The organism is Streptomyces shenzhenensis, from assembly GCF_021462265.1.
GTDB classification, from domain to species: domain Bacteria; phylum Actinomycetota; class Actinomycetes; order Streptomycetales; family Streptomycetaceae; genus Streptomyces; species Streptomyces shenzhenensis.
The window spans coordinates 1-56401 of the sequence record NZ_JAJONF010000049.1; the positions used below are offsets into that span (position 1 = coordinate 1).

At 70.8% G+C, this 56401-nt stretch carries 48 protein-coding genes and 4 pseudogenes (1 of these 52 cut by a window edge); 30 read left to right on the forward strand and 22 right to left on the reverse strand.

What is annotated here, in order from left to right; all coding sequences use genetic code 11:
• The first annotated feature begins 625 nt into the window (after positions 1–625).
• The 4 genes from LQ326_RS38945 (at position 626) to LQ326_RS38960 (ending at position 5202) form a co-directional block, all read left to right on the forward strand.
• Positions 626–2032, forward strand: a complete 1407-nt coding sequence (locus LQ326_RS38945; RefSeq protein WP_268208143.1) for a helix-turn-helix domain-containing protein — start codon at positions 626–628, stop codon at positions 2030–2032.
• Complete coding sequence (locus LQ326_RS38950; protein ID WP_234543805.1) at positions 2029–2757, forward strand: HAD family hydrolase; 729 nt, start codon at positions 2029–2031, stop codon at positions 2755–2757. The genes LQ326_RS38945 and LQ326_RS38950 overlap by 4 nt, the downstream gene beginning before the upstream one ends.
• A 142-nt stretch (positions 2758–2899) precedes the next feature.
• Entirely contained in the window at positions 2900–4330 is a 1431-nt protein-coding gene (locus LQ326_RS38955) for a helix-turn-helix domain-containing protein (RefSeq protein ID WP_234543806.1), read from the forward strand.
• Positions 4327–5202 carry a phosphotransferase family protein gene (locus tag LQ326_RS38960; protein WP_234543807.1) on the forward strand — a complete coding sequence of 292 codons (876 nt, stop codon included), beginning with the start codon at positions 4327–4329 and terminating at the stop codon, positions 5200–5202. The genes LQ326_RS38955 and LQ326_RS38960 overlap by 4 nt, the downstream gene beginning before the upstream one ends.
• Positions 5203–5545: 343 nt before the next feature.
• On the opposite strand, the gene LQ326_RS38965 is transcribed toward LQ326_RS38960, so the two are convergent.
• Entirely contained in the window at positions 5546–6229 is a 684-nt protein-coding gene (locus tag LQ326_RS38965; RefSeq protein ID WP_234543808.1) for a hypothetical protein, read from the reverse strand.
• Between LQ326_RS38965 and LQ326_RS48930 the strand changes: the two are divergent.
• From LQ326_RS48930 to LQ326_RS38985, 5 genes and pseudogenes are all read left to right on the forward strand, one after another.
• Positions 6218–6342 (forward strand): annotated as a pseudogene (locus LQ326_RS48930) (IS5/IS1182 family transposase); the annotation flags it as partial. The gene LQ326_RS38965 and the pseudogene LQ326_RS48930 overlap by 12 nt on opposite strands.
• Positions 6343–6514: 172 nt before the next feature.
• Positions 6515–6871, forward strand: coding sequence for a hypothetical protein (locus LQ326_RS38970; RefSeq protein WP_234543809.1), 357 nt, complete (start codon positions 6515–6517; stop codon positions 6869–6871).
• 5 nt (positions 6872–6876) lie between these two features.
• Positions 6877–8178 (forward strand): radical SAM protein, encoded by a 1302-nt coding sequence (locus LQ326_RS38975; protein ID WP_234543810.1) that lies wholly within the window; start codon positions 6877–6879, stop codon positions 8176–8178.
• Positions 8175–9083: a radical SAM protein gene (locus tag LQ326_RS38980; RefSeq protein WP_234543811.1), complete on the forward strand. Its 909-nt coding sequence runs from the start codon at positions 8175–8177 to the stop codon at positions 9081–9083. Before LQ326_RS38975 ends, LQ326_RS38980 begins: the two co-directional genes overlap by 4 nt.
• A 7-nt stretch (positions 9084–9090) precedes the next feature.
• Positions 9091–9876: a hypothetical protein gene (locus LQ326_RS38985; RefSeq protein ID WP_234543812.1), complete on the forward strand. Its 786-nt coding sequence runs from the start codon at positions 9091–9093 to the stop codon at positions 9874–9876.
• Positions 9877–9925: 49 nt separating this feature from the next.
• On the opposite strand, the gene aspS is transcribed toward LQ326_RS38985, so the two are convergent.
• Entirely contained in the window at positions 9926–11248 is a 1323-nt protein-coding gene (aspS, locus tag LQ326_RS38990; protein ID WP_234543813.1) for an aspartate--tRNA(Asn) ligase, read from the reverse strand.
• Between the two features lie 1178 nt (positions 11249–12426).
• On the opposite strand from aspS, the gene LQ326_RS38995 reads away from it, so the two are divergent.
• Entirely contained in the window at positions 12427–12861 is a 435-nt protein-coding gene (locus tag LQ326_RS38995) for a hypothetical protein (RefSeq protein WP_234543814.1), read from the forward strand.
• Positions 12862–13439: 578 nt separating this feature from the next.
• On the opposite strand, the gene LQ326_RS39000 is transcribed toward LQ326_RS38995, so the two are convergent.
• From LQ326_RS39000 to LQ326_RS39010, 3 genes are all read right to left on the reverse strand, one after another.
• Complete coding sequence (locus LQ326_RS39000) at positions 13440–14102, reverse strand: recombination directionality factor (protein ID WP_234543815.1); 663 nt, start codon at positions 14100–14102, stop codon at positions 13440–13442.
• A gap of 137 nt (positions 14103–14239) precedes the next feature.
• The gene (locus LQ326_RS39005; RefSeq protein ID WP_234543816.1) at positions 14240–15763 is read right to left on the reverse strand and encodes a recombinase family protein; all 1524 of its coding nucleotides are present in this window, start codon (positions 15761–15763) and stop codon (positions 14240–14242) included.
• An 84-nt stretch (positions 15764–15847) separates the two neighbouring features.
• Positions 15848–16270, reverse strand: a complete 423-nt coding sequence (locus LQ326_RS39010; protein ID WP_234543817.1) for a secondary thiamine-phosphate synthase enzyme YjbQ — start codon at positions 16268–16270, stop codon at positions 15848–15850.
• 85 nt (positions 16271–16355) lie between these two features.
• Here LQ326_RS39010 and LQ326_RS39015 point away from each other — a divergent pair, with 85 nt between their 5' ends.
• Positions 16356–17432, forward strand: coding sequence for an NAD(P)-binding domain-containing protein (locus LQ326_RS39015; protein WP_234543818.1), 1077 nt, complete (start codon positions 16356–16358; stop codon positions 17430–17432).
• A 12-nt stretch (positions 17433–17444) separates the two neighbouring features.
• Here the strand turns inward: LQ326_RS39015 and mltG are convergent, their stop codons facing one another.
• Entirely contained in the window at positions 17445–18353 is a 909-nt protein-coding gene (mltG, locus tag LQ326_RS39020; RefSeq protein ID WP_234543819.1) for an endolytic transglycosylase MltG, read from the reverse strand.
• A 295-nt stretch (positions 18354–18648) separates the two neighbouring features.
• Positions 18649–20559 (reverse strand): ABC transporter ATP-binding protein, encoded by a 1911-nt coding sequence (locus tag LQ326_RS39025; protein ID WP_234543820.1) that lies wholly within the window; start codon positions 20557–20559, stop codon positions 18649–18651.
• Positions 20560–20654: 95 nt separating this feature from the next.
• Between LQ326_RS39025 and LQ326_RS39030 the strand changes: the two genes are divergently transcribed.
• Positions 20655–21107, forward strand: coding sequence for a MarR family winged helix-turn-helix transcriptional regulator (locus LQ326_RS39030; RefSeq protein ID WP_234543821.1), 453 nt, complete (start codon positions 20655–20657; stop codon positions 21105–21107).
• A gap of 230 nt (positions 21108–21337) precedes the next feature.
• Here LQ326_RS39030 and LQ326_RS39035 read toward each other — a convergent pair whose 3' ends face one another.
• Positions 21338–22933 (reverse strand): peptide-N4-asparagine amidase, encoded by a 1596-nt coding sequence (locus LQ326_RS39035; RefSeq protein WP_234543822.1) that lies wholly within the window; start codon positions 22931–22933, stop codon positions 21338–21340.
• 179 nt (positions 22934–23112) lie between these two features.
• Between LQ326_RS39035 and LQ326_RS39040 the strand changes: the two genes are divergently transcribed.
• Positions 23113–24627 carry a M1 family metallopeptidase gene (locus tag LQ326_RS39040; protein ID WP_234543823.1) on the forward strand — a complete coding sequence of 505 codons (1515 nt, stop codon included), beginning with the start codon at positions 23113–23115 and terminating at the stop codon, positions 24625–24627.
• Positions 24628–24841: 214 nt separating this feature from the next.
• A complete protein-coding gene (locus LQ326_RS39045) occupies positions 24842–26833 on the forward strand; it encodes an N-acetylmuramoyl-L-alanine amidase (RefSeq protein WP_268208144.1) in 1992 nt (663 codons plus the stop codon).
• A 29-nt stretch (positions 26834–26862) separates the two neighbouring features.
• Here the strand turns inward: LQ326_RS39045 and LQ326_RS39050 are convergent, their stop codons facing one another.
• Entirely contained in the window at positions 26863–27672 is an 810-nt protein-coding gene (locus LQ326_RS39050) for a L,D-transpeptidase family protein (protein WP_234543825.1), read from the reverse strand.
• Positions 27673–27867: 195 nt separating this feature from the next.
• On the opposite strand from LQ326_RS39050, the gene LQ326_RS39055 reads away from it, so the two are divergent.
• From LQ326_RS39055 to LQ326_RS39070, 4 genes are all read left to right on the forward strand, one after another.
• A complete protein-coding gene (locus tag LQ326_RS39055) occupies positions 27868–29715 on the forward strand; it encodes an ABC transporter ATP-binding protein (protein ID WP_234543826.1) in 1848 nt (615 codons plus the stop codon).
• Entirely contained in the window at positions 29712–31493 is a 1782-nt protein-coding gene (locus tag LQ326_RS39060) for an ABC transporter ATP-binding protein (RefSeq protein WP_234543827.1), read from the forward strand. Before LQ326_RS39055 ends, LQ326_RS39060 begins: the two co-directional genes overlap by 4 nt.
• A gap of 207 nt (positions 31494–31700) precedes the next feature.
• Positions 31701–32171 carry a DUF5709 domain-containing protein gene (locus LQ326_RS39065; protein WP_234543828.1) on the forward strand — a complete coding sequence of 157 codons (471 nt, stop codon included), beginning with the start codon at positions 31701–31703 and terminating at the stop codon, positions 32169–32171.
• 45 nt (positions 32172–32216) lie between these two features.
• Complete coding sequence (locus tag LQ326_RS39070; RefSeq protein WP_234543829.1) at positions 32217–32477, forward strand: type B 50S ribosomal protein L31; 261 nt, start codon at positions 32217–32219, stop codon at positions 32475–32477.
• Positions 32478–32518: 41 nt separating this feature from the next.
• On the opposite strand, the gene LQ326_RS39075 is transcribed toward LQ326_RS39070, so the two are convergent.
• Complete coding sequence (locus tag LQ326_RS39075) at positions 32519–33313, reverse strand: metal-dependent hydrolase (RefSeq protein ID WP_234543830.1); 795 nt, start codon at positions 33311–33313, stop codon at positions 32519–32521.
• Between the two features lie 145 nt (positions 33314–33458).
• Between LQ326_RS39075 and LQ326_RS39080 the strand changes: the two genes are divergently transcribed.
• Positions 33459–35972, forward strand: a complete 2514-nt coding sequence (locus LQ326_RS39080; RefSeq protein ID WP_234543831.1) for a DEAD/DEAH box helicase — start codon at positions 33459–33461, stop codon at positions 35970–35972.
• Between the two features lie 52 nt (positions 35973–36024).
• Positions 36025–36891 (forward strand): acyl-CoA thioesterase, encoded by an 867-nt coding sequence (locus tag LQ326_RS39085; protein WP_234543832.1) that lies wholly within the window; start codon positions 36025–36027, stop codon positions 36889–36891.
• A 33-nt stretch (positions 36892–36924) separates the two neighbouring features.
• Here the strand turns inward: LQ326_RS39085 and LQ326_RS39090 are convergent, their stop codons facing one another.
• Both LQ326_RS39090 and LQ326_RS39095 read right to left on the reverse strand, forming a co-directional pair.
• Positions 36925–37794: a DUF6397 family protein gene (locus LQ326_RS39090; RefSeq protein ID WP_234543833.1), complete on the reverse strand. Its 870-nt coding sequence runs from the start codon at positions 37792–37794 to the stop codon at positions 36925–36927.
• Positions 37795–37921: 127 nt separating this feature from the next.
• Positions 37922–38335, reverse strand: a complete 414-nt coding sequence (locus LQ326_RS39095; RefSeq protein WP_234543864.1) for a roadblock/LC7 domain-containing protein — start codon at positions 38333–38335, stop codon at positions 37922–37924.
• A 100-nt stretch (positions 38336–38435) separates the two neighbouring features.
• Between LQ326_RS39095 and LQ326_RS39100 the strand changes: the two genes are divergently transcribed.
• Positions 38436–38864 carry a PPOX class F420-dependent oxidoreductase gene (locus LQ326_RS39100; protein ID WP_234543834.1) on the forward strand — a complete coding sequence of 143 codons (429 nt, stop codon included), beginning with the start codon at positions 38436–38438 and terminating at the stop codon, positions 38862–38864.
• Between the two features lie 3 nt (positions 38865–38867).
• Here LQ326_RS39100 and LQ326_RS39105 read toward each other — a convergent pair whose 3' ends face one another.
• From LQ326_RS39105 to LQ326_RS39125, 5 genes are all read right to left on the reverse strand, one after another.
• A complete protein-coding gene (locus LQ326_RS39105; protein WP_234543835.1) occupies positions 38868–39491 on the reverse strand; it encodes a GTP-binding protein in 624 nt (207 codons plus the stop codon).
• 186 nt (positions 39492–39677) lie between these two features.
• Positions 39678–40091, reverse strand: coding sequence for a DUF742 domain-containing protein (locus LQ326_RS39110; protein WP_234543836.1), 414 nt, complete (start codon positions 40089–40091; stop codon positions 39678–39680).
• An 18-nt stretch (positions 40092–40109) separates the two neighbouring features.
• On the reverse strand, positions 40110–40547 hold the full coding sequence (locus LQ326_RS39115; protein WP_234543837.1) for a roadblock/LC7 domain-containing protein: 438 nt from the start codon (positions 40545–40547) through the stop codon (positions 40110–40112).
• On the reverse strand, positions 40544–43048 hold the full coding sequence (locus LQ326_RS39120; protein WP_234543838.1) for a sensor histidine kinase: 2505 nt from the start codon (positions 43046–43048) through the stop codon (positions 40544–40546). The genes LQ326_RS39115 and LQ326_RS39120 overlap by 4 nt, the downstream gene beginning before the upstream one ends.
• Before the next feature lie 37 nt (positions 43049–43085).
• Positions 43086–43859, reverse strand: coding sequence for an MHYT domain-containing protein (locus LQ326_RS39125; RefSeq protein ID WP_234543839.1), 774 nt, complete (start codon positions 43857–43859; stop codon positions 43086–43088).
• A gap of 150 nt (positions 43860–44009) precedes the next feature.
• On the opposite strand from LQ326_RS39125, the gene LQ326_RS39130 reads away from it, so the two are divergent.
• The 3 genes from LQ326_RS39130 to LQ326_RS39140 all read left to right on the forward strand — a co-directional run bounded on the left by LQ326_RS39130 (position 44010) and on the right by LQ326_RS39140 (position 46272).
• Positions 44010–44609, forward strand: coding sequence for a class I SAM-dependent methyltransferase (locus LQ326_RS39130; protein ID WP_234543840.1), 600 nt, complete (start codon positions 44010–44012; stop codon positions 44607–44609).
• 340 nt (positions 44610–44949) lie between these two features.
• Positions 44950–45255 (forward strand): hypothetical protein, encoded by a 306-nt coding sequence (locus LQ326_RS39135; RefSeq protein WP_234543841.1) that lies wholly within the window; start codon positions 44950–44952, stop codon positions 45253–45255.
• 177 nt (positions 45256–45432) lie between these two features.
• Positions 45433–46272, forward strand: coding sequence for a hypothetical protein (locus LQ326_RS39140; RefSeq protein WP_234543842.1), 840 nt, complete (start codon positions 45433–45435; stop codon positions 46270–46272).
• A 79-nt stretch (positions 46273–46351) separates the two neighbouring features.
• Here LQ326_RS39140 and LQ326_RS39145 read toward each other — a convergent pair whose 3' ends face one another.
• The gene (locus tag LQ326_RS39145; protein ID WP_181809683.1) at positions 46352–46534 is read right to left on the reverse strand and encodes a tail-anchor membrane protein; all 183 of its coding nucleotides are present in this window, start codon (positions 46532–46534) and stop codon (positions 46352–46354) included.
• 239 nt (positions 46535–46773) lie between these two features.
• Between LQ326_RS39145 and LQ326_RS39150 the strand changes: the two are divergent.
• A pseudogene (locus LQ326_RS39150) lies at positions 46774–47000 on the forward strand (esterase-like activity of phytase family protein); the annotation flags it as partial.
• 95 nt (positions 47001–47095) lie between these two features.
• Here the strand turns inward: LQ326_RS39150 and LQ326_RS39155 are convergent.
• Both LQ326_RS39155 and xylA read right to left on the reverse strand, forming a co-directional pair.
• Positions 47096–47638, reverse strand: coding sequence for a hypothetical protein (locus tag LQ326_RS39155; RefSeq protein ID WP_234543843.1), 543 nt, complete (start codon positions 47636–47638; stop codon positions 47096–47098).
• A gap of 186 nt (positions 47639–47824) precedes the next feature.
• Positions 47825–48991: a xylose isomerase gene (xylA, locus tag LQ326_RS39160; protein ID WP_234543844.1), complete on the reverse strand. Its 1167-nt coding sequence runs from the start codon at positions 48989–48991 to the stop codon at positions 47825–47827.
• A gap of 226 nt (positions 48992–49217) precedes the next feature.
• On the opposite strand from xylA, the gene xylB reads away from it, so the two are divergent.
• The 4 genes and pseudogenes from xylB to LQ326_RS49170 form a co-directional block, all read left to right on the forward strand.
• The gene (xylB, locus tag LQ326_RS39165; protein WP_234543845.1) at positions 49218–50663 is read left to right on the forward strand and encodes a xylulokinase; all 1446 of its coding nucleotides are present in this window, start codon (positions 49218–49220) and stop codon (positions 50661–50663) included.
• A gap of 36 nt (positions 50664–50699) precedes the next feature.
• The gene (locus tag LQ326_RS39170) at positions 50700–51908 is read left to right on the forward strand and encodes an ROK family transcriptional regulator (protein ID WP_234543846.1); all 1209 of its coding nucleotides are present in this window, start codon (positions 50700–50702) and stop codon (positions 51906–51908) included.
• A 173-nt stretch (positions 51909–52081) separates the two neighbouring features.
• Entirely contained in the window at positions 52082–53569 is a 1488-nt protein-coding gene (locus LQ326_RS39175; protein WP_234543847.1) for an APC family permease, read from the forward strand.
• Positions 53566–54264: pseudogene (locus LQ326_RS49170) on the forward strand (acetamidase/formamidase family protein); the annotation flags it as partial. The gene LQ326_RS39175 and the pseudogene LQ326_RS49170, both read left to right, overlap by 4 nt.
• 1268 nt (positions 54265–55532) lie before the next feature.
• Here the strand turns inward: LQ326_RS49170 and LQ326_RS39185 are convergent.
• Complete coding sequence (locus LQ326_RS39185; protein WP_234543848.1) at positions 55533–55670, reverse strand: hypothetical protein; 138 nt, start codon at positions 55668–55670, stop codon at positions 55533–55535.
• Positions 55671–55891: 221 nt separating this feature from the next.
• Between LQ326_RS39185 and LQ326_RS39190 the strand changes: the two are divergent.
• Positions 55892–56149, forward strand: a pseudogene (locus tag LQ326_RS39190) (LysR substrate-binding domain-containing protein); the annotation flags it as partial.
• A gap of 135 nt (positions 56150–56284) precedes the next feature.
• On the opposite strand, the gene LQ326_RS39195 reads toward LQ326_RS39190, so the two are convergent.
• Positions 56285–56401, reverse strand: the 3' end of a protein-coding gene (locus LQ326_RS39195) for an MFS transporter (protein ID WP_234543849.1). It continues 1290 nt past the right edge of the window; 117 of the gene's 1407 nt are visible here — the last part of the coding sequence; its start codon lies off the right edge, out of view — the gene reads right to left on this strand; it ends in the stop codon at positions 56285–56287.

Here is a 56401-nt window from a genome sequence, read left to right on the forward strand (position 1 = left end):
AGGAGTCGGCGAGGTAGAAACCGAACAGCGCGCAGACGACCGCGTGGCCCGCCTTCAATCCGCTCTTTTTGACGAGCAGGAACGTGATGAACCCCAGCACGACGACGGCCGAGACACTAACCGCCATGCCGGACCTCGACGCTCCGTACGCCAGCGGACCGCGTCAGGGACAGCCAGTGAAGGAGCGCGGACGCGCGGGTGCACGTGTTCCGCGGGCCGGGCGGAAACAGCCACGACGGCTCCGCGGGACCCGACGACCTCCGCGACAGGAAGTGTTCAGAAGCAACGCCAACTCGACCTGAAGCGAACATCATCGGGAGACTCCTGTGCGTCCGAAGGGACCGACTGAGCCGCTTGACCGGGCGACTTCTGTCACCGGAACGCGGGCTGGCCCCCAAGACTGTTCACTGAACGGAGATTACGCACATGCCGAAGGTGATATCACTAAGGTGATTCCGGCTTCGGGACAGGAAGTCCGGGGAACCGCACATCTCGCTCGGGGGAGGGAAGGGTGCCTCGCCAGGCGCAACGGCGTTGTGATCGATGCGGCTGCTCCCTGAGCCAGTACAACTCGGATTCCGTGTGCGCCGCCTGTGCCCGCTCGCAACCCAGGCAAGCTCATTTCATGCCGTTCATCCCGGAACACGTCTGGACGGACACGGAAGTCCGAAGTGCGCTTGGCGACTGGGATTTCAGCCGGGCCAGCCGCCTCATCCGACTCCGAAGCGGCCTTCGCCAGGAGGACATGGCCCAGCTCACCGGCATGAGCCAGTCCTTCCTGTCCATGCTGGAGTCGGGCAACAGACGGCTCACCAACATCGACAAGATCATCGAGTTCCTGACGGGCCTCGGCGTACCAGCCGAGTTAGTCGCCCTTCCTCTCCCGCATGCTCACGGCCCAGCCCAGCAAGCGCCCCAGGCCCCGTTCGCCGGCGACGCCGATCCGAGCCTCCCCTGGACCTCGGCCCGTATGGTGGAGGCACTGAACAGCGCGGTAGGAGGCAGCTCGATGAACCGTCGACGATTCCTCACCGCGAGCGGCATCGCCCTCACCACCTTCGTCAACGCCTGGGACACCGCCGAAGCCGAACCCCTCACCAGAGCGGCAGAGGGAAGCCAGCTCACCGGCGACCTGCTGGACGCCCTGCAACGCACCACCGACAGTCTCCGCACCATGGACGCGAGCGACGGCAGCGGAACCCTCACCGCTCTGGGGAACAGCCACCTCCAGTTCCTCAAGCACCTGCTGGAGGAGACCTCGTACGACGAGGAGACCGGACGCCGCCTCGCGGCGATCATCGCCGACACCGCCACGCAGACCGGCTGGTTCGTCTTCGACTCCGGCGACCGGGACCGTCCCCTCAGCTACCTGTACGCGGCCCTGCGCGCGGCGAAAGCCTCGCAGGACGTACGGCTGGGCGCCGGCGCCCTGTCCTACATAGCCATCCACGGCTACTCCACCGGGTCCCCGCACCACGCCGTGGCCGCGGCCCAGCGGGCCCGGGAGAGGGTCAGGCACCTCGGCACACCGGCACTCGAAGCCATGCTCCTGACGCGGCAGGCCCGCGGGCACGCCAAACTCGGCGAACGCCAAGCCGCCCTCACCGCACTCGGACGAGCGGCCGAACTCTGCGCCCAGGGCCGCTCCGAACACGACCCGCACTGGTTGTACTGGGTCAACGAGGGCGAGATCCACGGCCAGACGGGCAGCTGCCACCTCGACCTCGGCGACCCGAGCAGCGCCGCCGCCAGCTTCACCAAGGCACGGCAGGCACTCAACCCGGCGGACCACCGCACCCGGGGCCTGTTCCTCTCGCGTGCCGCCACCGCCCACGTCGAGCAAGGCGACGTAGAAGCCGGGGCCGCCGCGGCGCACGAGGTCCTCGACCTGGCCGCGAAGCTCCGGTCGGCCCGGCTCGACAGCCACGTCGCGGACATGATCCACGGACTCCGTCAGGTCGCCCACAGCCCGTACGCTCAGGACGTACTGGAGCGACACGCCGCCATGCCGGCAACAGGGAGCCGAATTTGACCGCCACACCTCGGATCCTCGTCCTGTGGGACATCGACCGCACCCTGTTGTACGTCGGCGACATCGACAGGCAGGTCTACCGGGAGACCTTCGCCGAGATCGTCGGTCGCCCCGCGGAGCGCCTCCCGGCAAGAGGTACCGGCGTCACCATGCCCCTGGCGATCCGGTCCCTGCTGACGGACAACGGCGTCCCCGAGGCAGAGGTCCCGCACCTGTTGCCGCGCATGGTGGAACTCCTCCCCCAACGCCTCGCCGCACACACGGAAGACCTTCGCCAACAAGGTGTCCTCCTGCCCGGAGCCGTCCCCGCCCTCAAGAACGTGCAGGCCCAACCGGGATACGCACCGACGGTCGTCACGGGAAACCTCAAGCCCAACGCCCTTCTGAAGCTCCAGGCGTTCGGCCTCACAGGCTTCCTGGACACGGAGATCGGGGGGTACTCGTCCGACAACGACCACCGCCCGAGTCTCGTAGCCGTCGCCCAGAAACGTGCTCACGCCAAGTACGGCACACGCTTCTCCCGCTCCAACACGGTCATCATCGGCGACTCCCTCGAAGACGTCCGCACTGGCCTCGAAGGCGGAGCACCCGTGATCGCGGTCGCGTCCGGTAAGACCTCCGCCGTCGATCTGGCGACGGCCGGAGCCGACGTCGTACTCGACAGCCTCGAAGACGTTCCGCGACTTCTGGAAGCGATCACGACACTGACCCGCTCCGGCCTCTGAGCACACCCCGCCGCCCACCAGCTGGGGTATCACCGGCGTGATACCCACCCGCGAGCGCCCGCACGTACGCTGCCGTCCGCAGACGAGGAACGGGGGCGCGATGTCGAGGAAACCTCGCACATGCGCCGGCTGCGGATGCCGGTTGAGCCAGTACAACCTCGACGAACGGTGCGCGGTATGCGCCCGTACCAAGGGGTGGAAACCGCAACCAGTCCGCAGCATCCCGGACGCGGTGTGGACCGACCGCGACATCCAGACCGCCATCGCGGCATGGGACTTCGGCCGTGCAAGTCGACTCATCCGGGAGAGAGCCGGTCTTCGGCAGGAAGACATGGCGTCCATGGCCGGCCTGAGCCAGGGCTTTCTGTCGATGCTCGAAGCCGGTAGCCGCCGTCTCACGAACCTCGACAAGGTCGCACGGTTCCTCGAAGGCATCGGAACGCCGGACGCTCTACTGGCTCCGCCTTTTCGCGACCAAGGTACGTACGAAGTCTCCGTCTCCGCACAGGTCGGATGGGCGCCCGTCGACGTGTCTCCCGCCGTGACCGAGCCCACGGACCTGAACCAGTGGGCGGCCCAGGCTGCCGCGCAGTCCCTGCACTTCGCCGACGACATCACGAAGAGCAACGTCAGTGAAGTGGAACTCGAAGGGATCGAGGCCACCCTCGCCAGGATCGCCGGCGACTACGTCCACACACCGCTGCACCGGATCTTCGCCGACCTCGTGTCGACACGGGATCACCTCTTCGGCCTGCTGAACGGCCGCCAGCCTCTCGGTCAGACCAGAAAACTGCTCCTGCTCGCCGGCACCAGCTCCCTGTTGCTCGCTCACGCGTCGCAGAACCTCGGCGACGAGGACGCCGCCGTCGCGCAGTTACAGACAGCCTGGACACTCGCCGAACAGTCCGATCACAACGACCTGCGAGCCTGGGTGAAGGGCACGGCCGCCCTGATCGCCGAGTGGTCGTCGCGACGGCAGACAGCCCTCGACTACACACGGCAGGCGGCCCTGCTGTCCCCCGGTGGAGAAACCCGTATCCGGATAGCGGCGATCGAAGCGCGCGCGGCGGCTCGCATCGGCGACCGCCGGACTGCCATGGACGCCATCGAGGAACTGAAACGGGCCCGGGACCGGCATGGAGCTCCAGACGCGCTGACCCGGTTCGGAGGCCTCCTCGCGTTCCCCGAAGCGAAGCAGCACTACTACATCGGCGGAACCTTCGCGCTCCTTGGTGAGCATCGACTGGCCGAGCAGCACGCGGCCACGGCCATCGAGCTCTACAAGGCCGGCCCTCCGGAGCAGCGGTCGTACGGTGACGAGGCCTTGGCGCGCCTCGACATCGCGACAGCGCGGATCACCGCAGGTGAGATCGAGGGAGCCGGAGAGCACCTTCGGCCCGTCCTGGATCTCCCGGCGGACCGACGAATCTGGCAACTCGGCGACGCCGTGCAGTCAGTGGCTAGGCTGTTGGAGCAATCGCGGTTCGCCCGGAGCCCCGTCGCGCGTGAACTCGCCGACGCGGCCCGCGGGTACCAGGCGATAGACACCCGAACGAAGGTCCTTGCCCCATGACGACGACGGCCTCTGCCGAGTCCGCCGCCCGCATGGCCTGCCGAGCGTCAGGCCTGGCAGACCAGTCACTGACCCGACTCCACGAGCACGCCACGTCCGTGTTCCTCCTTGCCGACGAAGGCATCGTCGTACGCGTCAGCTCCCTCTCCCAACGGCCACGTCTCGATACAGCGGTGTCGCTGACCCGCTGGCTTGTCACGAACGGCTTCCCGGCGACGGAGCCCGCGGATCTTCCCCAGCCGCTCGTCTACGATCCGCACGCGGTGACGTTCTGGCACCACTACCCGCAGCCGGAAGGCAGCGGGCCACCGGCCGGCTCTCTGGGCGTCCTGCTACGTGAACTCCACTCCTTGCCGGCGCCACCGATCCCGCTTCCCCGGTTTCAGCCCCTCACCTCGTTCAAGAGCTCCGTGGAGTCGAGCTGCTACCTGTCCTCGCCCCAGCGTGAGTGGCTGGCCGCGCGGCGGGAGGACCTTCTGGACAGCTACGGCAAGCTCGACTTTCCTCTGGGCCAGGGTCACATCCACGGCGACGCCTATCCGGGAAACACCCTCTGGGGTGGTGACGGCGTGCGGCTCGGCGACTGGGACGAGGCTGCGTTCGGCCCTCGTGAGATCGACCTGGCCAACACCTTCCAGGGGGTTCGGTTCGGGCGCACTGCCGCGGACCTTGACGAATTCAGCCTTCGGTATGGATACGACATCCGGCGATGGGATGGGCTGCCTGTACTGCGCGCGATGCGAGATCTGCACACACTCGGCGCCTTCATTCGGCGCGCGGATCGAGGGGACAGGGCGGCCGGAGAGCAGCTTTCACACCGGATCGCGACGCTCGTGGACGGGAGTGAAACGGCCTCCTGGAGTACGGCCTGATCCGGGGCTTTTCGGAAGCGGCTGAAGGCGCACGCCCCACACACCCGTTCGTCCTGGCTGAGATCGCGGCCGACGTTCCGGCGAACGGTACGGACGGCCGCTCCAAGCTCGGGAACGCTGGTGTCCCCCATAGAGGTACGGGTCGGTCACTGCCAGTGGAGGCGAGGATGCGGCCGTCGGTGCTGAACAACACGGACCGCACCGGCCCGGTGCGGCCGGTGAGCATGGCACGGACCTGCCCCGTGCCCATGTCCTACAACCGCACTGAGCCCTCGTCACCTCCGGTGGAGTGCGCCTCAAGTCCTCTTCTGGCCCCGGAACGGCTCACTGAGCCCCCTGCCCGTCAGCTGGACCTTGCGGCCTGTGCTCGTTCTGCAGCAAGTAGGCGGTCAAGGTTGTCCCGCGCGCTGTCGAGCGCAGCGAGGATCCGCGTGCGGGTCTGGTCGAAATGGGAGTCGACCTCGACACCGAGGTCATGGCGCAGTGTGACCCTCAACAGGTAGACACCATCAGACAGCGGACCGCTGAACCATTCCTTGGCCCGCTGGTACGCCTCGCCGAGGTCTCGGCTGCCCGGCAGCTGTTTCACAGCTGTGTACCCGACACCGAGCGACCTGTTGAGCGTCGAGGCCACCTCCAGGACACTCTTCCCCAGCGCCATCTGGGCCTGAGAGTACTGGTCGGCCCAGGCCTCCTTGGCCGCGTCGAGAACCGCCGGATCGACACTTTCGCCGCGTCCGGACGCCAGGACGGCGTCCCGGGCGGCGATCCGGTAAGCGCGGGCCGTGGTGTTGAGACGGGCATAGAGATCGCGCTTCGCCTGCAGCGCTCGCTCATCACGCTCCTGCTCCCGCTCACGATCGGCACGCCGGTTCTGCTCCGCTGCTTCGGCCGGCTTGCACGTTGGCTGAGCACCGCCCCGCCCAAGGTCCCGCCCAACGTCCCTCCGACGCTGATGAGCGCGACCGCAAGTGTCGTCACGTCCACAGAAACCCTCTCCCCCCAGAGGCTTCGCATGCTTGTCCATTCGTCTGGGTCGACGTGTCCAGCTCCGCCTTGCGTTTTCTGTCAGCTCAGCTACGGGGCCCTCCGCCAGCGACGCGGACCCGCTGGCGACATCTGGGCGCCGACCACCAGGCACGGGCGCGCCCCTTCTACGCTCCGCCAGCACGGACCGCATATCTCCCGGGTTATATCACCCCCGAAATGTGCTGTCCGCCCAGTGACGCGGAACGCTGCTTCCCGCACACCTCTCGTTGTGCACTGACATCACCGAAACCGACACAAACCGAGCACGGGAAAGGAGAGGGTCATGCCGACTCCCCGACGTACCAAGGGCGATCACCTGATCTACGCCGACGTCGTCGACTCCAAGAGCAAGGCGGGGGTCTGGATGGGCGAACGTGACGCATTCCAGGCCAAGCAGGCCGAGATCCTGGAAGCGTTGAAGGACAACACGGACTGGGTGCCCGTCGAGAACGCCATCATGGTGGTCAGCACCGAGCCCGCCGGCATCACGATCATCGCCGCGAACCCCACCCTTCCGGGCGTGATCGTCCTGGCGGACGGCGGCTCCCCGGAGGCCTCTGCACAGCTGCAGGCCACGGGGGAGGAACTCGTCCGCAAGCTGATGGCCGAGCGCGGCATCTTGGAAGAGGAAGCCGCGTAACACCGGTGGCCTCCTCACAGCTTCTGTGGGGGAAGTACATCCGGTACGACCGGGACGGCGAGGTCGCCCTCCTCGACCCGGTCACGCTGGACAGCGTGTACCTCGACCGCGGGGAGGTCATCGATCTCTCCGCGGTTCCCCCGACCGCGACACACACAGCTCTCGCCGAGCTCGGCTTCTCGCCGGACGGTCCCGACCGCGACCAGCGCGAAGCACTCCGCAGCCGACTTCAGAGACTGGGTCTGGAACCTTTACCCACACGGATCAGCGGTCTCCGGGTCGTCCTCACCGACGCCTGCAACATGAAGTGCAGTTACTGCTTCGTCAAGACGAACACCGGCAAGCCGGACATGACAGAGCAAGAGCTCACCGACGGCCTGACCTACCTCTTCGAGACCAACGCCGGCCGGGACGAGGTGGCCATCCAGTGGTTCGGGGGTGAGCCGACGACTCGGTTCGACCTGATGCAGCGCGGGGACGACCTCGCGGATGCCCTCGCCGAGCAACACGGCGTACGGCGCGTACGGCGCACCGTCGTCACGAACGGCGCCCGGATCACCGACGCCATGATCGATCACTTCTCCCGCTACCGCTTCGGCGTCGGGATATCCGTCGACGGGCCGCCCTCGGTCAACTCCGAGCACCGAAGACTGCTCGGCGGACAGCCGGCCGACGACCGCATCCAGCGCAACGTCGGCCGACTCCTCGGTGCGGACGGCATCCACGTGGGCTGCAACCTCACCCCCACGCCCGCGAACATCGGGCGCCTGGCCGAGACCGTCAAATGGATCATCGACGAACTCGGTCTGAAGTTCATCTACGCCAACACGCCCATCCCGGCTGGCGGGCGCTGGACTGTCGACGGCGGAGAACTCGCTGAGGAGTTGTACCAGGCGCGCCTGGTGGCCCTCGGCCGAGGCGGGATGATGTTCTCCGTCCTCGACCGGGCGTTCCAGGCTCTCGACCGGCGCCGCCCCATGCTCTTCGACCACATGCAGAGCGACCGGACGCTCAACGCCGCCCTGCTGCCCGGCAGCCGCGTCAGCCTGTGCGACATCAACTTCACCGAGCCGACCTTCCTGCACACTCTTGAGGAGTTACGTGCCGACCCGGCGCTGTTGGGCGGCATCGCCAAGGAGATCGCCCCGGTCCCCGACTGTGGCGAGTGCCCGGCTCTCGCGATCTGCGGCGGGCCCTCGCGCAACGAACAGCTTCTGATCGCAGGGGACCGGCCGGATCCGCAGATGTGCGCGTTCTACCAGAGCACGGTGGAGATCGCCGTATGGGACAGTACGGGGCTGCAATGAGCACCGTTGCCGCCCACCCCGCGACGTGGGTCACGCCACCTCGGAAGCGGTATCGAACCGCACTGGTCAGCACCGCGGGCCACTGCAGGATCGCCTGCGGGTTCTGCTTCCGCGCCGACCGCTCCCATGGGTTCCTGAACCTCGCCACCTACACCCGGACCCTGTCCCGGTTGAGGGAGATCGGCGTCGAGGGAATCTGCCTCACCGGAGGCGAACCCGCACACCACCCCGAGCTACGCCCACTTGTGCGCCTCGCCCACCAGTTCGGACTGCCAGTGTCCGTGGTCACTTCCGCTCGCGACACCGAGGACGTGGGCCGTCTGGCCGGCCTGGCCCACCTGCTCACGAACGTGACCGTCTCAGCCGACTCTGCCGGCGCCATGGAACTCGGCCTCACAACCCGGTCCGTGGCCTCAGCTATCACGACCCTGAGGCATGTCCCCGCGCAACGGCAGGTCCTCCACCTGACGTACTGGAAGCTCAGCGACCAGGAGTGTCAGGCCATCTCCCAACTCACCGTCGCAGCAGGGGTCGAGATCCAGCTCAGCCCCGTCGCCCTCGATGACGCCGGTCGGCGGCGCGCCGGTCACACCCTCCACAGCTACCTCGACCAACAGAAAGCCGACTCCGACCGCCTCGGCCGCTACTTCCACCTCACGCCACGGTTCCTGGAATACGTGACGGCGCTTCGGGCCATGCATCTCCGTCCCCAGGACCGCCCCCTTTGTTCGTCCGCCTCCCTGTACGTGTCCGCGGGCGGCGACATCCGCCGCTGCCCGTACGGCGGTACAGGAGTGAACGTCCAGGCGCCCCGGGCGGAGATCGCCCAGTTCCTCGATGCCGATCCACAGGATCGGATCACGCCCGAGTGCGCGGCCGTCTGCCGTGCCGACGAGACTTGGTGAGAGGCCCATGACGACGCTCGTCACCACAGCCGAGGAGTTCACCGAGCGGTGGCGGATTCCCCCGAACCTCCGCGTCGGCGGGGATCTGACCGACGCCGGCTACGCCTTCCCTCCCGCACGTGACGTCCTCGACGTCATCCGGAGGGACGAAGAGGTACGGTTCACGGTCCTCGGCGACGAGGACTGGTCGGTGCGCATGGACCGTACGGCGGCCTTCCGCACCGCCCCGATCGACGAAGTGGTCACCTGGAGCTTCCGCCTCGTCCACTTCAACCTCGTCCGCTTCTACGACGGACTCCTGAGCGGCTTCCAGCAGCACGTCATGATCCCGTGGCGGACCCAGATGTCCAGTTGGGGATTCACTTGGCAGCGGTGCGCGCCCATCCTCTTCATCTCCACGGCCGGCGTGTCCTCGACCTACCACAACGACAACTCGCACGGACTCGTGTGGCAGATCGAGGGCACGAAGACCTTCCACAGCTACAACGACCCCGACGAGCACCTCAGCGCCGAAGCCGCCGTGCAGAGTCAGACGACCGGAGAGGAGCCTCCGGAACACGACCCGGCTGAACGCCAGTCCGTGCGGATGGACCCAGGCGACCGGCTGTGGAGCCACGCGCTCACCCCGCACTGGGTCACCACCGAATCCCCGATGGCCATGAGCGTCACTCTGGCCCACGGAGGCCTGTGCCATCAGGGCCGCTTCTCTGACCGGGAGCTGGCGCTCCGCGCCTACTGGGACCGACGCCCCGAAGACGCCTGGAAGCTGGACCTGCGCAACGTCCGCTACTGACAGCAGAGCTGGCCCCGTGCCTCGGAGGCGCGGGGTCAGCTCCCTGTCTCTACGGAGTCAGCCGGTTCGGCCCCCGGAACAGGAACGTGGCTTCCCGCAGCGAGTCGAGTCCGAGCAGCACCATCAGCACGCGGCCGAGCCCCATCCCCAGACCGCCGTGGGGCGGGCACCCGTAGCGGAAGCAGTTGAGGTAGTCCTGCATGGGCTCGGGACTCATGCCCTTCTCCGCGGCCTGCTTGAGCAGTACGTCGTAGCGGTGCTCTCGCTGGGCGCCGGTCGTGACCTCCAGCCCCTTCCACAGCAGGTCGAAGCTGAGTGTCAGGCCGGGGTTGTCCGCCGGACGCATGTGGTAGAAGGGCCGGATACTCGTCGGATAGTGGGTGATGAACACCCACTCGTGCCCGGTCTCCTCCTTCACGTAGGAGGCAATGCCACGCTCACCCTCCGGGTCCAGGTCCTCCTTGATCCCTTCAGGGTCCCAGCCCTTCGCCCGCAGGACCTTCTGAGCCTCGGCCATCGTGATGCGCGGGAACGGCGTCGTCGGAACCACGACCTCAACGCCGAAGGTTTCCCTGATCGCGTCTCCGTGCACTTCGGCGACCTTGGTGATGGCGTGCGTGAGCATCCGCTCCTCGAACGCCATCACGTCCTCGACACCGTTGATCCAGGCGAGCTCGACGTCCACTCCCGTGAACTCGGTCGCGTGCCGGGACGTGAACGACGGCTCGGCCCGGAAGACGGGTCCGATCTCGAAGACCCTGTCGATGCCGGCCGCGATGGCCATCTGTTTGAAGAACTGTGGCGACTGCGCCAGATACGCGGAACGGTCGAAGTAGCCGAGCTCGAACACCTCGGCTCCGGACTCCGACGCCGTACCCATCAGCTTCGGCGTGTGCATCTCGGTGCACCCCTGCGCGTAGGCGTACTCGCGCATCCCCTGCTCCAGCGTGGTCTGCACGGCGAACAGCAGCCGCGCCTGAGGCCGGCGCCGTACGTCCAGGAACCGCCAGTCGAGGCGATGCTCCAGGCCTGTGTGCTCGTCGATGGGCAGGGGCGTCTCAGCTCGGTTCAGGATCTCGACCGACTCGGGAACGACTTCCAGGCCGCCGAGCTTCACGATCGGGTTCTCGACCACGCGGCCGGTGATCCGTACCGCGGACTCCGAGGTCAGTTGCTCCAGGGCGGCCTCGACCTCGTCGCCTTCACCCGAGCGTTTGTGAGTGACCTGCACCATCCCGGTGTGGTCACGGACGACAACGAACTGCATCTTGCTCTGCAGGCGGAGCGTGTTCACCCAGCCCGACACGGATACGGTCTGCCCGATGTGTTCTCGCAGGTCAGACACCAGCACGCGGCTAGTCGTGTGGATCATCGCAGCCCTCCAGGGGCGTCGTCATGATCCCTTGGGGGCGCGGACGAGAAGGGTACTCGCGGTGCCACCGCGCCTTTACCGCCGCTCAGGGAGAGCGGCGGCCTCATTCATGCCCGATGACGGGGGCCGGCCGACGGGGCATTGGACCGTAAGGCCGTTCCTCCCCGCACTCAGGAGTGTCTTCACATCGGGGCGTGAGATCGCCTTCCCAGCTGCCGGCAATTCTCTCGGCTCACGTGATCCCGAAGCTACTCGTCTCCATCAACGCGTTGCCAACGAGCATAGCGGGAACTCGATGGATACGACGGCAAGATCACGCCAGAGTGGGTACGTCGGCCCCTGAGCCATCTCCCGGTGCTCCCTCACTCCCGGCACCCAGGTGCAGGCACTGGCGCGTGCACCATCGCGATGGCAACTGCTGGTCCCGACCTGGTTGCGGTCCGGCCAGCCGCCTTCTTACCTCCTGGGGACGGACATCCATCACGTCATCCCAGGACCGAAGCCCACCGAGACGAGATAGATATATCACCGGTGTGATTTGAGTCCGACATCGATCACATTCTACACTCCGAATCAATTTAAACAGAAACACTCATTCGTTTAGCCGCTCCACGCAACCAAGCGGTACAGACAAAGGAAATCTCGCGGCCTTATCACGAACTCGGCCGGGCCCCTCACGGAAGGGCATGACAATGGATGAAACGTCACGCGTCGAAGTCCCGGTTGAGATCCTGTCGACCCTCAACGTGCCGCCAGGCAGGAGCACGAAGTACGTCTTCGGAACACCCGACAGGTCCACCTTCGAGGCCGTACGGCTCTGGGAAGGCGACCGCGGAGGCTACTCGGTGTGCATGTCCGCCCAGGCAGGATGCAGGTACGGCTGTACGCATTGCGCCACCACTTTCGCGCGTACGCCGTTCGTCCGGAATCTGCGCCCAGAGGAGATCACGGCTGCGGTTCAAGCGGTGACGGAACCGGTCCGAACACACCAAGGGCCCCTCGTCTGGGTCGACTTCGCCGGAGTCGGCGATGCCGCGGCGAACTGGACCCACGTCGCTACAGCCGCGAGAGCCATTACGGACCGCGACCTGGCGAAGCAGGTGAAGGTGACCAGCATTGCCCCACAGGGGTGGGTTCGAAGACTCCTACGGGTCAACGCCTGGTTACCGGACCGCTTCATGTTCTCCCTGCACGGCGCCACCGCTACCCAGCGCCAGGTGATCATCCCTCACGCGGACGATCCCTCAGCCGTCCTGCCGCTGTGGGCCGCTGTGGCCGAGCAACGCCCGGTGGTACTGAACTACGTCCTGTGCGAGCACAACACCCGGCCGGCGGACGAGGCCGCGCTCATACAGCTGCTCGCCCCGTACGCGGGCCGCTTCGTCCTGCTGCGGCTCTCCAGCATCAACCCCGTGCACGGCAGTCCCCTACGCCCGAGCACCAGGGAAGCAGACTTCATCGCCGCGCTGTCCCACGGTCTGGAGGGCTGGGTCGTCTCCCATCACCTCTCCGCCGGACGCGAGGCGGCCGCCGCCTGCGGGCAGCTGCGTTCGGAGATCCTGGACCTCACTCCGCCGACCAGCCGTTCGAGGCAAGCCGACACCACGGACTGAGCCGAGGTCCGGCGCTGGACGGGCCCCAGCTACGGCTGAGGCCGCACCCCGTGTTTGAGCTACACGGGCCTGCCGCGGCCCACGGATATGACCCCTCCGTCGGGACGAGGTGGAATGTGCGCCTGCGCCGCATGAACCGCGCGAGCCGACACGACGGCCCACTCCGAGGCCGTAACCCCACCGGGCCAAGGCTGCCCCAAGGCTCTGCCACCCCAGGGTGCTGCTCCAGTGGGTGACGCGAATGCCCAGGCCAGGAGCCTCGCTTGCCGCTCCGCTCCAGGGACTTTTCAGGGACTTTCAGCGCTGTCCGAGGGATTTCCGAGGGACTCTTTGCGCCGCGTAACGCGGCAAGCCCTTGAAAGATCGGAAAGGGCCTCCGACGCAGATCAGAGGCCCTTTCCCAGGCAAAGCCGCAGGTGGCGGCAGACGAGTCGGGCTGTACGCCGGGTTCTGTTCAGCATGCGACACGGACGCCAGAACATCTGATGAGCTCAACGGCGGGCAGGTGCACCATCCGGACGGACAAGTTCCACCGGCTGCCATTACGGCAAAACCCTGCTACCTCACTCCTCTCTCCATCAGGCAGCCAGATGCAGACCAGCTTGGGTCACCGGAAGACGTCGCACGGAGTGCACCTCCGGATACGTAAACGAGACATCGAGCCCCGACCTGGTCGCCAAGCGCTGCTCTCGAAGGACCAACTCCATCTGCACCGGCCCGCCAGTTCGCTCCACCTTGTGAGACACCGACTCCAATGATTCGTAGAACTGCCATGCCGACGACTGAAACGAGAGCTCACCCAGCCCCGGAGCTGCCGCTAGGCAGAAGACCACACGGGCATCAGGCCTTGGCCCCGCCCCAGCCCGCGCAGCCGCCTTGCGTTCAAAGGGGCCATCGGGGCACCCGCAAGGCTTCCCCTCGTCCGGCATCGGGGGAAAGGACTTCGAACCGTCGCAGGCGTGGACGAGGCCCCGTTCGTTCTCCAGAGCCAGCCGGTGCCTCACATTGGCCACACTGGCGACAATCACCGCGATTCCTTCTGCGTAGAGCTTCCGGACATGAAGGTCACCACCGGAAGCTGCACACGCCGCCTCTCCCTGATACAGCTCGGAAGCGCGCTCCGCGACTTCCCTGCTCTTGGTGGTCAAAAGCCAGGAGCGAAGCCCTGCCCGTCGCCCGGTCCTCCACTCTTCCGCCGTGATCTGGCCGACGAGTTTTTCACGTCGGTGCATCTGGGCCATGCCAGCACTCCTGCCCTTGGGATTCCGAGGATCCAAGGATGCACGGGTTCTGGAGCTTGGCTGAGCCGGTGTTCTCGTGTAGGGACGAGGCCCCACACAGCCGTCGAATCAGATGCGATGAAGCGGCCCACCGGACTTCATGCGATGCCCGCTGGATCACGTTCAGGTCCGTGCATTACGCCTGCCGCCCAACGCACTGGTGCTGTATTCGGGTAGAGAATGACCCGCACACCGAAGTCCATGAGGATTTCCTTACGGGCCTGGACATCCAACGCTTTGTCCCAGCGATCCTGCACAGTCTCTCCCGTCGGTCGCCGGACCATACCCGGCGGGCGTTCCGGCTCCAATTCGAGTTCCGCCAGCTGTTGCCCCATCGCCGCGTACTTCTCCCGGAACCACGCGGCGTCATCTGGCGCGTCATAGAGTCCGGCCTCGCGGTCAGCGCGCAGGCGCTCGCGATTGGCGCGGAGTTCGGCCATGCGTTCCGCCACGCCGTTACCCTCGTCGTAGACCGTCTCGAAGATCATTCCGTCGCCGAACCTCTGCAGGAACCACTCCTCAACGTAGGCATCCAGTAGCTGTGCCCGTATCAGCGGCGCAGGCCGACAGTCCTTCGCGCTCAGCCATCCCTTGTTCCGGGCAGTGCACACGTATCGAGGCGGCTGGTCGTGGGAGGTCTGCGTGTACAGCCGGTTGTGGCACTGCCCACAAAGCGCCAACTCCGTGAGCATGTAAGGCCGGTTTGCACGGCGGCCGATCCAGGGTGTTCGCCGGGGAACCAGGGCCTTCTTCAGGGCCTCGTGCGTGGGACGGTCCCACAAGCCCTCGCAGAGCCGCATGGGGTTTCCATCTCGGTCGATCACCGGCTTGTTCTGGTGCATCAAGTAGCCCAAGGCCGCCTCGGACAGAAGTATGTTCTTCAGGCTTGTCGGCTGCCAGGGGCGGCCTCCTGCCGGCTTGCCGTACATGACAGCCAAGTGGTCAGCGGGTGAGAGCTCTCCGGCTCGGCTCAGGCGGGCCGCCTCGCTGCTGGGGGTGACGATTTCGGGATCGGCCAGGATGCGACGGGCGACCGTACGGATGACAGTCGAGGCGTGTGGATGCAGGACGACGTGATCGATCTTGCCGCCCATCACGGTCCGCACGTACTGAAATCCGTAGGAGGGCTTCCCCTTCGGGCGTCCCGCTGCCCGCGTCTTCTCCGTAGCGTTGCGGTTTCGGCGCTGGATGGCCCGCAGTTCCATCTGGGCGCCCCAGGCCTCCATGGTGAAGCGGTTCTCGTCCGCCTGGTCATCCAGATCCCATGGACCGTCGTGGCCGTAGGTGACGAGCAGCTTTCCTTCGTCGCGCATCTTGTAGCCGGTGTTCAGGCAGTCCACGACGTTGCGGCCGAGCCGGTCCACGGCTGCGGCCACCAACCCGGAGTACGGACCCTTCTCATCACGGAGCCAAGGGCCCAGTTTTGGCCGAGTCATCGGGTCGGTGGCGCCCGACACCTCCCAGTCGTCGGCCCAGCCGATGATGTGGCCTCCGACAGACGCGGCGACGGTCAGCACGTCCTCGCGTTGCCGCTCCGGAGAGGACGTGGCGAGCTTCATCCGCGACAGGCGCCGCACCCCGAGCAGGCACTTACCGCATCCGTCGTAGGGGCGTTCGATCATGTTCAGGTCCGTACCGCGCAAGGCTTCTCCGTTTCGAGCACGCAAGGTACGGAGATTTGGCGGCCACACCCAGGATGATCTTGCTCAGCCCAGGAAGCTCAGTCGAACCTTACGGTTGACATTGGAGATGTTGGTGTCGACCAGGCACACCGACTGCCAGGTGCCCAGTGCCAGGCGGCCGTTGATCACCGGGAGGGTGGCGTGCGGGGGAACGAGCGCCGGGAGGACGTGGTCGCGGCCGTGGCCGGGGCTGCCGTGCCGGTGCTGCCAGCGGTCGTCGGCGGGAAGCAGGGTGTGCAGGGCGGCCAGCAGGTCGTCGTCGCTGCCGGCACCGGTCTCGATGACCGCGATACCGGCCGTCGCGTGCGGCGTGAAGATGTTGAGCAGGCCGTCACGGCCGGCCGCCGCCTCGCGGAGGAAGGCCTCGCAGTCGCCGGTCAGGTCGACGACCCGTTCCCGGCTCCCGGTGGTGACATCGAGCTCTCGTGTGGTGAAGGCATCCGACATGCCTCCATCCTGGCCCATGCGCCGGTTCGGCGTGCGAGTGGCCGTGCCGGGAAGATCCGCGGCCGTCCCCACTGTTGGTAGAAGCGTGAACAATGCGCGTGAGGTCGATGTGGTCGTCATCGGCGCTGGTCAGGCCGGTCTGTCCAGCGCCTATCACCTGCGGCGTACCGGCTTCGAGCCGGAGCGTGACTTCGTGGTGATCGACCACTCCCCCGCGCCCGGCGGCGCCTGGCAGTTCCGGTGGCCGTCCCTGACGTACGGCAAGGTCCACGGGATGCACGCGCTCCCGGGCATGGAGCTGACGGGCGCCGACCCGGCGCGGCCGTCCGCCGAGGTCATCGGCGAGTACTTCGCGGACTACGAGCGCACCTTCGGCCTGCGGGTGCACCGGCCCGTCGACGTCCGCGCGGTGCGCGAGGGCGAGGGCGGCCGGCTGCTGGTGGCGACCGATCACGGCGACTGGTCGACGCGGGCGCTGATCAACGCAACCGGCACCTGGGACCGGCCGTTCTGGCCGCGCTACCCGGGCCAGGAGACCTTCCGCGGACGGCAGTTGCACACCGCGCAGTACGCCGGTCCCGAGGAGTTCGCCGGCCAGCGGGTGGTGGTGGTCGGCGGCGGCGCCTCCGGCACCCAGCATCTGCTGGAACTCGCCCCCTACGCGGCCGCCACCACCTGGGTCACCCGGCGTCCGCCGGTCTTCCGTGAGGGGCCCTTCGACGAGGGCGCGGGCCGGGCCGCGGTGGCGCTGGTGGAGGAGCGGGTACGCCAGGGGCTGCCGCCGCGGAGTGTGGTCTCGGTCACCGGGCTGCCTCTGAACGACGCGATCCGGCAGGGCCTCGAGGACGGCGTCCTGGACCGGCAGCCGATGTTCGACCGGATCACCCCCGACGGCGTGGAGTGGAGCGACGGGCGGCGCGTCGAAGCCGACGTCATCCTCTGGGCCACCGGTTTCCGCGCGGCCCTGGAGCATCTGGCGCCGCTGCGGCTGCGCGAGCCGGGCGGCGGGATCAAGGTCGAGGGGACCCGGGCGGTCGCCGATCCGCGCGTCCACCTGGTCGGCTACGGCCCGTCCGCCAGCACCGTCGGCGCCAACCGCGCGGGGCGCGACGCCGTACGGGACATCAGGCGGCTGCTGGCCGGGAAGCCGGTCGCCGCGTGATGTGCCGACGGCTCAGCGCGGCGACGGCGAGACCTGCGGCGGCCGGTGGGTCTTGGTGTTCTGTACGGCGTTGAAGTCCGCCACGTTGCGCTGGTGTTCGGCGTAGTCGGCGGTGAAGCGCGTGTCTCCCGGCTTGACCGTGACGAAGTACAGCCAGTTGCCCGGCGGCGGGTTGAGCGCGGCACGCATCGCGTCCTCGCCCGGGTTGTCGATGGGCGTGGGCGGCAGTCCCATGCGCCGGTAGGAGTTGTACGGGTTCTCGATGCGGGTGTCCTTCACCGTGGTGTTGAGAGTACTGCGGTTGAGGGCGTAGTTGAGGGTGGAGTCCATCTGGAGCGGCATGCCGTGCTGCAGCCGGTTCAGGACGACCCGCGCCACCTTCCCCATGTCGGTCTTGCCGACGGCCTCGGCCTGGACGATGCTGGCGATGGTCACCGCCTGGTAGACGTTCATCGCGTCGCGCTGCGCGCCGGCCGCGACGGGTGCGGCGCCGAATTTCTGGTTGGCCGTGTCGACCATGGCCCGCAGCACCGACTGCGGGGTCGCCCCCTTCTTGAGGGGATAGGTGGCCGGGAAGAGATACCCCTCCGGGTTGCCCCCGGCCTCGCCGGGGAGTTTCAGGCCCGCGGTGCCGACGGAACTCCTGGTGCTGCCGGCCGGGAGGGACAGGGCCTTGTCGACGGCCTCGTAGACCTGGGACGCGCGCCAGCCCTCCGGGATGACCAGACTGGCGGACCTGGTCGTGCCGCCCGCCAGGAACACCAGGGGCACCGCCACCGCGGCGCCGGCCACGACGACGCCGGTCACGCCGAGGACGAGCCTGCCCCGGCGGGTCAGCCGGATCGTCTTTCCGCGGCGGGAGAAACCTCGGCTCGCGGCCGTCCGTCGACTCGGGTCCCGTGGCGGAGTGTTCATCTGCATGCGGGCACGTTAGCCCGCATATCGCCATAAACCCGGCATATCTTCAGCTTGTCGACTTCAATTCGCCACCTTTCGACGGGACGACCGAGACGGACGGACCGGGCGGGGGCCGGGCAACGGGGGTGAGCGGTCCCGGCCGACGGCCGAGGTGAACCGGCCGCGACGGCCGCCCCGGAGCGAGTCGGATTCGGTGGAGCGACCCTGACGGAGCGGTTCCGGTCGAGGTCCCGTACCCCTCCCCCTGCCACCAGGCCACACCCCCCAGCCCCCGTCCGTCGGCCCCCGTCCGTCGGCTTCAGCCCGTCGGAGGGGTCGCGTGGGTGCGGCTGCGGTCGCCTCGCCTTCGCAGGGGGCGCGGGGCCGTCTCCCACTGGGGCGCCTCGCCGGTTGCGGCCGGCTCCGTCGTCGCCTCCAGCCGGGCGTCCCGGCGCACCAGGGCCGCGTACCGGCCGTCGAGTTCCAGGAGTTCCTCGTGCGTGCCGCGTTCGGCCACCCGCCCGGAGTCGAGGACGACGATCTGGTCGGCGCCCTGGATCGTGGACAGCCGGTGGGCGATGGTGATGGTCGTCCGGTCGGCCGACAGGGCGTCGATGGCGTCCTGCACCGCGTGCTCGGTGCGGGTGTCCAGGGCGCTGGTGGCCTCGTCGAGGATGAGCACCGGCGGGTCGCGCAGAATGGTGCGCGCGATGGCCAGCCGCTGCTTCTCGCCGCCGGAGAAGCGGTGTCCGCGTTCGCCGACGACGGTGTCGTAGCCGTCGGGCAGCGAGGCGATGTGGTCGTGTATCTGGGCCGCGCGGGCGGCCGCGTGCAGTTCCTCGTCGGTGGCGTCCGGCTTGGCGAACCGCAGGTTGTCGGCGATCGAGGCGTGGAAGAGGTACGTCTCCTGGGAGACGACGCCGACCGCGCGGGCGAGGGTGTCGAAGTCGAGGTCGCGGACGTCGACGCCGTCCAGGGTGACCCGGCCGCCGGTGACGTCGTAGAGCCGGGGAACCAGGTAGCCCAGCGTGGACTTGCCCGCGCCGGTGGGGCCGACGACGGCCAGGCTGTTGCCGGCCGGGACGGTGATGTCGATGCCGTCGAGGACCGGGCCCACCTTGTCGTCGTGCCTGTCGTACCGGAACTCGACCCCCTCGAAGCGGACCTCGCCCTTCACCTGGTCCAGGTGGACCGGCTCGTCCCGCTCGGTGATGTCGATGGGCAGGTCGAGGTACTCGAAGATGCGCTGGAACAGCGCGAGGGAGGTCTGGATCTGGACGCCGGTCGCCAGCAGGCTCACGGCGGGGCGGAACAGGCCCTGCTGGAGGGAGACGAAGGCGACGATGGTGCCGAGCGAGATCTGCGGGCCGCCCGTCTGCAGGGCCATGCCCGCGGTCCAGTAGATGACGGCGGGCATCGCGGCCATCACGATCGTGATCACGGCCATGCGCCAGCGGCCGGCCATGTTCGACCGCACTTCCAGATCGACGAGTTGCTCGGACTCCTCGGCGAAGGAGGCGGTGAGCGAGTCGGCGCGGCCCATGGTGCGGCCGAGCAGGATGCCGCTGACGGAGAGCGACTCGGTGACCGTGGCGGCCATCGCGGCCATCTGCTTCTGGCGCTGGGTGGTTATCTTCTTGCGCTCGTTGCCCACCCGCCGGCTGATCCAGACGAAGACCGGGAGCAGGACCATCGAGACGACGGTGAGCCGCCAGTCGAGGGCGAGCATCGCGACGATGGTGGCGACGACGCCGGTCAGGTTGGAGACCAGGGAGGTGGCCGTCGAGGTGACGGTGGCCTGCATGCCACCGATGTCGTTGGCGATGCGGGACTGCACCTCGCCGGTGCGGGTGCGGGTGAAGAAGGCCAGCGACATGCGCTGCAGCCGGCCGTAGACGGCGGTGCGCAGGTCGTGCATGACGCGTTGGCCGACGGTGGTGGATATCAGCGTCTGCAGGACGCCGAAGACGCTGGTGAGGACGGCGCTGAGGATCATGCCCAGCGCGAGCAGGCTGAGCAGTCCGGTGCGGCCCTGCGGGATCGCGGTGTCGAGGGTCGCCTTGAGAAGGAACGGGGTGGCGACCGAGACCAGCGAGGCGGCGCCGACCAGCAGGCCGACGATCGCGAGCCGGCCGCGGTAGGGGCGGAAGAGCTTGAGGATGCGGCGCACCTGGCGGGGCTGTCCGGCCGAAGTGCCCTCAGGGGTCCAGTTGATCTCGTCTCGGGGCATGGCTCCTACGGATGGGTGTGGTGTCTACGGACTCACGGAGCATAGCTCACTGTTACCTATACTCACAATGAACATAGTCCTGATATTGTTCCCGTATGAGCACCCCCGACTCCGACGGCCCGCTCGCCGAGCAGCTGCTGCGCCTCACGCGCCGGGTGTGGCGCATCCAGAAGCGCCACCTCGAGGCACACGATCTGGGCGTCACCCCCGCCCAGTCCCGGCTGCTGCGCACCCTCGCGCACTACGACACGCCCCCGCGCATGACCGATCTCGCCGAGCGGCTGGAGGTGGTGCCGCGCGCGGTGACGACGCTGGTCGACGGCTTGGAGGCGAGCGGCAAGGTGTGCCGGGTGCCGGACCCGACGAACCGCCGGGTGACCCGGATCGAGATCACGGACGAGGGGCGCGAGACCCTCCGTGAGCTGCGGGCGGCGCGCAGGTCCGCCGCCGAGGAGATCCTGGCTCCGCTCTCGGCGGAGCAGCGCGAGATGCTGGCCGGGCTGCTGGATACGCTGGTCGACGGGCCGGTGGCGGCCAAGCACTGCTGAGACATGGCGAAGCGGCTCCCGCCACCCCTCCGCCCGGCCACCCCGCCACCCCGCCGTGCCGCCGTGCCGCCGTCCCGCCGTCCGGAGAGTGAACCGCTTCCCGTCCCGCCGCCCGGCGTCCGCTTCCGCCCGTTCCGCGTCCGGCGCGCCCTCCCAACGGGAGACGGCGAAGACGGCGACGCAGTGGCCTGGCGGCGCACGGCGCACAACTCGGTTTCAGCGGCCGCCGCTCAGCAGCCGCGGCGGTCCTCCGTGAGCACCCCCTGTTCGGTGGCCAGCGTGCGGTCGTAGCAGCCGTCCGGGCCGTACAGCCGGTAGCGCTCGCTCGACGTGCCGACCGCGTGCCGCTGATCGCGCGGCACGTTCAGGGTGTACGTCGCGTCGCCGCGGTAGGTGTCGTCGAGCCGTGACCAGCCGCCTCCGGACCGCTTGATCACCGCCCGGTCGCCGAGGGCAAGTCGGGTGCGCAGCCGGTCGTCGGCGCCGATGGTGGTGGCGCCGTTCATGGTGTATGTGCGGTGGGTTCGGGTCGTCCGGGGTGTGGCGCCCGCCCTGACCGTCACGCTCTGGTCGTCCGTCCAGGTGGCGTCGAGCGCGTCCGTCGTCTCGCCGTCGTTCCAGCGGTGCGCCGAGGTGTTGGCCAGGGTGCGGCTGACGGTGGTGGTCACCCGGCCGTGCGAGGTGTCGACGTATCCGGAGACGGTGAGCCGGTGCCCGGCGTCGGTGTCGACCCGGTACTCCCCCGGACCCGGGCTGTACACGGAGGAGTTGACCGGTTCGGAGGCCTTGGTCTCGGTGAGCCCGCCGGTGACGTGGGCCCGGTGCGCGTCCTGCCAGACCAGCACGTTCACGGGTGCGCTCCAGCCGGCCTGGCCCTCGGGCACGCCGGGGACGGAGACCTCGACCTGGTGCGGGCGGCCGTCGTCGAGGAGTCCGGCGAACGGCGTCAGGTCGTATTCGATCGGCTTGACGTCGAAGGCGCGCGGGCCCGGGATCACGTACCAGAGGAACGGGTCGGACCAGCCCCCGGTCCACACGTTCGGGAACGGCGCGGCGATTCCGGCCAGTTGGCCGTCGACCTTGATCTGCACCTCCCGGTACGGCCCCTTGTCCGCCTTGCAGGAGTACGGGGCGGGGTCGGCCACCGTCAGGTACCAGAACTCCTCGCAGCCGCCGCCCGATCCGGTGGCGTACACCTCGGCGACGACGCGTTCGCTGTTGCGCGGGGCGGTGAGGGTGGTACCGCCGGCCAGGGTGAGCACCCGGTCGGGTACGGAGGCCTCGGGGCGCCCCGGGTAGAAGGTGAGCGTGGCCTTGACGTCGATGACGCCGGTGTAGGTGTCGTCGACAACGTTGCCGATGAGCATCTCGACGTCCTGCGCGCTGCGGAAGGTGTCGCTGTAGCGGGTGACGTCCTTCTCCACGTGCCACTCGATGCCGTCCGGCGAGGGCTCGGGGGTGGAGGTGCGCAGGACCTCGACACCGCCGACGTGCAGATAGCCCAGCCGGTCGTACTGACGGCCCTTCACCTTGCCGTCCAGCCGCAGCACGACCTTGCTCCAGCGGCCGCCGCAGCCCCGCGGGGGCGTGTACGTTCCCCGGTACGGCGTGAAGTCGCGGAACTGGGCTTCGGCCAGGGTGACTTGGCAGGACCTGGCGCCCTTGGGCACGGACACCGGCGGGGCCGCGGTCACCGGGTCGTGCCAGTCGGTGCCGAACTCGGCCGGGACGTCGGCGGCACGGGCGGCGGGGGCACCCGTACCGAGGAGCGCGCTCGCCAGGAGGGCGACTCCCGTGAGCATGGACATGGCAATCCGTCTTCTCATGGCCGGTGTTCTACGGGGAGTTGGCCCTCCGCCGCAATGACCGGACCGGTCGACGGCCGGCCCGTCGGCCACCCGGCCCGACCGGTCGACGCGGCTCACGGGCCGGCGTCCACCGCAGGGGCATGGCCCCCGTAGGAACATATGATGCTATAAGCGACTTCACCTGCCACAGTGCTGCCATGGAGATCATGACCGCTCGCGCACTGCGCGCCGCCCTCGCGCTCGCGGGAGCCGTCGCACTCACCGGCACCGGCTGTTTCGCCGGCGTCCCTTACCGGGGCCACGGCTCCGCCGCCCCCGGCGCCTCGGCGGCCCCGCCCGGCCCCGCCCCGTCCCCCGGCGCACCCGGCATCGGCGACCCGCTCATGCCGCTGGACGGCAACGGCGGCTACACCGTCCGCCGTTACACGCTCGACCTCGACTGGCGGGCCCCCGAGACCCCCTTCCCCGCCGCTACCACCATCAGCGCCGTCGCCACCCAGGCCCTGTCCCGTTTCGACCTGGACTTCGCCGGCAACGCGCTGCACCGGGTCACCGTCGACGGCGCGCCGGCCGCCACCGTGCGCGACGGCGACGAACTCGTCGTCACGCCCGCCCGACCGATTCCGCGCGGCACCGCGTTCACCGTCCGCGTCGCCTACACCGCCGACCCCACCCAGCGACGACGGCGAAGCGACGCGATCCGGGAGTACGGCTGGGTGCCCACCCCCGACGGCACACTGGTCTGCGCTCAGCCCGACGGCGCGAAAATGATCTTCCCGGTGAACGACCACCCCAGCCTGCGCGCCCCCGTCACCTTCCGCATCACCACCCCGCCGGGCCTTCGCGCGGTGGCCAACGGCCGGCTCGTCGATCGCGTCCCGCGGCCCGGCGGCCGGGTCCGCTGGACGTACGACTCCGAGGAGCCCATCGCGGCGCAGCTGGTCCAGATGGCGATCGGGAAGTTCGCGTTCGTCGACAGCGAGGGGCCGCGCGGCCTGCCGGTGCGTGACGTCGTTCCCGACGGCCTGGTCACCGACACCGAGGCCGGCCGCTCACTCACCCCGCAGCACCTGGCCTGGCTGGAACAGCGCCTCGGGCCGTATCCGTTCCGCCGCTACGGCGTACTCGTCGGCGACACCGACCTGCCGGTGGCGCTGGAGACGCAGTCGCTGTCCGTCGTACCGAAGGACGACCTGCTGGGTGACCGGGTCGACGCCGAACGCAACCTGGTCCACGAGCTGACCCACCATTGGACGGGTGACAGCGTCGCCATCAGACGCTGGTCCGACCTGTGGCTGAGCGAGGGTCACGCCCGTTTCTACGAACGGCTGTACTCCGCGGAGCACGGCGGCGTGAGCATGGAGGACGCCATGCGGGCGGCGTACGAGCAGCACGACCAGTGGCGCCACGACGACGGGGCCCCGGCCGAGCCCACGGAGCCCACGCTGTTCAAGGTGATGCGCTACGACGGCTCGGCGCTGGTGCTGTACGCCCTCCGGGAGAAGGTGGGTGACGACACGTTCGGCCGGATCGAGCGCACCTGGGTGACGCGGTACCGGGGGCGCGCGGCCGGTACCCGGGACTTCGTCGCGCTCGCCTCCGAGGTCGCGGGGACCGACCTGACGCCCTTTCTGACGCCGTGGCTCCACGGACCCGACACGCCGCCGATGCCGGGCCATCCCGACTGGCGGGTGGACCCGGTCGAGGACTGAGTCGCCGCGGTGCGCGGCCGCCGCCGGATGCCGAGCCGTTGCCCGCCGACCGGGTGGCCTGTGCCGGGGCGCTGGGCCACCCGGTCGACGCTCGGCGCGCCGTGTCGCGCCGGGCACGGAAACGTACGAGGGGTGACGTGAAGGGCAACCCCCTTGCCCTGGTTGCGACGAGCGTGCTTGGAGACCCTCAGCAAGCGGTTGGAGACCCTCTGGTATGAGAAGAACTGTCGCTCCACGTGTGCCCAGTGCCCTCCGGACGTGCCGTCTGACGGCCTGCCTGATCGCGACGGCCGCACTTCTGCCACCGCTGCTGATCCTTCCGGCGTCCGGCGCCGACGACTCCGAGGACCAGCGTCTGCAACACGCGTTCACGGACGCCGCGCGCGAGTTCCACGTGCCGCGCAGCGTGCTCATGGGCGTGTCCTACATGCAGTCGCGCTGGGACACCCACCCGGGTACCCCGAGCGTCGCGGGGGGTTACGGTCCGATGCACCTGGTGGACACCGCCCGCGCCCCTGCCCCGGCAACGGCTCCGGGCCCGCAGGGGGCGAACGGCCGCGAGGCCGACCCGCTGGCGGGAACGGCGTTCTCCGCCGGCGGTCACGCCGTGCAGCCTGCCGACCTGGAACGCGCCGCACGCCTGATCAAGGTCCCCGCCGGGCAGCTGCAAACGGACGACGTGGCCAACGTCCGCGGCGGCGCGGCGCTGCTGGCGGCCGCGCAACGGCACCTCGGCAAGCCGCTCAGCGCCGACCCCGAGGACTGGTGGCAGGCGGTGGAACGTTTCCCCGGTACCCGTGACGTCACGTCGGCGACCACGTACGCCAACGACGTCTTCGGCCTGATCCGCCGGGGCGTGCACCGGGTCACCGCCGAAGGGCAGGAGGTCACCCTCCCCGCCACCCCGGGCGTCAGACCGCACCCCGGCCCGCAGACCCCCAAACGGCCGAAGAACGTCGAGTGCCCGCCCGAACTGTCCTGCGACTGGCTCGCCGCTCCCTACGTGCAGATCGACGACGACGGCGACTACGGCAACCACGACCTCGCCGACCGGCCGCGCGACCAGAAGATCGAGTACATCGTCATCCACGACACCGAGTCGACGCTGCCGAACATGTTCAAGACCGTGCAGGACCCGACCGAGGCGTCCTGGCACTACTCGATCCGCTCCAGCGACGGCCACATCACCCAGCACGTCAGGACGAAGGACGAGGCCTGGCACTCCGGCAGCAAGTTCGTGAACGCCCGCTCGATCGGCGTCGAGCACGAGGGTTTCCTCACCCACCCGGGAACCTGGTACACCGAGCAGATGTACCGGTCCTCGGCCCGCCTGGTGCGCTACCTGGCGAAGAAGTACGGCGTCCCGATGGACCGGCAGCACATCTTCGGCCACGACAACGTGCCGTCGCCGACCGGCGACAGCATTCCGGAGATGCACGAGGACCCGGGGCCGTTCTGGGACTGGCGGCACTACTTCGACCTCCTCGGCGCACCGCTGAAGGCCACGGCCGGACCGGACAGCCCCATGGTGATGATCCTGCCGGACTACGCCACCCACAAACCGCGGTTCACGGGGTGCAACGGCGACGGCCGGAAGTGCGCGCCGCACGGCTCCAGCGCGGTCCGCCTGTACACCCGGCCGGACGAGAACGCTCCGCTGATCCAGGACCCGGGCCGCAAGCCGGACGGCGACCCGTCCACGGAGGACGTCAGCGACCTGGGTTCGCGGGTCTCCGCCGGGCAGACCTTCGCCGTGGCCGACCGCAGCGGCGAGTGGACGGCGATCTGGTACCAGGGCAACAAGGCGTGGTTCAAGAACCCCACGGTGCACCCGACGGCCGTCGGCGCGAGCGGCCGCATGGTGACGCCGAAGGCGGGCCGGGCCGAGATCCCGGTGTTCGGGCGGGCTCTCCCGGAGGAGGAGGCCTACCCCGACGGGATGGAGGGGGAGGAGGAGTCGCCACTGCCGTACAGTCTGCGGGCCGGTCAGCGGTACGTGACGCAGTCCGGCGTCGGCGGCTCCTACGTCGACCGGTCCACTTTCTCCACCACGCCTCAGCCCGTGGTACTGGGCCAGGAGAGGTACTACGAGATCCAGTTCGGCCACCGGCTCGCCTACGTCCGTGCGGACGACGTGGACCTCGTGGACGCGAACCCGGGCGCGGCGGCCCCGTCCGGCGGTGCGGCGGGGCCGGGCGGACGGTGACACCGCGCGGGGCCGGGGCCGGCTCCGCGTCACGACAGGAGGGTCGGCCTGTCCCCCATCACCACGACGGGGTCGCGGGCCGGGTCGAGTGTGCGCAGCAGATACTCCATGGCGCCCTTGGGAAGGCCGATGCACGCCGAGGTGCCCCTGCCGTGGTCGAGGTGCAACCAGATGCTGCCGCCCCTGCCGTCGCCCCAGGGACGGGTGGTGTCGTGCGGCGGTGTGCCCCGCAGGCGGTTGTAGTCGACGGCGATGACGTAGTCGAAGTCGTGCTGGTACGCCGGGCTCCAGTAGCGCGGGGGTGCGTAGAGGTCCCGGCCCTGGGCGTAGGAGAGCCGCGTGCCCGGATCGGGGAGCACCCCGCCGGCGTCGGTGACGGTGAACACGCCCACCGGGCTGCGTCCGTCACCGGCGTGGTGGTCCCTGGTCCAGCCGGACCTCCCGTTGTGGGCGGGCCAACTGCCCGCCGGCCGCCAGCCGCCGACCCCCGTGTCCCGCGTGTCCCGCGTGTACAGGACGACCGTGGAGTCGGCCGAGTCCTTGTCCTCGCCGTACACCGCGACGACCTGGCCGGAGCCGGCGGGAATCTCCGCCTGCAACCGCTCGCCGACGCCCGGGATCCGGCCCGGATCCCCGAGGGGGCCGGCCCGGTCCGGCTGCCCGGCCGGGCCGGCTCCGGCGGTCCGTGGGTTTCTCGGCGGTCCGACTCTGGCGTGCGGCCCCGGCAGCCCGTTCTTCGCGCCACCGCTCTGTGACGCCTCGCAGGCGCTCAGGGTCGCCAGAACGGCTCCGAGAACCGCCGCCGTGACGGTCACCCGCCGGACGCTCTTGATCTGCACCCGGCCATCCTGACATCACATACCGCGTGATTCATGAAATCTCCAGACATTCACCGCGTGTTGAGCGGCGGGACCTGGCCGGAAGGGGGTGGATTTCGAGGGCCGTCAGGGAAAACCGTTTGATTTCGACGACGCTCCGACGCGAACCTTTCACGGCTTGTCGCCACCTTTCCCGACCCGAGCCGCTGGGACGCCATGCAGATTCAAGACCTTCCGTACTCCGATCCGGGCGTACCGGACGCACGTTCGGGCCCCCGGTTCCTGTGGTGGCTGGGACGGAATCAGCTGGGCGGTCAGCTCAAGGCCCTGGCCTGGGGGCTGCTGCACTTCGTGTCCGTCTCCGCGCTCCCGTTCTGCGTGGGCCTCGCCGTCCAGGCCGTCGTGGACCACTCCGGCGCCCGGCTGGCCCTGACGGGCGGTCTCCTGGTGCTGTGCGGCACGGCGATCGCCGTCGGCGACACCTTCCTGCACCGGGCCGCCGTCACCAACTGGATCACCGCGGCCGCCCGGGTCCAGCAACTGCTCGCCCGCAAGGCCACCCAGCTGGGCTCCGCGCTGACCCGGCGGGTGGCGGCCGGTGAGGTGGTGGCCGTCTCCACCGGCGACGTCGAGAAGATCGGCTGGTTCGTCGAGGCGGTCTCCCGCTTCACCGCCGCCGCGCTGACGGTCGTCGTGGTCGGCGTCGCCCTGCTCTTCTACCAGCCGGCCCTCGGCTGGGTCGTCGCCGCCGGCCTGCCTCTGATCGCGCTCTCCGTCCTGCCGCTGCTGCCCCGGGCCACCCAGCGCGCCGACCTCCAGCGCGCCAAGGCCGGCCGGGCCACGGAGCTGGCCTCGGACACCGTCGCGGGACTGCGCGTACTGCGCGGCATCGGCGGCGAGGACCTGTTCCTCGACCGCTACCGCCGCGCCTCCCAGGAGGTACGGCACGCCGCCGTGCGCAGCGCCCGGATGTGGTCGCTGATCTCCGCGATCCAGGTGCTGCTGCCCGGGCTGCTGCTGATCGCGGTCGTCTGGCACGGGGTGAGCCTGGCCCGGCAGGGCCGCGTGACCGTCGGTGAACTGGTCACCGTCTACAGCGCGGTCATGATCCTCAACTACCCCTTGCAGCACTTCACCGAGATCGCCATGGCCTACTCCTTCTCACGCCCGTCGGCGAAACGGGCCGCGCGGGTGCTCTCCCTGGACCGGGCCACGGACACCGGCGGCTCGCGCGCGGACACGGTGCCGGACGGCGACCTGTACGACCCCGCCACCGGCCTGCTCGCTCCCGCGGGCCGGCTGACCGCCGTGGTCTGCGGCGATCCCGACGCGGCCGGGCACCTCGCCGAACGACTGGGCGGCCACCCGGCCGAGGCCGGCACCTCGGTACTGCTCGGCGGCGTCCCGCTCGACGAACTGCCCCTGGAGACCGCCCGTACCGCGGTGCTCGTCCAGGACAAGGACCCGGTGCTGCTGTCCGGTTCACTGCGGGAACTGCTCGACGTGCCGGCCTCCGGAGCCGTACGGGCCGAGGACGCGCTGGCCGCCGCCGAGTGCGCGGACGTCCTGGAGGCCCTGGTCCAGGGCTCACTGGACGTCACCGACCCGCTGGACGCCCGGATCACCGAGCGGGGCCGGTCACTGTCCGGCGGGCAGCGCCAGCGGCTCGCGCTGGCCCGGTCGCTGATCACCGACCCCGGTGTGCTGGTCCTGGACGAACCCACCTCCGCCGTCGACTCGCACACCGAGGCCCGGATCGCGGAGGGGGTCCACGCGCTGCGGTCCGGCCGTACGACCGTGGTGTTCACCTCCTCACCGCTGCTGCTCGACCGGGCCGACCGGGTGGTCCTCGTCCACGAAGGCGAGGCCGTGGCGGTCGGCGTGCACCGCGAACTGGTGCGCACCGAGCGGCGGTACCGGGCGGTGGTGACACGTGAGCCGGACGACGAAGCCTCCGTGCGGGGCGTCCTGGACGAAGAGGCCGAGCTGCGCGGCACGGCGCTGGAAGCGAACGAAGTCGCGCTCCGAGGCGCGGCGCTGGAAGAGATCGAGGAGAGCGCATGATCGGCGTCGCGCCACCGGCATACGACCCGGCGGCCCCGACGACGGCCACCACCCTGCCCGTCGGCGCCACCGCGACCGTGCGTGCCTACGTGGCCGAACTGTTCCGCCGGCACCGCCGGGCCTTCACCCTTCTCATCGCCGTCAACACGGTGGCCGTGGTCGCCTCCATGGCCGGCCCCTACCTGCTGGGCGGACTCGTCCAGCGGGTCTCCGACGACGCCCGCGACCTCCATCTCGGCCTGACCATCGGCCTGTTCGTGCTCGCGCTCGCCGTCCAGGCCGTCTTCGTGCGCGAGGTACGGCTGCGGGGTGCCGTGCTCGGTGAGCGGATGCTGGCCGATCTGCGCGAGGACTTCCTCGTCCGGTCGGTCCGGCTGCCGCCGGGCGTCCTGGAGCGGGCGGGCACGGGGGACCTGCTGTCCCGGATCACCACGGACATCGACCGGCTCGCCAACGCCATGCGGGAGGCCGTGCCGCAGTTGTCGATCGGCGTGGTGTGGGTGGTGCTGCTGATCGGCGGGCTCGTGGTCACGGCTCCGCCGCTGGCCGCCACCGTGCTGCTGGCCCTGCCGGTCCTGGTGGTCGTCTGCCGCTGGTACTTCAGGCGGGCGCCCGCCGGCTACCGCTCCGAGGCCGCCGGGTACGCGTCCGTGGCCGCCGCCCTCGCGGAGTCCGTCGACGCCGGGCACACCGTCGAGGCGCACCGGCTCGGCGCCCGCCGCATCGCCCTGTCCGAGCGCCGGATCAAGGAGTGGACGGCGTGGGAGCGCTACACCCTGTGGCTGCGGTCGGTGCTGTTCCCGGCGATCAACGCCACCCACACCACGGTCCTCGGCTCGGTGCTGATGATCGGCGGCGTCTTCGTCCTCAAGGGCTGGATCGACGTCGGACAGCTGACGACGGGCGCGCTGATCGCCCAGATGCTCGTCGAGCCGGTCAACCTGATCCTGCGCTGGTACGACGAGGTCCAGGTCGCCCAGGTGTCCCTGGCCCGGCTGGTCGGCGTACGGGACATCGAGCCGGACGCCGGGGATGCCGCGCTGGCCCCCGCCGGCCGGGAGGTGCACGCGGACGAGGTCCGCTTCGGCTACCTCCAGGGCGTCGACGTGCTGCGTGAGGTCTCCCTGGAGGTCGCGCCCGGCACCCGGCTGGCCCTGGTCGGCCCCTCGGGAGCGGGCAAGTCCACCCTGGGCCGGCTGCTCGCCGGGATCTACGCGCCCCGGGCCGGCCGGATCACCCTCGGCGGCGCGGAGCTGTCCCGGATGACGGCCGAGCGGGTCCGTTCCCATGTCGCCCTGGTGAACCAGGAGCACCACGTCTTCGTGGGCTCCCTGCGCGACAACCTGCTGCTCGCCCGCACCGACGCGGCGGACGCCGAGCTGTGGGCGGCCCTCGGCGCGGTCGACGCGGACGTGTGGGCGCAGGCCCTGGAGGAGGGTCTGGACACCGAGGTCGGCTCCGGCGGGCTCGCCCTCACCCCGGCGCAGGCGCAGCAGATCGCGCTGGCCCGGCTGGTGCTGGCCGACCCGCACACGCTGGTCCTGGACGAGGCGACGTCCCTCCTGGACCCCCGCGCCGCCCGCCACCTGGAACGGTCCCTGGCCCGGGTCCTGGACGGCCGCACCGTGGTCGCCATCGCGCACCGGCTGCACACCGCCCATGACGCGGACGTCATCGCCGTGGTCGAGAACGGCCGGATCAGCGAGCTCGGCAGCCACGACACGCTGGTGGCGGCCGGCGGCGCGTACGCGGCGCTGTGGCGGTCCTGGCACGGGTGACGGGCCTCGGCGGCCGGGGCACGGGGCGCCGGGCGGCGCAGGTCGTGCCCCGTGCCGTTGCGCGGGTGCGAGCAGGGGTGGAAGGCTGGGGAGCGGCACCGGTTCGGGGGCCGGCCGGGAACCATCCGGTTCTCGGCGCACGCGCCCGCCGGCCGGGGTGCCGGCGGTCCGCCGTACGGACCGCGTCCGCACTCCCTGGAGGTAGCCGTGACCACCGCCGACGGATGGGGGGACGACGTCTACCAGCCCGATGAGTCCGAAATCCGGGAGGACTCGGGTCTGCTCGACGTCGAGGACACGCTGGACTTCGACGGCGTCGCCGATCCCCTGGACCGCGGCTGGTCCCCACCGGAGCGGCCGTGGGCGGTGGAGCACACCGGGGTGACCGCTGCGGAGCGCCATCGGGGCGAGACCCTGGACCAGCGGCTCGCCGAGGAGCAGCCCGAGCTGCCGGTCCCCGACGACGACGGCATCGGTGACTGCGACGGCACCGACGGCGAGCCCCTGGACAACGAGGTCGGTGACCTGCGCTCCGGCCGGCTCGTGGCCCCGAACGAGGGCGCGCACGAGGACGACGAGAACGGCCTGGTCGCAAGCGACGTCGGCATCGACGGCGCCGGGGCCTCCGCCGAGGAGGCCGCGGTGCACATCGTCGACGAGGACGCGACCTACGGCTGAGCCCGCCCGCCCCTGCCCGACCGACCCGTTCTTCGAGGAGCCGCCATGCAGCAGGACAAGCACCCCGACTACCACCCGGTGGTCTTCCGGGACCGTGCCGCCGGATACGCCTTCCTCACCCGGTCCACCGCGAGCAGCGACCAGACCATCGAGTGGGACGACGGCGAGACGTACCCGGTGGTCGACGTGGAGATCTCGTCCGAGAGCCACCCCTTCTACACCGGGAAGGCCCGCACCGTGGACTCCGAGGGCCGCGTCGCCGCGTTCGAGCGCCGCTACGGGAGCGGCTCGGAGAAGACGGGCTGACGCGCGGGGCGCACCGCTTGGGCGGCCGGCCGGGCCCCGGGTCAGATCACGTTCAGAGCGGCCGCGCAGCCTATGCCGCCGAGCACCATGAACACGGGCATGAGCACCCTCAGCTCGACCCAGCTGCCGGCACGGAACCGTATCGCCTTCGGCGGGCCCACCGGATACCAGCGCTTGCGGCCGATGGGTATGGGCCACAGGATCGGGCAGCCCGAGACGGTCAGCGCGTCCCCGATGTCGTGCACCAGCGCCCCCAGCACCACCGGCAGCCCCAGCCACAGGTACTCCTGGCCGGGCTGGGTGAACAGCCAGTCCGAGCCGTTGCCCGGCTTGTCCAGGGTGCCGGCCAGGATCCAGGCGCTGGTCGCCGCCAGCAGCCACACCAGCACGTCGCTGCTGGAGCCGCGGGCCGCCCGCCACAGCAGCCCTTCGATCGCCAGCACCATGTGCGCGAAGAGGATCGCCAGCACCGCCCAGCGGCCGCCCAGGATCGCGGCGGCCGAGCAGCCCCCACCGATCAGCGCCGCCCACAGCCAGGTGTGGGTCAGCGTGCGGTGGCCGCCGGAGCGGCGCGGGTCGCCCTGCTTCCGGGTCGCCTTGTAGACGGCGTAGGAGAGCTTGTCGACGATCTCGCAGAGCCAGCGCGACAGCGGACCGAAGGCGCGGGAGATGGTGGCGGCCTTGTGGTCGAGGTCGGGGGCGAGCGCGGCACCGGCGCAGATCAGCGCCCCGACCAGCAGCACCGGCCAGGGCATCGGGTGCCCGGCCGCGGCGGTCGCCGCTCCGACGCCGAGCCAGGCGGCGGCTCCCGACAGTGAGTGTGCTGGTCCCATCATGGCCGTTGCCCGCCCCATTCCTCGTGTGCCGCTGTCCAGTTGACCGGGTGCGTTGACGCTCCGTCGGCGTCACAGCGTAGCGGTCATGATCTTCGTGCTCGAAGCCGATTCCCCCCTCGGCGGGTGGGCCAGGCAAGATGGGGGCGTGACCCTCATCGATCAGCTGCCGCCGACCGCCGACCCCGACGCCCTGTACGAAGCCTTCGAGGCGTGGGCCCAGGAGCGCGGTCTCACGCTCTACCCCCACCAGGAGGAGGCGCTGATCGAGGCGGTCTCCGGGGCGAACGTGATCGTGTCGACGCCGACCGGCTCCGGTAAGAGCATGATCGCCGCGGGCGCGCACTTCGCCGCGCTGGCCCGGGACGAGGTCACCTTCTACACGGCCCCGATCAAGGCGCTGGTGTCGGAGAAGTTCTTCGAGCTGTGCAAGCTCTTCGGCACCGAGAACGTCGGCATGCTCACCGGCGACGCCTCCGTGAACTCCGACGCGCCCGTCATCTGCTGCACCGCGGAGGTCCTCGCCTCCATCGCGCTGCGCGACGGCAAGCAGGCGGACGTCGGCCAGGTCGTCATGGACGAGTTCCACTTCTACGCGGAGGGCGACCGTGGCTGGGCCTGGCAGATCCCGCTCCTCGAACTGCCCCAGGCCCAGTTCATCCTCATGTCGGCCACCCTCGGCGACGTCTCCTTCTTCGAGCAGGACCTCACCCGCCGCACCGGCCGTCCCACCGCGGTGGTCCGCTCGGCGACCCGCCCGGTACCGCTGTCCTACGAGTACAAGCTCACCCCGCTGACCGAGACGCTCACGGAACTGCTGGAGAGCAGGCAGGCGCCGGTGTACATCGTGCACTTCACGCAGGCGCAGGCGGTGGAGCGGGCGCAGGCGCTGATGAGCATCAACATGTGTTCGAAGGAGGAGAAGGAGCAGATCGCCGAGGTGATCGGCAACTTCCGCTTCACCACCAAGTTCGGCAGCAACCTCTCCCGTTACGTCCGGCACGGCATCGGCGTGCACCACGCCGGCATGCTCCCCAAGTACCGGCGCCTGGTGGAGAAGCTCGCCCAGGCCGGTCTGCTGAAGGTCATCTGCGGCACCGACACCCTGGGCGTGGGCGTCAACGTGCCCATCCGCACGGTGCTCTTCACCGCTCTCACCAAGTACGACGGCAACCGGGTGCGCACCCTGCGCGCCCGTGAGTTCCACCAGATCGCCGGCCGCGCGGGCCGGGCCGGTTTCGACACGGCCGGGCTGGTGGTCGCGCAGGCACCCGAGCACGTCATCGAGAACGAGAAGGCGCTGGCGAAGGCGGGCGACGACCCGAAGAAGCGGCGCAAGGTGGTGCGCAAGAAGGCGCCGGAGGGCTTCGTCGGCTGGACGGAGAACACCTTCGAGAAGCTGATCGCGTCCGAGCCGGAGCCCCTGACGTCGCGGTTCCGGGTGACGCACACGATGCTGCTGTCGGTGATCGCCCGCCCGGGGAACGCCTTCGACGCGATGCGCCACCTCCTGGAGGACAACCACGAGCCGCGCAAGCAGCAGCTGCGGCACATCCGCCGGGCCATCGCCATCTACCGCTCGCTGCTCGACGGCGGCATCGTCGAGAAACTCGACGAGCCCGACGCCACCGGCCGTATCGTGCGGCTCACGGTCGACCTCCAGCAGGACTTCGCGCTCAACCAGCCGCTGTCGACCTTCGCCCTGGCCGCGTTCGAACTCCTCGACCCCGACTCGCCCTCGTACGCCCTGGACATGGTGTCCGTCGTCGAGTCCACGCTGGACGATCCGCGCCAGATCCTGGCCGCCCAGATGAACAAGGCGAAGGGCGAGGCCGTCGCCGCGATGAAGGCGGACGGCGTCGAGTACGAGGAGCGCATGGAGCGTCTCCAGGACATCACCTACCCGAAGCCCCTGGAAGAGCTGCTGTTCCACGCGTACAACACGTACCGCAAGAGCCATCCCTGGGTCGGCGACCATCCGCTGTCGCCGAAGTCGGTCATCCGGGACATGTACGAACGGGCGCTGACCTTCACGGAGTTGGTGTCGGTCTATGAGCTGGCCCGCACCGAGGGCATCGTGCTGCGCTACCTCGCGAGCGCGTACAAGGCCCTCGACCACAACATCCCGGACGACCTGAAGTCCGAGGACCTGCAGGACCTGATCGAGTGGCTGGGCGAGATGGTCCGGCAGGTCGACTCCAGCCTGCTGGACGAGTGGGAGCAGCTCGCCAACCCGGAGGAGATGACCGCCGAGGAGGCCCAGGAGAAGGCCGACGAGGTCAAGCCGGTCACCGCCAACGCGCGCGCCTTCCGGGTCCTGGTGCGCAACGCGATGTTCCGCCGGGTGGAGCTCGCCGCCCTCGACCGGGTCGACGAACTGGGCGAGATGGACGCGGAGTCCGGCTGGGACGCCGAGGCCTGGGGCGAGGCGATGGACAAGTACTGGGACGAGTACGAGGACCTGGGCACCGGCCCCGACGCCCGCGGCCCCAAGCTGCTCGTGATCCAGGAGGAGCCGCAGCACGCGCTGTGGCGTGTCCGCCAGATCTTCGACGACCCGAACGACGACCACGACTGGGGCATCAGTGCGGAGATCGACCTGACGGCCTCCGACGCCGAGGGCCGGGCGGTCGTCCGCGTCACGGACGTCGGCCAGCTCTGAGCAGCCCCGGAACAGGTCCGGGCGCAGGTCCCAGCACAGGAGAATCCCACCCATGACCAACCCGGCCGAGAGACTGGTCGACCTGCTCGACCTGGAGCAGATCGAGGTCAACATCTTCCGGGGCCGCAGCCCCCAGGAGTCCCTCCAGCGGGTCTTCGGCGGCCAGGTGGCAGGCCAGGCGCTGGTCGCCGCCAGCCGCACCACGGAGGGCGACCGTCCGGTGCACTCGCTGCACGCGTACTTCCTGCGCCCGGGCCGGCCGGGCGTGCCGATCGTGTACCAGGTGGAACGGGTCCGGGACGGGCGGTCGTTCACGACGCGCCGGGTCACCGCCGTGCAGCAGGGCCGCACGATCTTCAATCTGACCGCCTCCTTCCACAAGCCTCAGCCGGCACCTTTCGAGCACCAGCTGCCGCAACTTCGCGAGGTGGCGCACCCGGAGTCGCTGCCGACGCTCGCGGAGGAGATCCGCAAGCATCTGGGGGAGCTGCCCGAGCAGCTGGAGCGCATGGCGCGCCGCCAGCCCTTCGACATCCGCTACGTCGACCGGCTGCGCTGGCACCCCGAGGAGATAGCGGGCGCCGAGCCGCGCAGCGCGGTGTGGATGCGCGCGGTCGGCCCGCTGGGCGACGATCCGCTGGTGCACACCTGCGCGCTGACCTACGCCAGCGACATGACCCTCCTGGACGCGGTCCGCGTCCCCGTCGAACCGCTGTGGGGGCCGCGGAACTTCGACATCGCCTCACTGGACCACGCCATGTGGTTCCACCGGCCGTTCCGCGCGGACGAGTGGTTCCTGTACGAGCAGGAGTCCCCCATCGCCACGGGCGGTCTGGGCCTGGCCCGCGGGCGGGTCTACGACCTGGACGGGCGGCTGCTGGTGTCGGTCGTCCAGGAGGGGCTGTTCCGGGCGCTCTAGGGATGCGGAAGCGGGCGCGGTGTGGGCCGCGGGTCAGTGAGCGGGCCGCGGGTTTCTGCGCATCAGCCAGCCGCGCAGGCCTTGGGAGAGCCGGGGCCGGCCGGGTGCGGGGGGCCGGGACAGGGCCGCGGGGCGGGGAGCCGGCCGGTGCGTGCGGGCCTGCGCCACTTCCCGGGCCAGGTCGTGCCTGAACCACTCGATCTCGTCCGGGTCTGCCGCCGTCATGAGCTCCTCGGTGAGCTGCGCGGCCGGTGAGCCCGGCGCGCCGTGCGCGGGCGGCCCCGGCCGCAAGGCCGCCACGCGGGCGCGCTCGTGAGGGTCCGTGAGCACCTCGTCGATCTCACCGGGGTCCAGGAAGCCGGCCACCACCCCCGCCCGTTCCCACGGCCCGTCCGCCTGCCGCAGCAGAAAACCGCAGTGGCGTCCGCGCCAGTTGCGGGCCCGCTGGTCCGCGCCCGCCCTCAGCCGGTCACTCAGCTCCGGGGGCGTACGGCCGGTGAGCAGCCGGGCGTTCTTCTCGTCGGCCGCGAACCGGCGCAGTTCCTCCGCCAGATAGAGCCAGACGACGGCCCGGTAGCGATTCGGGTACCACTTGACCGGACTCACCAGACCTAGTTTCGCCACCCGGGTGAACCTGCCCGCCGGGATCCTCATCAGGGCCGCGCCCTCGGTCGTCCCCACGACCCGCACGCTCTCGCGGAGGGAATCCGCCCGGCTCTGGAGCCGGTCGATCTCGGTCCGTGGCACCCGGCGGCCCCCGCCGCCTCCCTCGTCGGGCACGGTGCGGATCCGTCCGAGGTGTACCGCGAGGTCGAACTCAGCCCGCTTGATGCCCAGTTCGCGGGCGGCGCGGCTCGGCGCGCAGGTGAGCGGGCGGGGTGGGGCGAGGGTGGTGCCGGACATGGTCGTTCTCCCCCGTGGAGTAGGTGGCTCGCGCCCGGTGCGCTCGCCGTGGGAAAGACCGTAGCCCTTTCGGCCAGACGCGTGGCAAGCCTGTGGACAACTCCACGACAGGGTGTGAATTCGCAGGTCAGCGGTCTATCGCGGAGGAGCGCTCCGGTTGCCGGGCGTCTACCTCGAGGTGTTCGCCGACTCGGTTGACCAGCAGGGTCATCTCGTAGGCGATCTGGCCGATGTCCGCCTCCGCACCGCTGAGCACGCACAGGCAACTGCCGGTACCGGCCGCGGTCACGAACAGGACCGCCTCGTCGTACTCGATCATCGTCTGCCGGACCTGGCCCGCGCCGAAGTGGCGTCCGGAGCCCTTGGCGAGGCTGTGCAGCCCGGAGGCGACGGCGGCCAGATGCTCCGCGTCCTCCCGGCGAAGACCGGTGCTCGCTCCCGTGACCAGTCCGTCGTTCGACAGGACCAGCGCGTGCCGTACGTGTTCCACACGCTCGGTCAGGTCGTCGAGCAGCCAGCCGAGTTTCTGGTTCTGCGCCATCGCCATGTCCAGCGTCTCCCCGCGTACCGTCTCCCCCTGGCTGGAGGATCTCCCCGCCAGCCTTCCCCACCACCGGCGTCCGGGCAAGGAGGATGGGTGCATGGCAGAGAAGATGACCGACGACGAATGGCGGGCGTTCGTCTCGCACGGCACCCGCACCGGCAAACTGTCCACCGTCAACGCCGACGGCAGCCCGCATGTGGCGCCCGTCTGGTTCCTGCTGGAGGGGGACGAGCTGGTCTTCAACACCGGCAAGGACACCGTGAAAGGGCGCAATCTCGCCCGTGACGGGCGTGTCGCCCTCTGTGTGGACGACGACCGGCCGCCCTTCCACTTCGTGGTGCTGAACGGGCGCGCCCGGCTGTCGGAGGACCTTGGCGAACTGCGTGATTCGGCCACCCGGATCGCGGCCCGGTACATGGGCGAGGAGCGCGCGCAGGAGTTCGGGGCCCGCAACGGCGTCCCGGGGGAACTGCTGGTCCGGGTCACCGTGGAGAAGGTGGTGGCGCTCAAGGACCTCACGGGCTGAGGCTCAGCCCACCGAGTCGAGGAGCCGGGCGGTGTGCATCCGTCCGGCGTACTCGACGAGCCGGATCAGCACCTCCTTGCCGGAATCCCGGTCCCGGGCGTCGCACAGGACCACGGGTGTGCCCTGGTCCAGGTCGAGGGCGCGGCAGACGTCGTGGGAGCCGTAGCTCCGGGCGCCGGTGAAGCAGTTGACGGCGACGACGAACGGGATGTGCCGGTGCTCGAAGTAGTCGACCGCCGGAAAGCAGTCCTCCAGGCGGCGGGTGTCGGCGAGGACGACGGCGCCCAGCGCTCCCTGCGACAGCTCGTCCCACAGGAACCAGAAGCGGTCCTGGCCCGGGGTGCCGAAGAGGTACAGGGAGAGGCCGGAGCGGATGGTGATGCGGCCGAAGTCCATGGCGACGGTGGTGGTGACCTTCTGGTCCACGCCGTCCGTGTCGTCCACCAGCTGGCCCGCTTCGCTGAGCATTTCCTCGGTGCGCAGCGGCCGGATCTCGCTGACGGCGCCGACCAGGGTCGTCTTTCCGACGCCGAAGCCGCCGGCGACCAATATCTTCAGCGCCATGGCCGACGTGTCGTCGGCGGTGGACTCGGAGTGGCCGGAGTGTTCGGAGTGCTCGGAGACCATGATCACTTCTCTCGGTGGAGCTCGGTGGGGACTGGATGACCTGCTGCGACAGACGCCGGGTCACCGGCGAAACGGCACGGAACGATCGGAAGGCAGCAGCATGGCGACCGCCGCCCGGCGGTGGAGGGGTGGACCGGAACGCAGCTGTTTCGACCGGCTCGCGCCCGGTTGCTTCCGGATGCTCGTCTACAGTGCCCGCAGTCCCTCGATGACCTCGCGCAGAATCCGTTCGTCGGGCAGTTGGGCCGGTGGCACCGGGCGGCTCACGGTGACCCGCCCCAGTTCCAGCAGGTCGCCCAGGAGCACCCGGACCACGCCCACCGGGAGGTCGGCGCCGGCCGCGAGTTCGGCGACGGACTGCGTCTCCAGCCGGCACAGCTCGACCAGCTCCCGGTGTTCGGGGCCGAGCGCGGTGTCGTCGTCGGTGCCGGCCGCGCCCGGATCGAGGGTGACCAGGGCGATCAGGTCGAGCTTCACACCGGTGGGGCCGGCTTCGGTGCGGCCCCCGGTCATGGCGTAGGGGCGGACCAGGGGCCCGGCCTCGCTGTCGTACCACTGGCTGCCCGGCTCCTCCGGGGCGCCGGTCGTGTACTCGGTCATCGGTGGCGGCCTTCCGGCTCAGCCGGCCGCGGGCGGCCGGGTGGCGACGCGCGGCGCGGTGTAGAGGTGCTCGCCGACGCGCTTGACCAGGCGGGCCATCTCGTAGGCGACCAGACCGATGTCGGCGCTCACGCCGGTGAGCAGGGCGAGGCAGGAGCCGTCGCCCGCGGCGGCCACGAAGAGGAAGGCGTCGTCCATCTCGACCATGGTCTGGCGCACCCCGCCCGCCCCGAAGTGCCGTCCGGTGCCCTTGGCCAGGCTGTTGAAACCGGAGGCCACGGCGGCGAGGTGCTCGGCGTCCTCGCGTCTGAGGCCGGTCGAGGCGCCGACGGCGAGGCCGTCGTTGGAGAGCACGACGGCGTGCCGCACCTCGGTGACACGGAGCACCAGGTCGTCCAGCAGCCAGTCGAGTTCGCCGGAGCGCAGGTCTGCCCTCGCGCTCGGGTCCTGGATCATGGGCGGTCTCCTTCGGTTCTGTCGGTGCCCTCTTCGGCTTCCGGGGCGGCGCCGCGTCCGGGTCGGGTGCCGCCGCCGCGCGCCCAGCCGTCGCGGTAGGCGGTCATGCGGTCGCGGACGCGTTCGGGGGTGCGTTCGTCCCGGCTGCGGGCGGGCGCCGGCTCCTCGGTACGGGGATCGCGCAGTTGAGGGGCGAGGCTCGCCTGCCGGACCCGGCGCGGGAGGTCGTCGTCGGAGGGTTCGGAGTCGTGCGGTGGGCGGTGCGGCCTCAAGGTGGTGACTCCGGGGGGCGGGGGTTCGGGCGCCGGGCGCGGTGGGGTACGGGGGGCGGTGAGGGCCGGCCGGCCGGCGGGGGCGGGTTCCGGGAGGGCGGCGCCGGGCACGCGCGCGTAGGCGCGTGCCGGTGCCTGTTCGGTGTCGGCCGGGGAAGGGCTGGGACGTTCCGGCGAGCCGCCGTGCAGCAGGGCCTTGGGCAGCAGGACCACCGCGGTGGTGCCGCCGTACGGGGAGGTGCGCAGATGCACCTTGATGCCGTGGCGGGCCGCGAGCCTGCTGACCACGAAGAGACCGAGCCGGTCACTGTCGAACAGGTCGAGGGCCTCGGACTGCTCGATGCGCCGGTTGGCCTCCGCGAGGGTCTCCTGGCCCATGCCGAGCCCGCGGTCCTCGACCTCCAGGGCGTAGCCGTTGCCGACCGGCTCCCCGGTGACGCGCACGCGCGTGTGCGGCGGCGAGAACTGGGCGGCGTTCTCCACCACCTCGGCGAGCAGATGCGTGAGGTCGGCGACGGCCGCGCCGATCACGGCCGCCTCGGGGAGCTGTCGTACCTCCACGCGCGCGTAGTCCTCGACTTCGGACACGGCGGCCCGCACGACGTTGGTCAGGGACACGGGCATCCGCCAGGCCCGGCCGGGGGCGGCTCCGGAGAGAATGATCAGGCTCTCCGCGTGGCGGCGCATCCGGGTGGTGAGGTGGTCGAGGCGGAAGAGGTCGCTCAGTTCGCTGGGGTCGTCGGAGCGGCGTTCCATGCTGTCCAGCAGGCTCAGCTGGCGGTGCACCAGGATCTGGCTCCGGCGGGCGAGGTTGACGAAGACTCCCGAGATGCCGCTGGCGAGTTCGGCGCGTTCCACGGCCGCCCTCAGGGCGGCGCGATGCACGGTGGCGAGGGCTTCGGCGACCTGTCCGGTCTCGTCCTCGGCGGGTGGCCCCAAGGGCGCCTCGGCACGGACGTCGATCTCCTCGCCGGCCCGCAGTCTGCGCATCGCCTCGGGGAGTTTGCGGCGGGCGATCTCCAGGGCGCTGTTGCGCAGGCTCACCAGCTCGACGACCAGGCCGCGTCCGATGCGTACGGAGATGACGAGCGAGGCGGCCACGGCGAGCAGACCGAAGAGGACAGCGGCGCCGGCCGGGGTGAGCAGGCCGCGGGCGAACGGATCGGCCCGGCCGGCCACCGCGCGTGCCGTGTCGGCCGCGATGTTCCGCATGCCGTCCTGCACGCGCGCGTGCCTGGTGTCCCAAGTGGCCTCGGGGGCCGCGCCGACCGCTTTGGATCCGGGTGAGTCCGCGAGGATCCGGTCCTCGGCGGCGCTCAGCGCGGTGTAGTCGGCGCCGTCGGCGAGCCGGCGCCAGGCGGCGCGCTGGGCCCCGGGCAGATCGGTGACAGCCGCGTCGGTGAGGACGCGGCGGGTGCCGACGGCGCCGGTGAACAGCCGCAGTCGCTCGCCGTCGAGGCCACCGGCGAGCCGGGCACCGCCGAGGACCGCGTCCTCCTGGGCCAGCGCCTCGCCCGCGCGGGAGAATTCGAGCAGCACGCGCGCGTCGGAGCCCATGTCGTCGGCCTGGACGCCGGTGAGGGCACCGTCCACGGCGAAGGCCGAGGCGATGACCTGTGTGTACTGTCCGTAGGCGGCGTTCCAGCCGACGCCGCGGCTGCGCACGGCTCGGCGCAGCGTGGGCAGCCGCTCGGCGCCGGTGACGAACGCCTTCAGACGCTGGGCGACACCGGAGGGCAGTTCCCCGCTGTCGGCGACGGTGCTGTCCTTGCCGAGCCGCAGTGCTGCCACGGCCCGGTCGGTGCGGGCGCCGAGCCTCTTGAGGTCGGCGGTCTGTTCGGATGCGGGGTCGGTCGCGTACCGGACCGCGGCGGCCCGCTCGGCCTGGAGCGCGGCCACGGCGGTGGCGACCGGGGTGCGCAGTCCGGCGTCGACGCGCTGGGACTGGCGCAGCCGGGCGACGTCCTGTGCCGTGGTGACCGTGGCGTACGCCCACAGCGCGAGCAGGGACATGACCGGCACCATGAGCAGACAGATGACCTTGGCCCGCACGGTCCGGGGGCGGATCCGCCAGCCTCCCGCTCGCGCCGGCGCGTTGTCCGCCGCGGTGCCGACGACGTCGCCGGCCGGTTCGTCGGCGGGGGGTCCGGCGTGCGCGCGGCGGCCGCGCGGCGGCTGTTGTGCCGGTTTCTCCGGGCCTGCTGTGGGGGTCCTACGGGGTGTACGCATGGCCTCCTCGCTCGGGAAAAGGTGAGTCGGCGCCAGGTCAGCGCGCGGCGCCCGTGACGGGCCGCTGGGCCGAGGCGGACGCCTCGCGCTCCCCGGCCGTGGGCGAGAGCGCGACGAAGGCCGAGGTGAGGAACAGATAGGAGCCGAGGCCGACGGCCAGAGGGAAGATGAACTGCATCGCCGTGGCCCCGGGCAGGGGGCTGCCGGAGGGTGTGACGTGCACGCTGACCGCGAACATCCCGGTGTAGTGCATGCTGCTGACGGCCGCTCCCATGACCAGGGAGGCGACGGTGACCGCGACGGGCGAGCTGATGTTGAGGGCCGCCCAGAGGGCCGCCGTCGCGGCGGCCACGGCGATGAGGACGGAGAGCCCGACGAGCGTCGGGTCGTAGCGGACGGCGCCGTGCAGCCGGACGGCCGCCATGCCGAGGTAGTGCATGCTGGCGACGCCCAGTCCGGTGGTGAGTCCGCCGAGCAGGAGCGCCCGGTTGCGGTCGCGGCTGTAGCCGACGGCGAAGACGCCGGCGCTGACGACGACCACGGCGACGAGCAGGCTGAGGATGGTCAGCGGCACGTCGTAACGGATGTCGGTGCCGCTGACGCCGAAGCCGAGCATGGCCACGAAGTGCATGGTCCAGATGCCGGTGCCGAGCGCCGAGGCCGCCGTGAGCAGCCAGTTGCGGCGCGAGCGGCCGGTGGTGCCGAGCGCGCGGACGGTGCAGCGCAGCCCCAGTGCGGCGCCTGTGCAGGCCATGACGTACGACAGCACGGGGGTCAGCCAGCCGAAGGCGGCGTGGTCCAGGTGTCCCATGGCCCAGGGACGCTAGGGGGCACGGGCGCACAAAGGGGGCGCATTTCGAAAGGTGCTGCAATATGACTCAGAGATGTGCCGGAACGATCGCGTCCGGCTCGAACGTGCGCGCAGGGTCGTCCTCCGTGACGGTGAGGGATCATGCGGACCATGAGCGATGACCACACACATGTCCGGGAGTTCTTCACCGCGCGGGCGGCCGACTGGGACAGCAGGTTCCCCGACGACGCTCCCGCGTACGCGGCCGCCGTCGCCGATCTGGGGCTGCGCGCGGGCGACCGGGTGCTCGACGCGGGCTGCGGCACCGGGCGCGCGCTGCCGCCGCTGCGCCGTGCCGTGGGACCCACCGGCGTTGTCCTCGGGGTGGACCTCACCCCGGCGATGCTCCAGGCCGCCCGGCGGGCCGGCCGGGACCGTGACGGGCGGTTGCTGCTCGCCGACGTCGGCGCGCTGCCGGTGCGCTCGGAATCCCTCGACGCCGTGTTCGCCGCGGGCCTGATCGCCCATCTGCCCCGTCCGGCGGAGAACCTGCGGGAACTCGCGCGCGTGGTCCGCCCCGGCGGCGCCCTGGCCCTGTTCCACCCCATCGGCCGGTCCGCCCTGGCGGCGCGGCAGGGACGGCAGATCACGCCGGACGACCTGCGCGCGGAGGGCAACCTCCGCCCGCTGCTGGCCGGTTCCGGGTGGCGCATGACGTCGTACGTGGACGAGGACGCCCGGTTCCTGGCGCTGGCGGTCCGCGCAGGCTAGCCGGCGGCCGCCGCGGCGGAGGAGGAGTCGAGGTTCGCCTCGGTGAGCACCGCGGCGAGACCGGACCCGGCTGCCGGTGGGGCGGCGGCACAACGGCGACGCCCCGTTGTGCGGCCCTGTCCTGCGCTAGCGCGCCTCGCCGCGCCGACCGGGCATGTGCGGCCTGTCGCCGAGGGCACCCGCCGTCCGGCGATCACGCGAGACGAGATGGCGGGCCGAAGCCGGGGCCGGCCGAGAGGTCCAGGCCATGCCCTCTTTTGTTGCCGGAGCTTCAACTCTAGGTTCGACGGAGGAAAGCACATGTTCGGAGGCGACAGCCGGCAGGGGCAAGGGGGCCCGCGTGTTCGACCGGATCCGCAGGTACGCAGGCAGATTTCGTGGCACGGAGGAAGAGAAGGCGCCGGAATCGCGTCCGAACCGTGAGCGGCGTACGCATAACTTGTTCGAGGCCGCGGCCGCCTATGTCGCGGCCCGGGCGGAGGACGACCAGGACCGAATCGAGGAAGCGGCGGGCTGGGTGTCGCCGGAGGCGCTGTCGTTCGGGGTGAGCGAGCTGGCGTACCGAGCCGTGATCACCCTGGCACGGGAGCGCGACGAATCACCGTCCGCGGTGGCCCGCGCACTCCTGGGGCTGCCCGTGGCCTGACCCTTCGGTACCGCCGAGGCCGGCGCCGCTTCTTCCTCGCTTTCTTCCTCGCCGCCGAGGTCGTTTCGTCCGGTCCTGGTGGAAAACTGCAGCTCCGCACGGAGCGGCCGGTCGTGACAACGGCCTTCCCGTCGCACTAGGGTGCGCGCCGTTGGAAGAACCACTGGGGAGGCAGGGATGGCCGGGACCGACGAGGAGGCCGTCGCCGCGGACGAGGCACTGTATGTGCTCACGGCGGTGCTGCTGACGCCTGCGCAGTTTCCGAGCGTGCTGGGCGACGACTATCCGGAGGCCTGCGCGGCGCTGGAGCTGGCGCCGCGCGTCGACGGCTACGGCCTGGTGCTCGGCCAGGACGGCGACGGGGCACGCTGGACGGTCGTCATCGACGACGTCTCGCTGGTCGCCGTGGCGATCGCCTCCTGGGACTGCGGCATGGAGTACGACCTGTCGCCGGACGAGCGCACGGTGGTCGCCGCCCTGCCCGGCTGGCCGCTGGCGGTCGCCGTGGCGGCCCCCAACGTGCCCGCGCCGCACGACCCGGGGCCGGAGCTGGCGGACCGCGCCGCGCTGGCCCCGCCGGACACCAGCACCTGGGGCCCGGCCCAGCGGCGGCTTGGCGCGGACGAGATCGCCCTGCGGTGGGCGGTCTGGCGGGAGCAGATCAGCGACGACCACTTCCGGACCCCGGCGGCCGCGCCCGCAGAAGCGCCCGAGGAGGCCGCCGAGGACGCCGAGGCGGCCCCGAAGGGGCACCTCGGGATCCGGCGCGTACTGACCGAGGCGCGGGCCTACGTGGACACTCCGCCGCCACTGGGCCGGGTCCGCTCCTCGTTCGCCCCGGGCGACGCCCGTACGCTGCGCGCCGACGGGCCGGGCTGGTCACTGGTTGCCCGCACCGACGACATCGCCTTCGTGCTCCTCGACGAGGAACCGGGCGAGGTCCTGCCGGTCGGCCGGGGCCCCGAGCTCCCCAGCCTCCTGGAAGCCCTCGACAAGATGGCCGTACGGCCCCTGTGAGCCCTCCCGGGCCGTATTCCGCCCGCAGCGCGCGTCGGAGCCGGGGCCACAGCCCCGGGTCAGGCCGCTCAGCGGCCGGTCAGCGGCCGATCTCCTTGCGCGTGACCCGGCGCAGCCTGCGGCGCTGCGAGGGGTCGAGGGTGAGGTACGCGGCCACCGGGACGCCCACCACGATCAGGAACGTCACCCACCAGGGCAGCCATATCAGCAGGATGAGCCCGACCGCCACACCTCCTGCGGCGATCTTCGCGTTCTTCGACATCTGCGTCGCCTCCTTCGCGGCCCTTGCCGCTCTCTGATCTGAGAACGGGCTCGCGCTTCCCGCGGTTCCGGGCGGCGACCCTGAGACATCCCTGACGCACGCCCCCTACTGGCTCCTCAGCGCAGAGTCGAACACGTTGTGAAGCAGCCCCGTTCTCAGCGTGACCATGGGCGGAAAGCCGGTGATCCGCCGAGCGGCGGTCGCCGTCCGTTCACCGGCCGGTCGAGCAGTGTTCCTGGTCGGACATCCTCGGCGGTGCCTACGACGACGACACCACGTCCCCCGCACTGGAGCAGCTGGAGGACCCGGCCGCCGCCGGGGTCCCGGTGCCCGGCAAGCGTCTTGTGGTCTGATCGACGGCAACGACTTCGGGATGACAGACGGCGCGGGCGCGTTCGACGCCCAGGGCCGTCTCGTCGGCAGCGGCGTCGAGACGACCCTGGTGTGCGTCCGGCTGCCCAAGGGGCGCGTCCGGCTGCCCAAGGGGCTGCGACCAAAGGAGCCGCGGCCGAAGAAGCCGTGGGCCTGTGGTCCAAAGGAAGGTGGCCATAGGGCTGTGTCTCATCCCAGCAGTGAGGGCAGCAGGCCGCTCGGCAGACCACTGGGCAGACCTGACGGCCGCTGCGAAGGGAGTCCGCTCGGCAGGCCCGACGGCAGGCCGCTGGGCAGCTCGGTCGGCAGGCTGGACGAGGGACGGATCGAGCCGGACGGGCTCGGGCTGCTCATGGTGGGTCTGTCGTCGGTCGAGCCGCTGCCGCCGGACGCCGTCACAACGACGGCGGCGACGGCCACCGCGGCGGCCAGCAGGGCCAGTACGGCGAACAGCGGCCCCCTGCGTCCACGGGGCGGCCGCGGTGGACGTGGCGGCATCCAGCCGACGGCGGTGGGCGGGTCCTGGCCGCCGGGCGGGACACCGAAGCCGGCCTGCGGGGGCCGGTCGAACACGTCGTCCGACGACGGGCCGAAGCCCCCGCCGTACGACGTGCCGGTGCCGTCACCCGGGTGCGGTCCGAAGCCCCCGTTCGGAGGCGGGTCGTAGCCGCCGGGCGGCGGGGTGCCCTCCGGCGGGCCGGGCGGTCGTGGTGGTACGGGTGGCATGGCCATAACGCCAAGAGTCACCGTGTTCCGGTCATCGCGCGAGCCCCGCAAGGGAGTTGACACGGCCTCATGCCATGGACCGCACGATTCCGGAGCATTTCCGAAACGAACCCGCCGTCCGGGGCGCAGGAAACGACACGCGCGCGCGTGAGGGCCGCCGCCGAAGCGGACGCCCTCACGCGCGCGTGGTGTTCAGCCCCGGGCGCCCAGCAGGTGGTCCATCGCCAGCTGGTCGAGCCGCTCAAAGGCCATCCCGCGCTCGGCGGTCGCGTCCACGTCGAACTCCTCGAAGGCCGTGCGGTCTGCGAGCAGCGCCTGGAGGCCGTCCGCCGCGGTCGGCAGGGCCAGCTGGTCGAGGCGGGAGGCACGCAGGGCCTCCTGGACCTCCGGGTCCGCGCGGAAGGCGGCCGCGCGCTCCTTGAGGATCAGGTAGTTGCGCATGCAGCCGGCGGCCGACGCCCACACACCGTCCAAGTCCTCGGTCCGCGGCGGCTTGAAGTCGAAGTGCTTCGGCCCCGCGTAGCTGGCGCTCTCCAGGAGGTCCACCAGCCAGAAGGCGGCACGCAGGTCGCCGGCGCCGAAGCGCAGGTCCTGGTCGTACTTGATGCCGGACTGGCCGTTGAGGTCGATGTGGAAGAGCTTGCCCGCCCACAGGGCCTGCGCGATGCCGTGCGGGAAGTTCAGGCCGGCCATCTGTTCGTGGCCCACCTCGGGGTTGACGCCGTACAGCTCGGGGCGCTCCAGGCGCTCGATGAACGCGAGGGCGTGGCCGACGGTGGGGAGGAGGATGTCGCCGCGCGGCTCGTTCGGCTTGGGCTCGATGGCGAAACGCAGGTCGTAGCCCTGGGAGGTGACGTACTCGCCGAGGAGGTCGAAGGCCTCCTTCATGCGGTCGAGGGCGACCCGGACGTCCTTGGCGGCGCCGGACTCGGCGCCCTCGCGGCCGCCCCAGGCGACGTACGTCTCGGCGCCCAGCTCGACGGCCAGGTCGATGTTGCGGATGGTCTTGCGCAGCGCGTAACGGCGCACCTCGCGGTCGTTCGCGGTGAACGCGCCGTCCTTGAAGACCGGGTGGGTGAAGAGGTTGGTGGTGGCCATCGGCACCTTCATGCCGGTGGCGTCGAGGGCCTGGCGGAAGCGCTTGATGTGCGATTCGCGCTCGGTGTCCGAGGACCCGAAGGGGATCAGGTCGTCGTCGTGGAACGTCACACCGTGGGCGCCCAGTTCGGACAGGCGCTGGACCGTCTCGACGGGGTCGAGGGCACGGCGGGTGGCGTCGCCGAACGGGTCCCTTCCCTGCCAGCCGACGGTCCACAGGCCGAAGGTGAACCTGTCCTCGGGGGTGGGCTGGAAGCTCATGCCGCGGCTCCTTGCTCGGGGGCTGTGCTCGATGACTGCGGTGGATGACTGGTGGACGACTGTCGTGCCGACTATTTCGTCATCGCGGTTTACAAATTAGTATGCCGACGCGTCCCTGGGAAGGGTCACCATGTCCCCGAAGGGCGAAAACCGGGTCGCGACACCCCGACGAACCGGGAAAACTGCAGGTCAGCTCAGGCGCGAGCCGCGCAAAAAGGAGAGCCCGATGTCAGCAGCCGAGGGTCCGCTCGTCGTCGGTGTGGACACGTCCACCCAGTCCACCAAGGCGCTGGTCGTCGACGCCGCCACCGGCGAGGTGGTGGCGAGCGGCCAGGCACCGCACACCGTCACCACCGGGGCGGGCCGCGAGAGTGATCCGCGCCAGTGGTGGGACGCGCTGTGCGAGGCGCTGCGCCAGTGCGGGGACGCGGCGCACCGGGCGGCGGCCGTGTCGATCGGTGGCCAGCAGCACGGCCTGGTCACGCTGGACGAGCGCGGCGAGCCGGTGCGGCCCGCGCTGCTGTGGAACGACGTCCGGTCGGCGCCGCAGGCGCAGCGGCTGATCGAGGAGCTGGGCGGACCGAAGGCCTGGGCGGAGCGCACGGGCAGCGTGCCGGGCGCGTCCTTCACGGTCACCAAGTGGGCCTGGCTGGCGGAGCACGAGCCGGAGGCGGTCCGTGCGACCAGGGCCGTTCGACTCCCCCACGACTACCTCACCGAGCGCCTGACGGGGCAGGGCACGACCGACCGCGGCGACGCGTCCGGGACCGGCTGGTGGGCGTCGGCGACCGAGGCGTACGACGAGGAGACCCTCGCGCACGTGGGCCTGGATCCGGCGTTCCTGCCCCGGGTGGTCCGGCCCGGCGAGGTCGCCGGCACCGTCCGCGACAGCCACGACCTGCCGTTCTCCAAGGGCACCCTGGTGGCGCCGGGCACCGGCGACAACGCGGCGGCCGCGCTGGGGCTCGGACTGCGCCCGGGCACCCCGGTGCTGAGCCTCGGCACCTCGGGCACGGTGTACGCCGTCTCCAAGCACCGCCCCGCCGACCCCACGGGCACGGTAGCGGGCTTCGCCGACGCGCACGGCGACTGGCTGCCGCTGGCCTGCACCCTGAACTGCACCCTCGCGGTCGACCGGGTCGCGGCGCTCCTCGGCCTGGACCGCGAGGCGGTCGAGCCCGGCACCTCGGTGACCCTGCTGCCGTACCTGGACGGCGAGCGCACCCCGAACCTGCCGCACGCCTCCGGGCTGCTGCACGGCCTGCGCCACGACACCACCGCGGGCCAGCTCCTCCAGGCCGCCTACGACGGCGCCGTGCACGCCCTGCTGGGTGCCCTGGACCTGGTGCTCGACGAGGACGCGGACCGGACCACCCCGTTGCTGCTGATCGGCGGTGGCGCCCGGGGCCGGGCCTGGCAGGAGACGGTACGGCGGCTGTCGGGGCGACCGGTGCAGGTGCCCGAGGCGAAGGAACTGGTCGCCCTCGGCGCCGCCGCGCAGGCGGCCGGGCTGCTCACCGGCGAGGACCCGGCGGCGGTGGCCCGGCGCTGGAACACGGCCGCGGGGCCGGTGCTGGACGCGGTGGAGCGGGACGCGGCGACGCTGGCAAGGATCTCCGGGGTACTCTCCGACGCGGCCCCGTTGCTGGAACGGGCGCCGGAGAACCGCTGATCAGCGAAGGACCGTGTCCAGAGGATTGATGGAGGCATGACCGCACCGCTGCACGAGGCCCGTCCGACGGCGACCGGCCGTGCCCTGCCGGACACCCAGCAGGGCATGCGCCGGCGCAACCTCGCGCGCGTGATGCACGCGGTCAGCGCGGAGGGTTCGCTGTCGCGGGCCGCGGTCGCCTCCCGCATCGGTCTCACCAGAGCGGCCGTGTCGACCCTCGTCGACGAGCTGATCCGCTGGGGGCTGCTGGAGGAACTGGGCCCCGAGCGGCCCAGCCGTGTCGGGCGGCCGGGTTCGGCGCTCGCGGTCAGCGGGCAGGGCCCGGCCGGTGTCGGGGCGGAGGTCGGGGTCGACCATCTCGCCGTGTGCGCGGTGGACCTGCGCGGCGAGGTACGCGCGCGTGCCGTGCGGCACGGCACGAACCGGGGCCGGGATCCGCGCCCGGTGCTGGCGGAGCTGACCGGGCTGGTAGGGCGGGTCGTGGCGGACGCGGAGCGCGACGGCCTGTGGCCGGCCGGTCTCGCGGTCGCCGTCCCCGGCCTGGTGGCCCGCGACGGGCACACGGTCGTCCACGCCCCCAACCTCGACTGGCACGACACCGACCTCGGCGCGCTGCTGCCCCCCGGCCTCCCGCTGACGGTCGACAACGAGGCCAACTTCGGCGCCCTGGCCGAGCTGTGGCTCGGGGACGCCACACCGCGTGACTTCCTGCACGTGTCGGCGGAGATCGGCATCGGCGCCGCCGTCGTCGTGGACGGGCAGCTGCTGCGCGGGAAGCGCGGTTTCGCGGGCGAGCTCGGCCATGTGCCGGTCCGCCCCGACGGGCCGCGCTGCGCCTGTGGCGGACGCGGCTGTCTGGAGCAGTACGCCGGCGAGGAGGCGGTGCTGCGCGCGGCCGGCCTCGAATCCCGGGACGACGCGGCGGGCCTGCTGGCCCAGCGGGCGGGCGCGGACGACGAGGACGTACGACGTGCCCTGCGCGACGCCGGTACCGCCCTGGGGATCGCCCTGACCGGCGCCGTCAACCTCCTCGACCCCGAGTCGGTGGTGCTGGGCGGCGCCCTGGCCGGGTTCGCCCCCTGGCTCCTGCCCGCCCTGGAAGCCGAACTGGCCGACCGCACCACAGGCCCCGCCTGCCCGGTCTCCGTCTCCCGCCTGGGCCCCGAGGGCCCCCTCCTGGGCGCGGCCCACTCGGTGATCCGGGCCGTCCTCGACGATCCGGCGACGGTGGCGGAGCGGGGCTGACCGAGGCCGCCGCCTCACACTCCCCTTCACTCGTCCGAGTGAGGAAGTTGTCCACAGTCCGCGCCCCGTCCACGGAACCACCAGGCGCTCCTCTGCCCAACCCCCGTCCGCCGTACCGTGATTCACGCGAGGCATCCGCCGGCACGAGGGGAACACGCACGTCAGGGGGACGTATGTCGGGAGAGGCGGCCGTGGGGCTGCGGCGGGACGCGGTGGGGTTGCGGGAGGTGCTGTTCCAGAGCGTCACGGCGATGGCGCCCGCCGCCGCCGTCGCCGCGTCCGTTCCGGCGGGGGCGGTGTTCGCCGGTGGCAGTCTGCCGCTGGCCGTGGTGATCGCTCTGGTGGCCTGTCTGTTCACCGCGTCGTGCGTGGCCGAGTTGGCGCGGGAGTTACCGGCCGCGGGCTCCGTCGCCACGTACGCGGCGCGGGGGCTGCATCCGGCCGTGGGGTTCCTGGTCGGCTGGGGCTATGTGTTCGTGGAGGCGCTGGTTCCGCCGCTGCTGCTGCTCCAGCTCGGGTTCACCGCGGCGGGGACCCTGCATGACGAGTGGGCCTCCTGCCCGGCGGACCTGTGGTGGCCGTGGGCGCTGGCCGGCGCGGCCGTCATCGCCGCCACCGGGTATCTGGGAGTACGTGCCTCGGCCCGGTTCGGGACGGTCCTCGGGGTCTTCGAGATCGCGGTGTTCCTCGTCTTCGCCGGGTGGCTGATCGTCAGGGCCGGAGGTCACAACACGCTCTCCGTGTTCGGAACCGCGCACACCGCGCGGGGCTACCCAGGCGTCAGCGGGGTCTTCGCCGGTTCCGTCTACACCGTGCTGGCGTTCGCCGGTTTCGAGGCGGCCGCGCCGCTCGCCGAGGAAACCCGCGACCCACGCCGCACCATGCACCGCGCGGTACTCGGCGCGGCTCTGGGGATCGGTCTGTTCTACGTGGTCACGACCTATGCGATGGCCGTGTACTTCGGCCCCGACCGGTTCGCCTCCTTCGGGGCGGCGGGCGAGGCGTCCTGGGAGGGGGTCGCCCGGGCCTCCTTCGGGCTCTTCTGGGTGCTCGTGTTCCTCGCGGTCGTGAACTCGACGATCGCCAACGCCAACGCCTGCGCCAACGTGTCCACACGGACCGCCTTCGCGCTGGCCCGCATCCGGGTCCTCCCGCGCGTCCTCGCCACGCTCCATCCCCGGTACCGCTCCCCCGTCGCCGGCATCGCGGTGCAGACGGCCGTGGCGGTCGGGGCGGTGCTGGGGCTGGGCTTCGGCTACGACCCGGTGACCGCGTTCCTGCTGCTGTCCACGGTGATCGTGACGGTCGTCATCGGCGTCTACATCGTCGTCAACCTGGCCTGCGCCGGCTACTTCCTTCGTCACGGCCGCCGGTCCCTCAAGCCCGTACGGCACCTGCTCCTCCCGCTGCTGGGCATCGTGGCCTTCGTCCCCGCCCTGCTCACCGCGGCCGGTCTGCCCGTCTTCGACTTCGTGACGAAGCTGACCGCGCCGGTGTCGTACGCCGGTTCGGTGGTCGGCGTCTGGATGGCGGTCGGAGCGGTCGTCCTCCTGGTGCTGATCCGGCGTCACCCCGAGCGCATAGCCGAGACCGGACGGGTCCACCTCGAAGAGAACACTCCTGGCACGGCCGCCCCGCAGAACGGAGCAACAGCGCGATGACCGATCCCCGCATCCTCACCGTCCGGCCCGGACCGGACGACTACGCCTGCACGTTCGGCGGGGCCCCGCCGGTGGCGCGGATCGCGCCCGGCACGGTCCTCGACCTGTACACGGAGGACTGCTTCGCCGGACGGGTGCGGTCCGAGAAGGACCTGGCGTCCGAGGTGTGCGAGTTCCCGTTCCTCAACCCGCAGACCGGGCCCTTCCACATCGAGGGCGCGGAGCCGGGCGACACCGTCGCCGTGCACTTCGTGTCGGTCGAACCTGCCCGGGACTGGGCGGCGTCGACGACGGTCCCGCTGTTCGGCGCGCTCACCTCGACGCACAGCACGGCCACCCTGCAGCCGCCACTGCCGGAGACGGTCTGGATCTGGCAGCTGGACCGCACCCGGCGCACGGCCCTGTTCCGGGGCCGCGAGGGCGGCATCGAGCTGGAGCTGCCGCTGGACCCGATGCACGGCACGGTCGGAGTGGCCCCGGCGAATCTGGAGGTGCGCTCGGCCCTGGTGCCGGACGCGCACGGCGGGAAAATGGACACGCCCGAGATGCGGGCCGGCGTCACCTGCTACCTGGGGGTCAACGTCGAGGGCGCGCTGCTCAGCCTCGGCGACGGGCATGCCCGGCAGGGCGAGGGCGAGACCTGCGGGGTCGCCGTGGAGTGGTCGACGGGCCTCAAGCTGACCTCGGTCACCGATCCCTCCGGTCTGGCCCTCGCCACGACCTACAGCTACGACAGCGACGGCAATCTGCTGTCCACTACCGGCCCGAACAAGAACTCGACCACCGAGACTGTCACCACCTACTGGTCGGCGACCGGCTCCGGCGCCTGTCAGGGCCGACCTGAGTGGGCCGGCCTCACCTGCCAGACAGCGCCCGGCACCACCATCACCGGCGGTGGCTCCAACCCCTCTGAGCTGGTCACCAAGTCCTACGCCTACGACCTTTTCGGCGAGCCGACGAGCGTCACCGAGACGGCGAACGGATCCACCCGCACCACGGCCTACACCCGTGACGCGGCCGGCCGCCCTGCGCCGCAAGGGCTGACGGAATCGCTGCGGGAGGCGCGCGGGTCACAGCGGGCTATAGTTCCCCGTCATCGAACGAAGGGAGCCACGATGGTCGCGCGCCTTGCAGGGTTTCTCCCCGGCGATCTGACCGAGGAACAGGCCGCGGTCTACCAGGCCATCTCCGGAGGCCCACGCGCCGCCGGTCCCCAGCTCTTCGCACTCACCGACAGCGAAGGACGGCTTCGGGGACCGTTCAACGCGATGCTTCTCAGCCCTCCGGTCGGCGCCGCTCTGCAGACCGTGGGTGCGGCGGTGCGCTACCAGTCCTTGCTCAGCGACCGTGTCCGGGAGATGGCCGTGCTCCTCGTCGCCGCTCACTGGGGCAGCGCTTTCGAACGAGAGGCGCACGAGGCCGTGGGGCGTGCCTGCGGTCTGACCGAGGAGGAGCTCGGCTCCCTGCGCTCCGGTGCCCTGCCGCCCCTCACCGATCCCGACGAGATGATGGCACTGCGGACCACGGCCTCGCTCCTGAGCTCTGACAGCCTGGGCGACGACCAGTACAACGCGGCGGTGTCGGCCATCGGTGAGCGCGGCCTGTTCGAGCTGACGACTCTGGTGGGCTACTACTCCACGCTCGCCCTGCAGCTCCGCGTTTTCGCAGGTGAGGAAGGCGAACCAAGGCCGTCAGCGCCCTGAGGGAAAGCCCGGTCACCCCTCCTGTGAGCGCTCTGCCATCCGTTTCGCGACCCGCGCGATGGTCTCGCGAAGCCACGTGTGCGCCGCGTCGTGGGTGTGGACGGGGTGCCCCCTCGACCAGGCTCACCCCGACCGCGGCATCAAGAAAGGATCTCGCAGGCGGCCGCCGGGGTGCGGGCCGGTACGGGGATCGAGGCGGACGCTCTGCTGACCCGGGTGAAGGCCCGTTTCCCGGGTCTCACGGTGCTCGCCGACATCACCTACGTCGAGCTGGAGGAGGCGCTGGCCCAGGCCGGTTTCCCGCTGGTGTACGAGCGGGAGACCGGGCGCTTCTTCCCGCCGTCGCGGGACGCCGAGCACAGCCGTCCGGCGTTCAGCGGGTCCGTCGTGACCAGCACCAGTGCCTGGTACGACGCCGTGCAGGGCCAGCTGGCGGAGGGACGCGACCCGCGCCGTCTGACGGAGCTGCGGCTCCTGGGGGCGTTGCGCCGGGGCGGTTTCCTCGCCCTGACCGTCAAGGGCTTGCACCTGCCCGGCGCGGCACATCGTCTGGCCTCCCGGTTCGGCATGCTGCCGGTCGACGTCGACGAGCTCTTCCTGACGGCCCTGCGGGAGCTAGGTGGACGCGGCGTTCGGCCGCCTGCGGGCACGGCGCCGGAGCGCGTGCGTGCTGCGCAGCGCGGGGGACCTCGCCTCGCTGGCGTTGGAGGGTATCGGGGTGACCGTCGTGCCCCGCCCGGTGGCCGAGGCCATCGTCACGGCCGACCACGCCGACTGCGTACTGACCCTCGACGACCCGCAGGCACTGCTCCCCCTTGCTCTCGCCCACCGCGATCCCGCCCCGACGTCCCCTGCGGCCCAGGCGTTCCTGCGGCTCGCCCTGGCCCGTCTGCCCGCGGAGACAGCCGTGGGCGCCGACACGCCCACGATGTCCGGCTGGTCCTGGAACCACGCACGGACCGCCGCCTCGCGGGAGGCGGCGGTCCGGTGGCGGCGTGGCCAGGAGTGCGGACTACCGGGAGAGCTCCTCGAGCGACGCCTGTTTGGTTTCCATCCCGAAGCGGGCGGTGACAGCGAGCCCGATGACCAGGACGGCTGCGAAGAGGCCGAAGACCATCGCGATGCCGTG

What these genes read in the sequence shown, in the direction of transcription:
- LQ326_RS38945 (WP_268208143.1), top strand. Translation starts at nt 626, where the DNA reads ATGCCGTTCATCCCGGAACACGTCTGGACGGACACGGAAGTCCGAAGT.
- LQ326_RS38960 (WP_234543807.1), top strand. Translation starts at nt 4,327, where the DNA reads ATGACGACGACGGCCTCTGCCGAGTCCGCCGCCCGCATGGCCTGCCGA.
- LQ326_RS38965 (WP_234543808.1), bottom strand. Translation starts at nt 6,229, where the DNA reads ATGGACAAGCATGCGAAGCCTCTGGGGGGAGAGGGTTTCTGTGGACGT.
- LQ326_RS38970 (WP_234543809.1), top strand. Translation starts at nt 6,515, where the DNA reads ATGCCGACTCCCCGACGTACCAAGGGCGATCACCTGATCTACGCCGAC.
- LQ326_RS38980 (WP_234543811.1), top strand. Translation starts at nt 8,175, where the DNA reads ATGAGCACCGTTGCCGCCCACCCCGCGACGTGGGTCACGCCACCTCGG.
- LQ326_RS38985 (WP_234543812.1), top strand. Translation starts at nt 9,091, where the DNA reads ATGACGACGCTCGTCACCACAGCCGAGGAGTTCACCGAGCGGTGGCGG.
- aspS (WP_234543813.1), bottom strand. Translation starts at nt 11,248, where the DNA reads ATGATCCACACGACTAGCCGCGTGCTGGTGTCTGACCTGCGAGAACAC.
- LQ326_RS38995 (WP_234543814.1), top strand. Translation starts at nt 12,427, where the DNA reads ATGTTCTCCCTGCACGGCGCCACCGCTACCCAGCGCCAGGTGATCATC.
- LQ326_RS39000 (WP_234543815.1), bottom strand. Translation starts at nt 14,102, where the DNA reads ATGGCCCAGATGCACCGACGTGAAAAACTCGTCGGCCAGATCACGGCG.
- LQ326_RS39005 (WP_234543816.1), bottom strand. Translation starts at nt 15,763, where the DNA reads ATGATCGAACGCCCCTACGACGGATGCGGTAAGTGCCTGCTCGGGGTG.
- LQ326_RS39010 (WP_234543817.1), bottom strand. Translation starts at nt 16,270, where the DNA reads ATGTCGGATGCCTTCACCACACGAGAGCTCGATGTCACCACCGGGAGC.
- mltG (WP_234543819.1), bottom strand. Translation starts at nt 18,353, where the DNA reads ATGCAGATGAACACTCCGCCACGGGACCCGAGTCGACGGACGGCCGCG.
- LQ326_RS39025 (WP_234543820.1), bottom strand. Translation starts at nt 20,559, where the DNA reads ATGCCCCGAGACGAGATCAACTGGACCCCTGAGGGCACTTCGGCCGGA.
- LQ326_RS39030 (WP_234543821.1), top strand. Translation starts at nt 20,655, where the DNA reads ATGAGCACCCCCGACTCCGACGGCCCGCTCGCCGAGCAGCTGCTGCGC.
- LQ326_RS39035 (WP_234543822.1), bottom strand. Translation starts at nt 22,933, where the DNA reads ATGAGAAGACGGATTGCCATGTCCATGCTCACGGGAGTCGCCCTCCTG.
- LQ326_RS39040 (WP_234543823.1), top strand. Translation starts at nt 23,113, where the DNA reads ATGGAGATCATGACCGCTCGCGCACTGCGCGCCGCCCTCGCGCTCGCG.
- LQ326_RS39045 (WP_268208144.1), top strand. Translation starts at nt 24,842, where the DNA reads ATGAGAAGAACTGTCGCTCCACGTGTGCCCAGTGCCCTCCGGACGTGC.
- LQ326_RS39055 (WP_234543826.1), top strand. Translation starts at nt 27,868, where the DNA reads ATGCAGATTCAAGACCTTCCGTACTCCGATCCGGGCGTACCGGACGCA.
- LQ326_RS39060 (WP_234543827.1), top strand. Translation starts at nt 29,712, where the DNA reads ATGATCGGCGTCGCGCCACCGGCATACGACCCGGCGGCCCCGACGACG.
- LQ326_RS39070 (WP_234543829.1), top strand. Translation starts at nt 32,217, where the DNA reads ATGCAGCAGGACAAGCACCCCGACTACCACCCGGTGGTCTTCCGGGAC.
- LQ326_RS39075 (WP_234543830.1), bottom strand. Translation starts at nt 33,313, where the DNA reads ATGATGGGACCAGCACACTCACTGTCGGGAGCCGCCGCCTGGCTCGGC.
- LQ326_RS39085 (WP_234543832.1), top strand. Translation starts at nt 36,025, where the DNA reads ATGACCAACCCGGCCGAGAGACTGGTCGACCTGCTCGACCTGGAGCAG.
- LQ326_RS39090 (WP_234543833.1), bottom strand. Translation starts at nt 37,794, where the DNA reads ATGTCCGGCACCACCCTCGCCCCACCCCGCCCGCTCACCTGCGCGCCG.
- LQ326_RS39095 (WP_234543864.1), bottom strand. Translation starts at nt 38,335, where the DNA reads ATGGCGCAGAACCAGAAACTCGGCTGGCTGCTCGACGACCTGACCGAG.
- LQ326_RS39100 (WP_234543834.1), top strand. Translation starts at nt 38,436, where the DNA reads ATGGCAGAGAAGATGACCGACGACGAATGGCGGGCGTTCGTCTCGCAC.
- LQ326_RS39105 (WP_234543835.1), bottom strand. Translation starts at nt 39,491, where the DNA reads ATGGTCTCCGAGCACTCCGAACACTCCGGCCACTCCGAGTCCACCGCC.
- LQ326_RS39110 (WP_234543836.1), bottom strand. Translation starts at nt 40,091, where the DNA reads ATGACCGAGTACACGACCGGCGCCCCGGAGGAGCCGGGCAGCCAGTGG.
- LQ326_RS39115 (WP_234543837.1), bottom strand. Translation starts at nt 40,547, where the DNA reads ATGATCCAGGACCCGAGCGCGAGGGCAGACCTGCGCTCCGGCGAACTC.
- LQ326_RS39120 (WP_234543838.1), bottom strand. Translation starts at nt 43,048, where the DNA reads ATGCGTACACCCCGTAGGACCCCCACAGCAGGCCCGGAGAAACCGGCA.
- LQ326_RS39125 (WP_234543839.1), bottom strand. Translation starts at nt 43,859, where the DNA reads ATGGGACACCTGGACCACGCCGCCTTCGGCTGGCTGACCCCCGTGCTG.
- LQ326_RS39130 (WP_234543840.1), top strand. Translation starts at nt 44,010, where the DNA reads ATGAGCGATGACCACACACATGTCCGGGAGTTCTTCACCGCGCGGGCG.
- LQ326_RS39140 (WP_234543842.1), top strand. Translation starts at nt 45,433, where the DNA reads ATGGCCGGGACCGACGAGGAGGCCGTCGCCGCGGACGAGGCACTGTAT.
- LQ326_RS39145 (WP_181809683.1), bottom strand. Translation starts at nt 46,534, where the DNA reads ATGTCGAAGAACGCGAAGATCGCCGCAGGAGGTGTGGCGGTCGGGCTC.
- LQ326_RS39155 (WP_234543843.1), bottom strand. Translation starts at nt 47,638, where the DNA reads ATGGCCATGCCACCCGTACCACCACGACCGCCCGGCCCGCCGGAGGGC.
- xylA (WP_234543844.1), bottom strand. Translation starts at nt 48,991, where the DNA reads ATGAGCTTCCAGCCCACCCCCGAGGACAGGTTCACCTTCGGCCTGTGG.
- xylB (WP_234543845.1), top strand. Translation starts at nt 49,218, where the DNA reads ATGTCAGCAGCCGAGGGTCCGCTCGTCGTCGGTGTGGACACGTCCACC.
- LQ326_RS39170 (WP_234543846.1), top strand. Translation starts at nt 50,700, where the DNA reads ATGACCGCACCGCTGCACGAGGCCCGTCCGACGGCGACCGGCCGTGCC.
- LQ326_RS39175 (WP_234543847.1), top strand. Translation starts at nt 52,082, where the DNA reads ATGTCGGGAGAGGCGGCCGTGGGGCTGCGGCGGGACGCGGTGGGGTTG.